Source organism: Cryobacterium sp. M96 (assembly GCF_002929845.1).
GTDB classification, from domain to species: Bacteria; Actinomycetota; Actinomycetes; order Actinomycetales; family Microbacteriaceae; genus Cryobacterium; species Cryobacterium sandaracinum.
In genome coordinates this window covers 1-57671 of the sequence record NZ_PJJS01000036.1, presented here as the reverse complement: position 1 = coordinate 57671, position 57671 = coordinate 1, and the positions used below count along the sequence as shown (strand labels likewise).

Genomic DNA, 57671 nt, shown 5'->3' with positions numbered 1-57671 from the left:
CAACCGGTTCTTCGAGCCGACCGAGATCACCCACCTGGTCGAGCTGAACATCGAGGACCTCTCCGAGATCGCTCCGCTGCACAACCCGGCCAACGTGCAGGGCATCCGTGCCGCCCGCGCCAGCTTCCCGAACGTGCCTCACGTCGCCGTGTTCGACACCGCGTTTCACCAGACGCTGCCGCCGGCCGCGTACACCTACGCGATCGACAGGGACATCGCGACGCGGTACCGCGTGCGCAAGTACGGCTTCCACGGCACCTCGCACAAGTTCGTCTCGGAGGCCGCGGCGGCCTACCTCGACCGGCCCCTGGCCGAGCTCAAGACGATCGTGCTGCACCTGGGAAACGGGGCATCCGTGTGTGCCGTCGACGGCGGCGAATCGATCGACACCTCCATGGGCATGACCCCGCTGCAGGGGCTCGCGATGGGCACCCGCTCGGGCGACATCGACCCGGCCGTGATCTTCCACCTGCGCCGCCGGGCCGGGATGACCACCGCCGAGCTCGACGACCTGCTCAACCGCCGCGGCGGCATGCTGGCCCTGGCCGGCAACGGCGATATGCGCGACGTGGAGGATGCCGCGGTCGCGGGCGACCCGGTCGCCCAGGCTGCCCTCGACGTGTACTTCCACCGCGTCAAAGGCTATGTCGGCAACTACTACGCGCAACTCGGAACCGTGGACGTCATCGTCTTCACCGCGGGCGTCGGTGAGAACTCGCCGATCGTGCGCGCGGGCGCCCTGGCCGGACTCGAGGGCATGGGGATCGAAATCGACCCCGTGCGCAACGAAGCCAAGTCCCGCACGCCGCGCGTGATCTCCACGGACAACTCCCGGGTAACCGTGCTCGTCATCCCGACGAACGAGGAGCTGGAGATCGCCCGGCAGACGCTGGGGACGATCAAGCGCACGCATCCGTCGGTGTAGGGGGTTCGCTGGTAGGGGTTTCGGCTCCTGTGTCTCGTTGATGCCTTTGTTGATGCTTTCGTTGATCGGCCGTTCCCGGGTTCCGGGGGCGGCCGATTGGCGTGTGGGGGTCCGGGGCGCTCGGGATGCGGGGTGCGAGGTGCGGGGTGCTGTAGGACGTGACTTCGAAGTTTTTAGGCGACACGGGTCACCCCAGCGCCGTGGGCGGCGTGTTGCGAAATTCTCCGAGTTTAAAGTCGAGCCGGGAGCCGGGTGCCGGGAGGGCAACACGCGGCCGGCGACGGATGTCCGCGCTCGCCGCGCCCGATTCCGATCCCGCGACCTCCGCCTCCTGCGCGGGTAGTATTTTCGCGTGAGCACACTCCTGAACTTGATCTGGCTCGTGCTGAGCGGGTTCTGGCTGTTCCTGGGCTACCTCGCCGCAGGCATTCTGCTCTGCGTGCTGATCGTTACGATCCCGTGGGGCATCGCGTCGTTCCGCATCGCCGCCTACGCGCTCTGGCCGTTCGGCCGCACCGTCGTGGCCAAACCCACCAGTGGAGCGTTCTCGTTCATCGGCAACGTGATCTGGGTGATCCTCGCGGGCTGGTGGCTGGCCCTGGCGCACATCGTCTCGGGAATCGCGCTCTGCCTCACCATCATCGGAATCCCCCTCGGCATCGCCGACTTCAAGATGGTGCCGGTCTCGCTCGCGCCCCTCGGCAAGCAAATCGTGAGCAATCGCCCCGGCGCGTTCGACCAGGCCGTCGCCCGCCGCGCCTGAGCCGCCGCGCCTGACAAACGGACGCCACCCGCCCCACCACACACCCCACCCCGCACCCACCCACACACGCCCCACCCCACACCGCACTGTCAGTGGCTCCGGCTACGATTGACCTCGTGGTTACCGCCCTGTATCGCCGCTACCGGCCCGAGACTTTTGCCGAAATGATCGGTCAGTCTCAGGTGACCGATCCGCTGATGACGGCCCTGCGCACGAACCGGGTGAATCATGCCTATCTGTTCAGCGGGCCCCGAGGTTGCGGCAAGACGACATCCGCCCGTATTCTCGCGCGCTGCTTGAACTGCGCCGAGGGTCCCACCGACACGCCATGCGGGGTCTGCCCGAGCTGTGTGGAGCTGTCCCGCGAAGGCGGCGGATCCCTCGACGTGGTCGAGATCGACGCGGCCAGCCACAACGGGGTCGACGATGCCCGGGACATCCGTGAGCGCGCGATCTTCGCTCCCGCCCGCGACCGATACAAGATCTTCATCCTGGACGAGGCGCACATGGTCACGCCGCAGGGCTTCAACGCGCTGCTGAAGATCGTCGAAGAGCCGCCCGAGCACGTCAAGTTCATCTTTGCGACAACCGAGCCCGAAAAGGTGATCGGCACCATCCGTTCGCGCACGCATCACTACCCGTTCCGGCTCGTGCCGCCCGGGCCGATGCTCGAATACGTGCAGCAGATGTGCGACACCGAGCAAATGACCGTCGCGCCGGGCGTGCTGCCGCTCGTGGTGCGGGCCGGCGGCGGGTCGCCGCGCGACACCCTGTCGCTGCTCGATCAGCTGATGGCCGGATCCGACGGGCACTCCGTCGAATACGACCGCGCCGTGGCGCTGCTCGGCTACACGAACGCGTCGCTGCTCGACGAGTCCATCGACGCGATCGCCGACCGCGACCCGTCCGCCGCGTTCGACGCCGTCGACCGGGTCGTGCAGACCGGCCAGGACCCGCGCCGCTTCGTCGAAGACCTGCTCGAACGCCTGCGCGACCTCATCATCGTGGGCGCCACGAGTGCCGCCGCCGCTGCCGCCGTGCTGCGCGGCGTGCCGCAGGAGGAACTCGACCGCATGGCCGTGCAAGCCGCGAAGTTCGGCCCCGCCGAGCTCTCCCGCACCGCCGACGTGATCAACGCCGCCCTCACCGAGATGACCGGCGCGACCAGCCCCCGCCTGCACCTCGAACTCATGATTGCCCGCGTGCTCATCCCCGCGAGCGACGATTCCACCCGCGGCGCGCTCGCCCGCGTCGAACGCCTCGAGCGCCGCATCGGGGTCGGTTCTGGTTCTGGTTCCGGGTCTGGTTCCGGTTCTGATCCCGGCGACAGCTCGGCGACGGATGCCCCAGCCACCAGCCCGGTCGGCTCGCCCCCGCGCGGGGCTGCGGTCTCGGCGACGCATGCCTTCGGCGGTCCCGCGGCCGCCGGCGGTGCGGCTGCTGCTGCTTCTGCCGCCGCGCCTAATGCCGCCGCGCCTGCTGCCGCTGCGCCCGCTGCCGCTGCGCCCGCGACCCAAGTCGCGGCCCCGCCCCGCCCTGTCGGACCCGTCACCCTGCAGCAGGTAAAGGACTCTTGGCCGCAGATCCTCGAGGCAGTCAAGGCCGCCAAGATCAGCGCCTGGCTCGTGCTCTACACGGCCCGCGCCATGGAACTGCGTGGCGGGGACCTGTTGGTGCTCTCCTTCCCGAGCCAGAACGACGTCGCCGGACTCAAGCAGTCGGCGGCCCCCGGGCAGGGCGTCGGCGACTATCTCAAGCGCGCCGTCAACGAGGTGCTCGGCTTCACGCCCCAGCTCACCGCCCGGGTCGACTCCCCGAGAACGGATGTCCCAGCCACCCCCAACGCATCCGCCCCCGCTCCGGCACCGGTCGCCCCGGTCTCCCCGGGGTCAGGTTTCGGCGTGCAGGACTCCACCGCGCCGAGCCCTGTCGCGCGGGCCACAACCGTCAGCGGCTCGGCCGCAGCCGGGTCTGGAAGCGGCGACACCGGCTCCAGGACGACACCCAAATCCGCTGCTGCAACAACCGACGAGGCGTCGCCCGCCGACGCCGACCCCGATCCGGCTGCTGCCGCCGACCCCGATCCGGCTGCTGCCGTGAACGCTGCAGCCGGTTCCGCCCCGGCCGGCGTTGGCAAGGTTGACGCCCCAGAAGCGCCTGCGGCATCGGCTGCCGGCCCCACGGTGACCAGCCCCACGGTGACAAGCCCCACGGCGGCCAGCCCGGCGGCGGCCAGCCCGGCAGTGGCCAGCCCGACAGTGCCCGAGTCGCCGGTGACCAGCCGCGCAACTGCCAGCCCGGCGGTCGCCGCGACCGCGACCGGCTGGGCGACCGCTGCCATTCCGAGTCCCTCGGATGCCGGCACCGGCTGGGCCACGGTGGCCATCCCGGGGTCAGCCCCGGCTGCTGAAACCGCTGCTCCTGCGTCTGCGGCCTCCGCTGCGACCCCCGATGCCCCCGCGCACGCATCCGCCCCGCAGACCGCCCCGCGTTCCACGCCGAGCGCGCCGGCGCCCACGACGCTTCCCGCGTCCGGGCGAGACCCTGAGCCGCAGCCGCCCTACGACGACGAGCCCCCGCCCTACGACGAGGAATTCCCGCCGGACCTGCACCCGAACGGCGGCCAGCCCGGCCGCTACCAGGCGCCCGCCGCGCGTGCGGGATTGTCCGCAGCGGGAGCCCAGCACCAATCGGGAGCCCAGTCTCAGCCGGGAGCCCAGGCCCAGTCTCAGTCTCAGCCGGGAGTCCAGTCCCAGTCCCAGTCTCAGCCGGGAGTCCAGTCCCAGTCCCAGTCTCAGAACGGCGCCCAGAACGGCGTCCCAAACGGCGCCCAGCCCGGAACCCCGGCGCGCACCCAGGTGCAGGCTCCGAACCGGGCGGGCGGCGAAGCATCCGTTGCCCGTCGTGGGCCCGCCTTTGCGGAGAAGCAGCGCTACGGCGAGTCGGTGGTGCGCGAAATCCTCGGCGCCACCTTCCTCGAAGAACAGCCGCACGATCCGGCATCCCGAACCAGAGGCGATTAAACCATGTACGAAGGCATCGTTCAGGAACTGATCGACGAGCTCGGCACGCTGCCCGGAATCGGGCCCAAGTCCGCGCAGAGGATCGCGTTCCACATCTTGCAGACCGAGCAGTTCGACGTGACCCGGCTCGCCAACGTGCTGCTCGAGGTGCGCGACAAGGTGAAGTTCTGCGACATCTGCGGCAACGTGTCCGAGCAGAAGACCTGCATGATCTGCCGCGACCCGCGCCGCAATCCCGCGATGATCTGCGTGGTGGAAGAGGCCAAGGACGTCGTCGCGATCGAGCGCACCCGCGAATTCAAGGGGCTCTACCACGTGCTCGGCGGGGCGATCAGCCCCATCGACGGCGTCGGACCGGACGACCTGCGCATCCGTCAGCTGATGCAGCGCCTTGCCGACAACACGGTGCAGGAGGTCATCATCGCCACCGACCCGAACCTCGAGGGGGAGGCGACCGCGACCTACCTGTCGCGCCTGCTGACCACCCTCGAGATCAAGGTCTCCCGGCTCGCGTCAGGGCTGCCGGTCGGCGGCGACCTCGAGTACGCCGACGAGGTCACTCTCGGGCGGGCCTTCGAGGGCCGCCGTACCGTCACGAACTAGCCCCCCCCCCCCGCCGCCAGCCCACTGCCGCAAGTGTTGCCGGAGCGGACAACTGTGCCCGGTGTGCCGGCAACAGTTGTCCGCTCGGGCAACAGTTGCCGTCAGGAGTGGCCAGGGGACCGCACCCGCCACCGACCTCGCCGGACTGGACCGCCCGCCCGCCCGGACGACAGACGGGCCGGGGCGACGGATGCCGCGTGTCGCGAAATTCTCCGCAGTTACGGCGTTCTATTTCGCGGTGGCGGTCGCCCGCGGGTGCGCGGCTGGAGCAGCCGCCGCCGGCACCAGCGGCTTGTTCGCTTCGAGCACCGTGCGGTACGCGGGCAGGTGCGTGAACAGCTCGTCGATGAGCGGGTTGCGGCGTCTCTTCACGATCGTGTAGGTCTGGAAGACCACAACGGCGATGTTGGCCGCGAGGGCCACGGCGCTCACCCAGAACAGGGCGACCGGGTCGTGCGACGACTTCACTGCGAACTGCGAACTGCGAACTGCGAACTGCGAACTGCGAGCTCGACACGAAGGTCGTGAAGGCCATGGTGAACATCATCCAGAACGCCAGGGTCTGCGCGCGGTGCTGCAGCCAGGCGCCGCGCTTGATGAAGAAGGCGGGGATCGTGCACAACACGAGCAGGGCCGCGCCGGCGTAGAACGAGTGGTCGCCGACCGCGGTGTAGACGTAGGCGAAGTTCCAGAGGTCGTAGGCGATGATCCAGAACCACAGCATGTCCGGCCAGATCATGTCCTTCTTGGGGCCGCGGCTGATGATGATCCCGGCCCAGCCGCAGATCGTGAGCAGGTTCAGCAGCCCGGCGATACCGTTCATGATGTTCCACGGCCCGCCCACCATGAACACTCCGTCGACCATCCCGTTCAGCCCGTAGACCTGGAAGTCGCGAATCACGGCCTCGAAGATGTTGAGAGCCAGAATGAACGCGGGGAACATCAGCGCGTACCGGTTCTTGGCCAGACGCGGAATGAAACGGATGGCCATGAAGCCCAGGCATCCGGCAAGTGCCGAGTAGACCTTGACCCAGTGAAACCAGGTGCCCGTGCTGGACCCGGCGCCGGCGGTGGTGGGCCATACGAAGATCGTCAGCGCCACCGGCAGTGCGATAAACAGCGCCAGCGACGCCCATTTGCTCGACCGTGCGACCTCGTTGGCGATCATCAGCCCCGCGACGACCGCGACCCACATCAGGGTCGACGACCACGGGATGGCATCGAATAGAAACATATGCGAATACTTCTTTGTACTGGGTGAAAAAGTGATGCTAGAGAAAAGTCTTAGGCCGGCGCGTTGTGGTCGAGGTGGAGCGTCTGGCGCACAATCGCCACGAGCACATCGTCCGAGACGGTGGGCGTGGAACGTACGAGCCCGATCAGCCCGAACACCAGCACAGAGAACACCTCGGAGACGTTGTCGATCCGGATCTCGTGCCGCCGCGCGTAGGCCTCGACGGTCGTGACCTGCAGCCGGTCGACGACGGCCCTGACGGCCCGGTCGACGAACTCGTTGTAGAGCCCGGCGTGCTCGGTGCGGCCGAGTTCCTCGCGGAAGAGGTCGGTGCGATGCAGGTGGTGACGGAACAGTGCGACGCACTCGACCAGCGCGCGGTCGATGTCGCCGGGGATGCGGGCGGCGTCCCAGAGGTTGAGGTCGGTCACGAACTCCGCGATGTGGTCCTCGCTGATGAGGTCGATGATCGCGTCCTTGTGCGGAAAGTAGTGGTAGATCAGGCCGCGGGTGACGCCGACCCGGGCGGCGATGTCGGTGATCTTCACGCGGGCCATGCCGCGCTCGGCGACCAGTTCCCGGGCGGCGCGCAGAATGTCGTCCCGGCGCTCGTCCGGCTGCTTGCTCTGGCGCACCGGCATCGGCACCGGCACCGGCGCTTTCGACGTGAACTCGTCGGGCATCGGAGCTTCCTCGGCAACTGGGTCAAACCGCGTGGCGGGGCGGGATCCACCCTCTGCCCCGATCCTGCGACCGCGATTGACATAGTGTCAATGACAGGGTGTCAATGGGTGCCGCACACCGTCACATGACCGCTGCCGAATACAACAGCATTTATGATGGGAGCTTGCCTGTGCCCGCGTACCCGAACCCTTGGAGTGCCACGTGAGCTTGATCGTGCAGAAGTTCGGCGGATCATCCGTCGCCGACGCCGAAAGCATCAAACGCGTGGCCAAACGCATCGTCGACACCCGCAAAGCGGGCAACGAGGTCGTCGTCGCCGTCTCCGCGATGGGAGACTCCACCGACGAGTTGCTCGACCTTGCGCATCAGGTCACCCCGATCCCCGCGCCGCGCGAGCTCGACATGCTCCTTACCGCGGGCGAGCGCATCTCGATGGCGCTGCTCGCCATGGCGATCAAGAGCATGGGCTACGACGCCCGCTCCTTCACCGGCAGTCAGGCCGGCATGATCACGGATGGCCAACACGGCGCCGCCCGCATCGTCGACGTGACTCCCGGGCGCATCCGCGATGCCCTCGACGACGGTGCCGTGGCGATTGTCGCCGGCTTCCAGGGCTTCAATCGCGACACCAAAGACATCACCACGCTCGGTCGCGGCGGTTCTGACACGACCGCCGTCGCGCTGGCCGCCGCGCTCAGCGCCGATATCTGCGAGATCTACACGGATGTCGACGGCGTCTTCACCGCCGACCCGCGCGTCGTTCCCCGGGCCCACAAACTCGACCGCATCTCCAGCGAGGAAATGCTCGAGCTCGCCGCCGCTGGTGCGAAGGTCCTCTATATTCGGGCGGTGGAATATGCGCGTCGGCACGGTGTGACGCTGCATGTGCGGTCCTCGTTCAACAACAACGTGGGAACCATTGTCTACAACCCCGACACCACGAGCCCGCATGTCGCAATCCCGAATTCGTCGGCCACCGAGCGCACACATCCCAATAACGCATCCGCGAATGGAGAGACAGTGGAAGAGCCAATCATCGCCGGGGTCGCCGCCGACCTGAGCGAAGCCAAGGTCACGGTCGTCGGCGTTCCCGACATTCCGGGCAAAGCCGCGCAGATCTTCAAAATCGTCGCGAAGACCAACGCGAACGTCGACATGATCGTGCAGAACGTCTCGGCTGCGTCCACGGGACTGACCGACATTTCCTTCACCCTGCCCAAATCGGAGGGCCAGCAGGTGCTGACCGCGCTGAGCAACGAGCAGACCAACGTCGGGTTCGCCGGTCTGCAGTATGACGACCAGATCGGCAAGCTCGCGCTCGTCGGCGCCGGCATGCGCACCAACACGGGCGTGTCCGCGAAGCTGTTCGAGGCGCTGTTCGAGGCCGGGATCAACATTGAAATGATCTCGACCAGCGAGATCCGCATCTCCGTGGTCACCCGCGCCGACACCATCAACCAGGCGCTGCGGGTCGTGCACACCGCATTCGGCCTGGACTCCACCAACGACGCCGTCGTGCACGGCGGCACCGGCCGCTAGCCGGCATCCGTCGGCCCAACCGGGCTCGGCCGGACGCCAGCCGGACTCGGCCCCACCCCGCCTCACCCCGACTCACCCCACCCCGCCTCACCCCACCCCGACCCCGTTCAACCGGTTTCCCTGGGGCTAACTCAGGAGAACCAGAGGCCACAGGCGCGATCCGGCTGGAATTCGGGCCAAGTCGCGAGAATCTCCTGAGTTAGCCACAAATGCAAGTGCAGATGCAAGTGCAAGTGCACGAGCAAGTGCACGAACGAGAGCGAGACCACCAGCACCACCAGCACCAGCAGCCACGGCATCCAGCGGAGGAAACACAGTGAACAGCACCGCAGCAACCAGCACCACAGGAATCCAGATCGGCGTCGTCGGGGCCACCGGCCAGGTCGGAGCCGTCGTGCGCAGCCTGCTCGAGGAACGGGACTTCCCGGTCGGCGGCATCCGTTTCTTCGCGTCGTCCCGGTCCGCCGGCTCCGTGCTGCTGTTCAAGGGCGAGAAGATCGTCGTCGAAGACGCCGCCACCGCCGACCCCAGCGGACTCGACGTGGCCATCTTCTCCGCCGGCGCGACGCTCTCGAAAATTCAGGCTCCCCGGTTCGCCGCGGCCGGCGTCACCGTGATCGACAACTCCTCCGGGTGGCGGATGGACCCCGACGTGCCGCTGGTCGTCAGCGAGGTCAACCCCGAGGCCATCAAACTCGCCACCAAGGGCATCATCGCGAACCCGAACTGCACCACCATGGCGGCCATGCCCGTGCTCAAGGTGCTGCACGACGAGGCCGGCCTCGAACGCCTCATCGTCAGCACCTACCAGGCGGTCTCCGGCAGCGGCCTGGCCGGCGCCCGCGAGCTCGCCAGCCAGGTGCGGGCCGCCGCCCTGAGCGACAACCTGCTCCAGCTGGTCCACGACGGGTCCGCTGTGCCCATGCCGGCACCCATCGTCTACGCCCGCCCGATCGCGTTCGACGTGATCCCGCTGGCCGGTTCCATCGTCGACGACGGCGAATTCGAGACCGACGAGGAGAAGAAACTCCGCAACGAGAGCCGCAAGATCCTCGAGCTGCCCGATCTGCTCGTTTCCGGCACCTGCGTGCGCGTGCCCGTCTTCACCGGCCACGCCCTCTCGATCAACGCCGAGTTCGCCAACCCGTTGCCCGTCGCCCGCGCCCTCGAACTGCTCGCCACCGCCCCCGGCGTGGTCGTGACGGATGTCCCCACACCCCTCGAAGCGGCCGGCCAGGACCCGAGCTTCGTCGGCCGCGTGCGTCAGGACCGCGGCGTGCCGAACGGGCGTGGATTGGCCCTGTTCATCACCAGCGACAACCTTCGTAAAGGTGCGGCACTCAACGCCGTGCAGATCGCGGAACTCGTCGCCGCGGACCTGCTCGTTCGCTGACCTCAGCGTGGTGGTGTATAACCGGGCGCTCACTCCGCTAGTGTCAGACTTCGTGGGCGGGAATCGGAACTCAAGGGGCGTCAAACGCCTGGCTTTCCTTGCGTTCGCCGGCATCGGCCTCGCGCTCATCGCCACGTCGTTCGTGCTGCTCCTTGATGAACCCTCAGACAGCTGGCTGATCGCCGGGGTCGGTGTGGTCTGCGCGGCCGCCCTCGAGCTCACCTGGGTGCGCGTGGGCGCCGTGGCGCACCGCAGCCCGATGATCAGCCTCCCCGTTCTGGCGCTGCCGGCGCTGGCCCCCACCCTCTCCCTGCCGGTCTCGGCCGGGCTGATCGCGCTCGGCGTTCTGCTGGCCATCCTGATCGAGTCCGGGCGGGCATCGGTCGCGCTCTACAGCGCCGGCCTGCAGGGTGCCGGCGCCCTCGCCGCCATCGGCCTGTTCACCTGGTTCGGCGCGGGCGGACTGCCGATTCTGGTGGGCGTGGCCGCGGCATCCGTGGGCTATGTCTTCTTCATCATCGCGACCGAGGTGCTGCGCCAGCGCTTCGTCGCCAGCCCGCTTGGTCGGCGCAGCGGCGGGCGACCCCTGTCGCCGTTGCGGGTTCTGCTGGTGCTGGTCGGAACCGTCGTGGTCACGGTGACGGCCGCGCACTGGAGTGTCGTCGGGCTGCCGTTTCTGGTGGAGGTCACCAACACGCTCGATGCCGTCATCGTGCTGTTCGCCCTGATGATCGTCGCCTCCGTGGTCAAGGTCTCCACGGTGATGGCGGTCATGCGCCACCGGCTGGCCGGCATGGTCGCCGCCACGAGCGCGCTTGCCGCCGACCCGGCCACCGGGCCCTCCGGGTGGGTCACCCCAACGAGCCCAGCCACCACAGGCATCGGCGCCATGAGCGCCGCCGACAACACCTACCCCGCCACGAGTGCCGCCGACGCCACCCCAGAGCCCGAGCCCGGCTCCCCAGCGGCTGTCACCGACCTGCTGCGCCGGGTGGTGGCGGATGCAATCGGTGCCGAATCCGTCATCGTGCGCAGCGAGCCCGCGCAGCCCGGCGAGATCAGCATGCTGCTGCCGCTGGCCGGCGCCATCGGGCCGGACCAGTACATCGTGGCCCGGCGCGACGCCATGGACGGCGCCTTCACCGGCAACGACCGCCGCGCCCTCCAGGCCCTGGCCACGACCGCCGAGATGGTCGTGCGGGCCCGCCGCAACATCGCCGGCCTCACCCTGCGCGCCAACACCGATCCGCTCACGAGCCTGCCCAACTACGGCGCGTTCCAAGAGGCCCTGGCGAACATCAACGACCACCGGGACTACTCAGAGGCCCTGGCCGTGCTGTTCATCGACCTCGACGAGTTCAAGCGCCTGAACGACCGGTTCGGCCATCAGACCGGCGACGAGGTGCTGCGCGAGCTCGGGCGTCGGCTGAGCGCCGTGGTGCGTCCGAATGACGTGGTCGCCCGGGTCGGCGGCGACGAGTTCGTGATCATCCTCACCCACCTGGCGTCGCTGGCCGAGGCGAAGTCCATCGCCGAGCGCATCCTGGTGGTCTCCGGGGAGCCGATGCTCATCGGCCAGACGACCCACAGCCCGATTATCAGCGTGGGCCTGGCCTACTCGGCGCACCGCGAAACCGACGTCAACCAGCTGGTCCAGGATGCCGACCGGTCGATGCTCGCGATCAAGAAGTCACGGCGGCGCGGCGGCCCGTCGAAGGAGAGCAGCCTCAACATCTCGAGCCACCGCTCCTCGCAGATGAACGACATCATCGCCCACGCCATCGACGAGGACCTGCTCGAGCTGGCCTTCCAGCCCATCGTCAGCCTCGTCACCGGGCAGATCTGGGCGTTCGAAGCCCTCGTGCGCTACACCGACCCGGACCTCGGCCCACTATCGCCGCCGTCGATCGTCGAGAAGGCGAAGGGCCTCGGTCGGCTCGACGCGATGACCCGCCAGGTGGCCGTGAAGGCCATGGCCGCCGCGGCGGACTTCCGGCTGATCGAGCCGCGCGTGGTGTGCATGACCATCAACGTCGAGGCCGGGCAGATCCTGCCCGAGCGTGTGGGCAACTACATCGAGGAGCTCGCGGACCGCTACCCCGGCATCTCGCTCTGCCTCGAGCTCAACGAGCGGTCGATGACCAAGGTCACCCCCGCGATCCGTGCCCAGGCCGACCGCCTGCGCGACCTCGGCATGATGATCGCGCTCGACGACTACGGTTCCCAGGATTCGTCGGTCGACGCCCTGGTACGGATGCCCATGGACATCCTCAAAATCGACCGCAGCCTGGTCGACGACCTCGACGATATCCGCCAGCGGGAGGTGCTCACCGCCCTGCAGGGTTTCGGTGACAACCTCGAGTACTCGATGATCGTCGAGGGTGTGGAGAACGATGCGATGGCGAACCACCTGAGTGCGCTGGGCATCCGTAGCGCGCAGGGGTTCCACTACGGCGTGCCGGAGAGCTTTGAGAAGACCCTGTCGCGGCTGGAGTTGCACGGCGCCCGTGCGGTCGTGCCGAGGCTCGGCATTACGCTTGTTTCATGAGCACAGAACCGGTTCCGTTCGAGGTGGAGACGATCGTTTTCGACCTCGAACCCGAGCGTCGGGCGGTGATCTACCCGGTGCTCGACGTCGTGCGCGATGCCATGCCCGCGGGGTATCGGCTCGGCGTTTACGGCGGCATGCTCGGCTGGGCGGTTCCGCTGGAGCTGTTGGCGAACACCGACGACAAACAGCCGCTCGTCTATGTGAGCCTGGCCGCGCAGAAGCACTACAACTCGCTCTACCTGATGGGCCTCTGCAGCTTTCCCGAGAAGGATGCCGCGTTCCGCTTCCAATGGGACGCCACCGGACGCACGCTGAACATGGGCAACAGCTGCGTGCGGTTCAAGACGCTGGCCGACCTCGATCTCGACCTGATCGTGCGCGAGGTCGCGAGCGTGTCCGTCGACGACTTCATCGCCAACTACGAGCTCCTGAAAAGTCGCGGCTGAGCCGCTTTTGGTGGCGACTGGGCCGCTTATCGGTCGCGACTGGACCGGTTTTGAGCCGCGATTGGGTCGCTTTTGAGCTCGTTGCCGAGCCAACCGTGACCTGACGCGTCTGCGTCCCGGCGGGAGGCATCCGTTGCCACCGATATGGTGGAAGGGTGAATCCAATGGCGAAGATTGATGTCGTTCTTATTGGTGGCGGCATCATGAGCGCCACCCTCGGTACCTTGATCAAGCAGTTGCAGCCCGACTGGAGCATCGAGGTTTACGAGCGATTGGGGGAAGTCGCTCAGGAAAGCTCCAACCCGTGGAACAACGCGGGCACCGGCCATGCGGCTCTGTGCGAGCTGAACTACATGCCCGAATCGAAGGACGGCTCGGTGACCGCGGCCAAGGCCGTGGCGATCAACGAGCAGTTCCAGATCAGCCGCCAGCTGTGGGCACACCTGGTCGAGACGGGCGTGCTGCCCGAGCCCACCAACTTCATCAACTCCACCCCGCACATGACTTTCGTGCACGGCGAGAGCAGCGTCGAATACCTGCGCAAGCGGTTCGCAGTACTCCAGGGCGAGCCCCTCTTTGCGGGCATGGAGTACAGCGAGGATCCGGCCGTGATCGGCACCTGGACCCCGCTCCTCACCCAGAAGCGCCCGAAGAACCAGAAGATCGCGGCGACGCGCATCGTGTCCGGCACCGACGTGGACTTCGGCGCCCTCACCCGCTACCTTTTCGCCAACCTCACCGCCGAGGGCGTGGGCGTGCACATGAACCAGCAGGTCACCGGTGTGAAACAGCTCACGGATGGCTCATGGAAGCTCAACCTGCGCCGCCTGGTCGGCAACCACCCGAGCGTCGTCAACGCCCGGTTCGTCTTCGTCGGTGCAGGCGGCGGCGCCCTGGCGCTGCTGCAGCAGAGCGGCATCCCCGAGATCAAGGGTTTCGGCGGGTTCCCGATCAGCGGGCAGTTCCTACGCACCACGAACCAGAAGCTCGTCGCCCAGCACCACGCCAAGGTCTACGGCAAGGCGGCGAAGGGTGCTCCGCCCATGTCGGTGCCGCACCTCGATACCCGCGTCGTCGATGGAGAGACCTCGCTTCTGTTCGGACCATACGCCGGCTTCACCCCCAAGTTCCTCAAGTCGAGCAGCTGGCTCGACCTGCCGTTCTCGATCCGGGTGCACAACATCGGGCCGATGCTGGCTGTGGCGGCGCACAACTTCGGCCTGATGAAGTACCTGATCGGCGAGGTGTTCGCCTCAAAGAAGACGAAGCTCAAGGCGCTGCAGGAGTTCATCCCGACCGCGAAGCTCGCCGACTGGGAACTCATCACCGCCGGACAGCGCGTGCAGGTCATGAAGAAGGATCCGGAGCAGGGCGGCGTGCTGCAGTTCGGCACCGAGGTCATCACCTCGGCCGACGGCACCATCGCCGGGCTGCTCGGCGCCTCCCCGGGAGCCTCGACCGCGGCCCCGATCATGGTTGACCTGATCAAGCGCTGCTTCCCCGAGGAGTACCCGGCCTGGGAACCCAGACTGCGCGAGATGATCCCGAGCCTCGGCACGAAGCTCTCCGACGACCCGGCCGTTGCCGCCGCGTCGCTCGCCGCGACCGCGGCCGTGCTGAACCTGACCGCGTAGGCGGTTGCCCGGGGGCGGGGTTGCCCGGGCCCCACGGGCTGGGGGGGGGTGCCTGTTCTCTGCCCGTGCCCGCGGGCTGGGGGTGGTGCCGCCTGGGCTGGGGGTGCCTGTGGGCTGGGGGTGCCTGTTCTCAGCCCGTAACTTCGGAGTTTTTCGCAACATGCCGGTCGAGCGGCCTTGGGGTGACCCGGTGTTTCCGGACAGTCCTCCTGGATTCAGGATTGGATAGACAAATGGAACACGAGAAACACACACACTTCAGCCCGGAGTTTCGGGCTGCCGCGGTGGCCCGCGTCGCGGAGGGCGACAAATCGATCGTGAAAGTCGCCGCAGCGCTCGGGATCAACCACCGGACTCTGTGGACTTGGGTCAACGCCGCGAGGCTGGAGACCATCGATCCTGCTGGTGAGCTCACGCCGCAAGCCCGGAAACGGATCCGGGACTTGGAAAAGGAAAACGCCCTGCTGCGGAGGGATCTCGACTTCGAGAAAAAAGCGAAGGCTTTCTTCCTGGAGCTCGATCAAAACGACCACGGTTCGAAATGATCTCCCGGATGAAGGCTGACTTCCCCATCGCCTACCTCTGCCGCCGGCTCGGAGTATCAACGTCAGGGTTCTCCGACTGGTCGCACCACGTCACCGCGCCCGCGCAGAGGCGGCATGAAGACCTCACCGCGCAGGTGATGATCGCGTTCGCCGAGTCCAAGGGCGCGGCCGGATACCGCAAAGTCACCGCGGCTCTGAACCGGTCCCGGTGAACCGCAAAACCATCGCCGGAATCATGCACGATCTCGGATTAATCTCCCCAGCTGCAGAACGCGCCTTCACGATCCGCTACCAGCGGGCCTCCCGACTGGCCGACCCGGTCGATCTGCTCCTGCGGGACTTCACCTCGCTGAGCGTCGGCACGATCCTCGTCGGTGATATCACCTACATCCACACCCAGGAAGGCTGGCTCTATCTCGCCACCGTCATCGACCTAGCCTCCCGCTCCGTGCTCAGCCACGCGACCGGGGCCCGCATGACCACCCAACTCATCACCCGGGCCATGAACATGGCCCTAGAGACCGGCCACGTCAAACCAGGAGCAGTTTTCCACTCCGACCACGGAGTCCAATACCGGTCGAAACGGTTCACGAAGTACTGCGGCCGACACGGCATCATCCGCTCCATGGGCGCGAAGATGCAGTGTTGGGACAACGCCGCCGCCGAAACGTTCTTCTCCAAACTCAAGAGCGAAAGCCTCAACTGGCAAACCTTCACGACAAGGCGCAAGGCCCGCACCGAAGTCATCAACTCCGTTCACCACTTCAACAACGTTCGCCTGCACCAAACTCTCGGCTACTCAACACCCACCGAACGCCTCATCAAACTCACACTCGCCGCCTAAAATGAAACCGAGGACCCCGTCCGAAAAGACCGGGTAACCCCAGGCGCGTCAACCGGCGTGTCGCGAATTTCTCCGAAGTTAGCTCACACTGCTGCCCCGAACGGATGCCGCGCCGCCGCACCCGTCACGCCCTGACGCTGGCTCGCTCAAGAGCCTCGACACCCGGCCCGTGGTGGGGCTAACTCAGGAGATCTCGCCTGAGTCGCGGCCGAGTGTCGGCTACTTTGGCACTGCTTCGCGCCCGTGGTCGGGCCGCCGGCTGGGATCTCCTGAGTTAGCCACATCCGATGTCGGTGACCGCGGTCGCTGCGCCCTGCTCCTGCTCCAGGAGGGCCGATATCGGTGCGGGGAGGCCCCTGCACCGGTGCCGCGGTATTTTCTTGCCGTCGCTGCGGGCCCGTACCCGAGCCATGCTCTGCATAACTCCTGCAGATTCTCAGAAGCGGGTCAAAACGGGCCGGAATCAGCCTATTTTGGCCAAATTGCAGGAGATGTGCGTGCCCGGGGGTGGGAAGAGGCGGGGACTGGTGGCCAACTCAGGAGATCCCGGCGGGGTCGTGGCCGAGTCGCGGCGACTTCGGCACTGATCCGTGCCCGCGCCGTGGCCAGCGGCTGGGATCTCCTGAGTTAGCCACAACCGGGCGCGGGGGGAAGGCAGGGAAGGCATGGAGGGGCGCGGGGGATGGCAGGGTGGCTAGGGCCAGAGCCGCCAGAGCCGCCAGAGCCGCCAGAGCCGCCGGAGCCGCAGCGCCACCCGACCGTAGGCGACGGATGCCCCGCCGCCCCGCGCGACCCCAGCCGAACGAATTCGACGGAGATCTTGCAGGATGATTGCGCAAAGGGGCCCTTGGCCACGTTATTGTGCACAATCTCCGTCGAATTCGATCTGGGCGAAGCGGATTACCCGGGGCAGCGCGGAAGCGCCCTCGCGGAATGAGAGAATCAACCGAACAGAGAGGGTTGCCATGACGCTTGGACTCCCGGACCACCTGGTCACGAGGGCCCTCAGCCATGCCCTCGCGCGGGCTGCACACTGGTTTGCGCTGACCTGCCTGGCCGCCTCCCTCGCCGCCATCATCCTCCTCAGTTTGTCCACAACCGCAGCCACAACCGCAGCCACAACCGCCACAACAACTTCCACAACCGCCACAACCGCAGCCACAACCGCCACAGCCACAACCGCAGCCACAACCGCAGCCACCACAGCCGCCGCAACGCTCGCCACCACACCCACCGAAACCCTCGCCACCATCGTCGCCCTCCTCCTCATGGCCGCCGTGCTGATCGCCCTCTCCCTGCGCCGCACCGTCGCCCTGACGATCGCCTACCTCGTGACCGGCACCGTCGCCACCTACCTCTACACGATTACCGTGCTCGGCATCCCCGCCCTGTTCCCGAGCTCGAACGTCTTCCTCGTCACCCTGCCGAAACTGGCCCTGGTCATGATCGGCGGCGCCGGAGTCTCCGCCCGTGCCGGCGTGCTCTGGAGCACCACCGCCTTCGTCCTGGCCGAAGCCGTCACGGTGTACGCCGCCACGCAAACCGAGGTGCCCTACGGCGCGGACGTCTTCACCATCTCGACCTATCTCTTCCTCGTCAGCGTGCTGCTGCTCACGGTCTTCGTGCGCCGCGAGTGGTCCGTTCAGATCGCCCTGCACCGGGCCATGCAGACCGACCAGACCCGCCTGCTGCGCCACGAGCTCGACCTGCGCACCCTCGCCCTGGGTCAGGACACCACCCTCCAGCAGCTCGTCGCCCTCGCCCGCGCGCATCCCGGGCCGCTCAGCGCCAACCTGGCCGGCAGCATCCGTGACACCCTGCAGACCCTGCGCGGCACCGACTGGCTCACCGACGCCGATGCGCTGAGCGTCGAACCGCACGGGGGCACGGATGCCTGGCTCACCAGCGCGGTCTACGCCGCCATCGAGCGCAGTCGCGATCGTGGCCTCGTGGTCGAAGTCACGGGAGACCGCGCCGCCCTCGGCCGCCTGAGCCCGGCCAGCGACCGCGAGCTGAGCCTGGCGGTGCAGCAGTGCCTCGTGAACGTGATCCTCCACTCCGGCATCGTCGCCGCCGAGGTCGTGATCGAGTCCGAGCCGAGCAGCATTTCACTGATGGTGATGGATGCTGGGCGCGGCTTCACGGAATCGGAGACCGGCGCCGACCGTCTCGGCCTGCGCCAGGCGGTGCGCCGCCGGATCGAACGCCTGGGTGGCTCGGTGAGCATCCTCACCCGGCCGGGCGCCGGCACCTCGGTGATGCTGAGCGTGCCCGTGGCGATCGAGGAACCCGGCGGGCACGCCGAGCCGACAAAACAGCCCGAACAAACAGAAACCCCAGACCCCGAGCGGGTGGCTCAGTGACACCCACGAACGCAACCTCGCCATCAGGCAGCGCCGCGGCCACGGCCGCAGCTGCAGCCGCACAGCAGAACCACACCCCCGTCCCCACGCCTCACACCAAACCGCACGCCTTCACCCAGCAGCGCCTCGACCCGCTCGGCGCCCTCGCGGTCTGGACGATCGTGCCCGGCATCGCCCTGGTCGTGTTCGGCTACGCGGTGGTGACCACGGTGCTGCAGGCCGACGAGATCCGGCATCCGTTCCTGGCCGTGCTCGCGCTCGTCGCCACCGCAGCGGCGTCCGCCGCGCTCGTGTCGGCCGTACGACCATCGCGGTCCCCGGTGCGCCAGACGTCGCTGCTGCTGATCATCAGCCTCGGCCTGGCCGCCCACCTGCTCGACCAGGCCGCCCGCTGGGGCAGCAACTCCCTGGTGCAAGACGACTTCGGCCCGATCACCATCGGCTTCCTGCTCGTGGCCCTCGCCCCCTTCCGCCCGTGGCGTGAACTGGCGCTGACCGCGGTGCTCGCCTCCGTCGTCGTGGCCGCGGTCACACTGCCGCAGGAACCGTTCCGCTCGCTGCGGGTGCCGTCGGGCGTCTTCGTGGTCGTCGCGGTCACCCAGGTGCTCGCACTCGGCCTTGCCGGCGCCGCGTATTCCCGCCGCATCGTGCGTCAACTGCTGGCCTGGCAAACGGATGCCCGCCGCGCCATCGCCCGGCGCACCGAAGAATCCCGCGGCAGCGTGGTGCGCCAGGTGGTCGAGCAGCAGCTCGCCACCCTGCAGCCCGGTGTCTTCCCCCTCTTCGACGGCGTGCTCGAACGCGGCGTGGTGACCAAGGCCGACATCAATCGCGCGAACGAGCTCGCCGCCGGGGTTCGCCGGGCGATCGTGGCGCACATCGACGAGACCTGGCTCGATGCCGTCATCGCCCGCGAACGCACGGCGCTCCTCGAGCGTGGCAAGGATCCGCTGCTCGTCGTGGCCGACCCCGAGCACCGGGCGGCGCACTTCGGCACGCAGCAGCGCGCGGCCACCTCGGCCCTGATCAGCATGCTCTGCCTGGCCCCCGGCTTCGACCCGCGCAGCCTCGTGGTGCAGGCCGACACCGAGCCCGACTCCGAGCCCGACACCCAGGTCGATCCGCCGAGCGACCGCCAGCAGCGGCACTCCGGCATCGACACGTTCTCGATCCGGGTGGCGCTCGACCTCCCGCCGCGCCGGGTGCGCGCCCTGCTGCGCTCCTACACGGCGGTGCTGCGGGTGGTGTTCCCGTGGGTGCGGGTGAGCATCCGTCGCCCCGGCCTGACGCTGGAATTCGGCGACAAGCGCCCCCGCCCGGTTCCACCAGTACGCTGAGCTAGGCGCACGCAGCGCCACGACACGCAGCGCGGCATGACGCAGCGCAGCAGAGCGGCACGAGCGCGACCAGCCGAGGGGGCGACCACGCAATGGCGAAACTGTATTTCCGCTACGGAGCCATGAACAGCGGCAAGAGCACCTCGATGCTCCAGGCCGCCTACAACTATGAGGAACGCGGCCACCAGGTGCTGTTGGCCAAACCGTCGGTCGACACCAAGGGCGACCGGGGCATCCTCTCCCGGCTCGGCGTCACCCGGGCCGTGGACTACCTGCTCACCCCCGAGACGGATGCCTACGCCCTCTTCCACGAGCACCGCGCCCGGGTGCTCGCCGAGACCGGCCTCGACGTGAGCGCCCTGCTGGTGGACGAGGCGCAGTTCCTCACCGAGCAGCAGGTGGACGACCTGCTGCGCATCGCTATCCTCGAGAACATCCCGGTGCTGGCCTACGGTATCCGCACCGATTTTCAGACGGTGGCCTTTCCGGGCAGCCGGCGCCTGCTCGAGGTGGCGCACAGCCTCGAAGAGCTGAAAACCATCTGCCGGTGTGGGCGCAAGGCCGTGTTCAACGGGCGCCAGATCGACGGGGTCTTCGTCTTCGACGGCGACCAGGTGGCCATCGACGGCGCCGAGGTGACCTACGAGTCGCTCTGCGGATCGTGCTACCTCGAGGAAAGCAATGGTGTGCTGAACAACCGCAGCCGGCCCGCATCCACATGAGCACCCACGCCCGCAGGACGGACCGCACTCGCGTGACAACTGGAAGGACGGGGCGCTCGAACGACTTCGGGATCGCGAGCGCCCCACCAACCCCCCGGTTGGTTTTCCCCATGCCTAAACGTAAGGGCCGCTTTCCGGACTGACCAGCCGTTACTTCTTGTGGCACCAGAACAGGGGTCACTCCGCACGTCGTTGAACCCTGCCCGAGACCCCGGCAGGCACCGCCCCGAGAATCCAAGGATCGCTGATGTCCCGCTTTCGCGTAGCCCTGATCGATGACCACGAGATCGTCGCCCGCGGATTCGCCGGCCTCTTCGCCACGATCCCCGAGATCGAGGTGGTGGCCACGGTCGCGACCGTGACCGAGCTGCTCGAGTCTGCCGTGCAGCAGACGCCCGTCGACCTGGTCATCCTGGATCTGCGGCTCTCCGACGGGTCCACCGCCACCGGCAACGTCGACCGGCTGCGCGGGGCGGGCGCGGCGGTGCTTGCGTTCACCGGTGGCGACGACGCCGCTCTGATGCGGGCCGCGGCGCGCAGCGGCGTGCTGGGTGTGGTGCGCAAGTCCGAGCCGACCGCGGTGCTGCTCGACGCCGTCACCCGGGCGGCGGCGGGGGAGACCGTGGTCTCCACCGAGTGGGCCGCGGCCCTCGACGGCGATCCCGACCTCTCCGACGCGGGCCTGAGCGTGCGCGAGTGCGAGGTGCTCTCGCTCTACGCTGCGGGCGCGAAGGCACCGCTGGTGGCCTCGCGGATGGGACTCTCCGAGGCCACGGTGATCGACTACATCCGTCGGGTGCGCTCGAAATATGAGCGGGTCGGCCGCCCGGCGAACACCAAGATCGACCTCTACAAGCGGGCACTGGAAGACGGCCTGCTGCCCATCCCCGGCCAGCCGTGACACGGCCGCTCCGGCCAACCCGGCCGCCCCGGCCAACCCGGCCAATCCGGCCGCAGTCCTCGACCGAGCGCCTCGCCCGCCTGCTCTACGGCGCACTCGGGCCCACCGCCCTTGTCTTCGGGCTGCTCTGCCTGGGCACCGTGCTCGAGCAGGCCTGGAAGCCGCAGCGGTCCTGGTCGGTGGCGGCATGGCTGCTGATCTTCGGGCTGCCGATGCTGCTCGCCGTGCTCTCACGCCGGGTGCCGTTGCGCGTGCTGCGGGTGATCGCGCTCGCCGAGGGGGCCCTCTTCGTGCTGCTGCTGATGTTCTGGCTGACCGAACGGGCGGAGCCGCTGCCGGCGGGCGCGGACATCCCCTGGGCGATCACCCTCACCGGTGTGCCCGTGATGGCCGTGGCGGTGACCACCCGCGACCGCACGGCCTGGGCCTACCTGGTGCTGGTCTGCACGATGAGCGGGCTGCTGCGTGCGGCCACCTCGACTGACCCCTCCCCGGTGCTGGTCGGTGTGGAAGACGGCCTCTACTCTTTCCTGCTGCTGAGCATGCTCGTGGGACTGACCACCATGGCGCGCCGCAGCGCCGGCAAGGTCGACCAGGCGGCCACGATCGCCCGCGTGCAACTCGTCGACCGCGCCGACCGCCTCGCGCGCAAACGCGAGCGGCTCACCATCGACGCCCTGGTGCACGACAGCGTCATCTCAACCCTGCTGATGGCCGGACGCGGCGGCACCCCGGTGCCGGTGCTGAGCCGGCACGCGGCCGACACCCTGGTGCGGCTCGACGCCCTGCGCGCCCCGCTACCCGACCCGAGCATGCCCGGCCCCCAGGTAACCCGGCGCCTCCAGCGGCTGGTGGCCGAGCTGGCACCGGATGCCCAGATCACCTCCAACCTGCCCGGCACCCTCACGGTGCCCGCCCTCGCCGTGACCGCCCTGCTCGGCGCCGTCGGCGAGGCCCTCCGCAACTCGGTCGCCGCCGACGTGCAGGAGCCCGTGCGGAGCCCGGTGGCCCGCACCCTTACCGTGGCCAGCTACCAGGGCGGCATCCGGGTGGCCGTGCACGACAACGGCGTCGGCTTCGACCCCGCGCGGGTGCCCGCCGAGCGCCTGGGCATCGCGCAGAGCATCATCGGCCGCATGGAGCGCCTCTCCGGCGGTGCCGCCACCGTGCGCTCCCGCCCCGGCGTCGGCACCGAGGTGGTGGTCTCCTGGACGCCCGCACCTGCAGTCCCCGCGCCGCCGGTCCCGTCCCTCTCGACCGCACCCCCAACCCCGCCGCGACCCGCCACGCAGCTTAAGGGCGTGACCCGCCTGCCGAAGGTCCTGTCCACGTCCATCCTCATGGGATTCATCGCCGTGCACGCCGTTCTCGCCTTCGCCGACGGTGAACCCCTGTGGGGCCTGCCCTACGAGATCCTCGGGTTCGTGGCGGTGTCTGCGGCGGCCGCCTGGCTCACCCTCGTCGTGCCTGACCCGGTGTCGCCTCGCAACGCCGTCATGGTGCTCGCGCTGTGCGGGCTGTCCGCCGTGGCCACGGCATTCCCGGTGCCGCCGGTCGGGTCGACCCCGTTCGCCCACTGGTACCTCGGCGCCATCACCATGCTGTTGGTCGTGCTGGCGGTGCGCGGCCAGCCCGGATTCGCATGGTACGGCTACGGCATGATCACGGTCATCTCGATCGTCTGGGCGCTGCTCAACGGACTGTCGCTGCTCGACGGGGTGAACCTGGCCATCCGTCATGCCGGCACCCTGCTCGCCGGAACCCTGTTCGCCGTGGGTCTGAAGCGTTCTACCCAGACCCTGGCCGGGCTGAACCGGGAGCGAGCCCGCAGCGGCGCCGCGGCGGCCACGGCGGCGGCGGCCCTCGATGAGCGCGAAACCCAGCTGACCCGGGTGAACACGCTGGCCCGGCCCACCCTGCAGCGCCTCGCGAATTTGCTGAAAAGCGACGCCCTGCAGAACAACCTCCTGCAGATCAATCCCCTGCAGATTGAACCGACCCTGCGAGCGGAAAGCCTGCTCGTGGAGGCCACCCTGCGCGACGCCATCCGGGGGCGCTCGCTCTTCGTCGAGCCGGTGATCACCGCGGCCCGCGCCGCCCGCATCCGAGGCGTCGACGTGACCCTGCTCGACGACAGCACCGACCGGCCGCCCCGGCAGCTGGCCGCCGCGGCCGCCATCGTGGCTGCCCAGCTCGACGCCCTCACTCAGGGTCACCTGATCGCCCGGCTGCTGCCCGCCGACCGCGCCACGATCGCCTCGATCGTGGTCGACGCCGGCGAGCCACGGATGCTCACGGTCGCCCCCGACGGCACCCTCCAGCCGTCTTTGTAGCACCCGTACGAAAACCCGAGAGAACTTCACACCCCCCATGGGGGGTGGCCCAATACCCCTATGTGCAAGGATGGACAAGGGGATAATGCAATTCGAGCGGCTCCTCTCTGCCTAGTACTACCGGAGGAACGCGCGTGGAACTCAAGGATTACCTCAGGATTCTCCACAAAAGTTGGATCCTGATTCTGGCCCTGACCCTGGTTGGGATTGCGGCCGCGGCCGCCGCGGCAATCGCCACGACGCCGAGCTACGTTGCCAGCACCCAGCTCTACGTCTCCGTTAAGTCGTCCGGTGACGCGGGAGGCGGTGAGCTCGTCGCCGGAACCAGCTTCGCTCGCCAGGCCGTGACGTCCTATGTCGACGTCGTGGACAGCGCCATCGTGCTAGACACGGTCATCGCCGATCTGCAGCTTGATCTCACCGCTGCCCAGCTCGCAGGAATGGTCGAATCGTCCTCGCCGGTGGACACGGTGCTGATCGATGTGACGGTCACCAACAGTGACCCGGTGCTCGCCGCCAAGATTGCCAATGCAGTCGGCCAGAACTTCAGTAAAATCGTCGTCGATCAGTTGGAGAAGCCCGACGGGGAGGCTGTCAGTCCCGTGAAAATCGAAACCATCCAGCCTGCCCTCGTTCCGGCAGCGCCGGCCAGCCCGAACGTGCTTCAGAATATCGTGCTCGGCTTGCTCGTCGGGCTGGCGGTCGGCATTGGCGCTGCCGTGCTGCGCAGCGTACTTGATACCCGCATCCACAGCCTGCACGACATCGATCTCGTCACCGACGCCCCCATTCTCGGCGGCATCACCAATGACCCCGATGCGCGACTTCGCCCTCTGGTGGTTCACTCCGACCCCAAGAACCCAAGGGCCGAGTCGTTCCGCAGTCTGCGCACCAACCTTCAGTTCGTGAACATCGAGGGTGGTCCGCGCAGCTTCGTCGTCACCAGTTCCATCCCCGGTGAGGGCAAGAGCACCACCACCGCCAACCTCGCCATCGCGCTCGCCGAGACCGGCGCCCGGGTCGCCCTGGTCGACGGCGACCTGCGCCTGCCTCGCGTCGCCGAGTACATGGGCATCGAGGGTGGTGTCGGGCTCACCGACGTCTTGATCGGGCGGGCCGAACTGCCCGACGTTCTCCAAAAATGGGGCAAGAACAAACTGTTCGTGCTGCCCAGCGGCCGCGTTCCCCCGAACCCGAGCGAGCTGCTCGGTTCCGCCGCCATGGCCCGCATGCTCGCCGTGCTTACCGACGAATTCGATGTCGTGCTGATCGACGCCCCGCCCCTGCTCCTGGTCACCGATGCGGCCGTGCTGAGCAAGCTCTGCGGTGGCGCTATCATGGTGGTGGCCTCCGGCCGCACCAAGCGCAATGAACTGTCCAGTGCGCTGCAGGCGCTTGAACGCGCCGGCAGCCGGCTCGTGGGCATGGTCGTCACGATGCTCCCCACTAAGGGGCCCGACTCCTACGGCTATGGCCAGTACAGCTACGGCACTGCCTATGAGGAAGAGAAAGTGGTTGAGGCCGAGTCTGCACCTACTCGCCGCGGCTTCGGCAAACCTAGACGGAGAACCGCCTAATGGCCGGCTTCAGAATCCTCACGGTGTGCTCTGGCAATATCTGCCGTTCACCTCTCGCCGAGCAGCTGTTGCGAGTCGGTTTGGCCTCCTGGCCCGAGGTTACGCTGGGCAGCGCCGGAACGATCGGCCTGACCGGTCAGGCGATGCCCGACGAAGCTGCTGACCTGTCTCGACACTTCGGCGGCGAACCCTCGGGGCACGTCGCCCGAGTGCTCACAGCAGAGGACCTGAGTGAGGCGAACCTGGTGTTCGCCATGTCGCGGGAACACCGACGCGCCATCGCGGAACTCTTTCCCAAGGCCATTCGCTACACCTTCACCATTCGCGAATTCGCGCGGCTCGTCAGCGGAGTCACCGACGAAGACCTCTACGAAGCTGCAATGCTGCCTCTGGATAACGTCGCTGGTCGTTTCTCCACGCTGGTGGGATTCGCGGCCTCACAGCGCGGGGCAGTGAACCCGCCCGAGTCGCCCGACGACGACGACGTTGTTGACCCCTATCGGCGCAGCGATGAGGTCTACGCAGAATCCGCTCGTCAGCTTGTGCCAGCCGTGAACGAAGTCGTGTCGCTGTTCTACCGATCCGCAAGAGTATTGCAGTCCTAGGAGGGCACCATGGCTGCAAACAAACCCAGCGGTCGCAAGAACCGCAACATTCTTGCGCGCCGTCGCTGGCTCGTCGGGGGCCTGGCCGTCTTCCTTCTGTTCGACATCGGCCTTGTGTTCTTTGCTCTCACCGCCACCAAGCCGGCTTCCAGTGCCGGAACAGTAGCCGGGGCGCTGCCGAGTGAGCCCGCGGTGGTCGTGCCTGTCGAGACCACTGAACCAACGGTGGTCGAGCCTGTCGAGACCGAGGCAACGGCAACAGTCACCCCCACACGCCTCCTAGCAGCCCTAGATGCGTCAACCGCTTGGCGGGCCTCCACCGGCGCGTGCTCCGTTGCTTCCGCAGAACCTGAACTAACCACCGATTCCGGTGCCACCTGGGAAAGCTTCAACGCCTCAATCGACACAGACGCCTCATCCATCCTGGCCATCAATGTCATCGATGACACTGAGACCTCGCTGGTCACCCTCGACCTTGCCGATTGCGCACCGCAGCTCGTCTCCACGTTCGTGGCAGGCAACCAGTGGAGGGCCTATCCCGAGCGAGTTGCCGTCGAGTGGTACGTCGACCCGGCGTCTCCTGCCACTGTGCACAGCCCAAGTGGTGATGCTGCGGCCCCGTGCGAAGCTGTCACCACGATCGCGGCAACGGACGACTCCAGCGCGGCTGTTCTCTGCACCGACGCCTCGGTCTTCACGACGCAGGATGCCGGCGCAACGTGGTCGGCGCCAACATCAGTTCCTGGTGCTGCAGCACTCGCCGCGACGGCGGGTGGCTTTGAAATCGCGGTAGCCAACCCGGCTGGTTGCATCGGAGTGTCGCTGGTGGCGGTATCGGCGGACGGTGTGCTTGATGCGACCGATCGGGCCTGCTTGGCCGCGACGATCAACCCTGGTGAGACGGCCGTCTCTGTTGCCGAAGACGGAACGCTTTGGATCTGGGCGGGCGACGCGTTCGCCCGCTCGACAGATGGCGGTGCGTCATGGGCCTAGTTCGTTCAGACGCATGGCTGCAGAGATGCCTCCAAGTCCGACTCCGACAGGCTCGCATGATTTTGTTATTCGGGCCGGTCTTGGAGCTGGGGACGTGACTGCAACCGGCCACGGCGACACCACGAAGCGATCATCAGATGGGGGGACGGCTCGGCAGCAATCTACCGAGCCGGGGGAATGAACGAAGAAAAAACAGCAGCCCCCCCGTTGATCCAGCGCCCTGTCCGTGACTGGCGCAACATTTATGCCGTCAGATTGGCGATCACTGACTTTTTTGTCCTCGTTTGCGTCGTCTTTGGCGTGCAAATATTCCGGTTTGGGCTCGACACGGCCGATGTCTCCTTTCGAGGCAGCGCGAGCGAACTAGTCATCGACTACAGCTTGGTCTCCGTCAGCATCATCGTGGGATGGATGATGCTCCTCCATATCTACGGCACCCGCGAGTCTCGCGTTCTCGGAACCGGCCCTGACGAGTACAAACTGGTGGCCAGCGCGTCTGTGCGTCTGTTCGGCATCCTTGCAATTGCCGCCTACTTACTGCACATAGACGTTGCTCGTGGCTACATTTTAATCGCGTTCCCTCTCGGCATCGCCGTGCTCGTCGTCTCTCGGTGGCTGTGGCGCCAGTGGTTGTGTGCGCAGCGTCTCGATGGCAGATTCGTGTCCCGCGTGGTTTTGCTGGGCTCGCGGGCATCTGTGCAGCATTTGGCAAAGGAACTGGGCCGACAGCCAACGTCCGGTTACCTGGTCGTGGGTGCATGCATTCAGGGCGCTAATCCAAGGACCATCCCAGGCACTGAGATTCCCGTTTTCGCAGACGTCGACAACCTGCAGATAGCCATGACCGATGTTTTGGCGGACACGGTCATCATCACGAACAACAGTGAGTTGGCTCCAGACCGCATTCGCCAAATCAGCTGGAGTCTGGAACCGGGACGGCAGCATCTGGTTGTGTCGCCGAGCCTGACAGACATCGGTGGCCCGCGAATTCACACACGCCCAGTTGTCGGGCTTCCCTTAATTCACGTCGAGACGCCGCGGTACGACGGCCGCAAGCTCTTCACCAAGCGAGCCCTCGACATATTCGCTTCAGCGCTCCTGATCGTCGCCCTATCCCCGGTATTACTTATCGTCACCGTCGTTATCCGGCTTAGCACCCCTGGGGCCGTGCTCTTCCGCCAGGAGCGTGTCGGTGTAAACGGCAGTCCGTTCATTATGCTGAAGTTTAGATCAATGGTGACTGGCGCTGAACAGCTATTGGATTCGCTGCAACACGTAGAGCGAACAGAGGGCAACTCCGTCATGTTTAAGATGAAGAACGACCCCAGGGTCACTTCCATCGGCAAAGTTCTGCGTCGCTTCAGTCTTGACGAACTCCCGCAACTCTTCAACGTGTTTGCCGGCAGCATGTCGCTGGTCGGGCCTCGCCCACCCTTGGAAAGTGAAGTAGACGGCTACGAGTCTCATGTGCACCGGCGTTTCCTTGTCAAGCCCGGCATTACTGGCTTGTGGCAGGTGAGTGGACGCTCCAACCTGTCTTGGGAAGACACAGTGCGCCTCGATCTCTACTACGTCGAGAATTGGTCGATAACCGGCGACGTTGTCATCCTGTGGCGCACAGTCAAGGCTGTGTTGGCAAGGGACGGGGCCTTCTAATGCTCCACGTGGCGACAATACGATTCACGGAAAACGAAGTACTCACGCATGAGGGAAAGACATGAACACGAACACGAATCCCCAGGCGGAGGCCCTCCCTGTGGGATTGATCAGGGCTGTGCGTCACAGAGTCGGGTCTGTCGACTTCGTGTCTGCAAGCCCAGAAACCGCAGTGGAGCAGGTTATCGCATTGGCGCTGCTAGGCCAAGGGCACCATGTTCACCTTGCGAATGCATACACGGTCGCATTGGCCGACAAGTCTGCTGAATATCGAGTTCTGTTGGCTGAACCTGCGATCAATTACCCTGACGGAAAGCCAATTGGGTGGGTCTCGGTACTGCGAAGGCAGTCGCCGAGGCTCGAACAGGTACGTGGACCCCAGCTGTTCCTTGACGTTTTTCAAGAGGGCATTACGGCGAACGTTCGGCACTATCTGCTCGGTTCCACACCTGGGGTCTTGGCGCTTCTCAAAGAGAACTTGACCAGTCGATTCCCTGGGGTGGCAATCGTCGGTGTCGAAAGTCCGCCGTTTCGCAGCATGAGCAAACGCGAAATCGATGAACAGGATGAGCGGATTCGCGTCAGCGGGGCGCAGATCGTTTGGGTCGGGTTGGGAACACCGAAGCAAGACATCGAGGTTGTCCGGCTCTCGTCCGTGCTGCCGGTCACCGCAGTCGCGATCGGAGCTGCCTTCGACTTTGCCGCAGGCACGCAAAAGGAGGCGCCGCCCTGGATGAGATCCTCGGGGCTCGAGTGGGCCTACCGCCTTGGCAGCGAGCCACGCCGGCTCTGGAAACGGTACGTTTTTGGAAATGCTCGTTTCTTGAAGGCGGCGCTCATCGCGCCGAGGCGCTAGGGACCAACGGGAACGGGGCGGGACTTGAAAGTTGCAGTTATTCACAGCTACTACTCCAGTAGGCAATCAAGTGGAGAAAATGTCGTCGTTGACGCTCAAATCCGTGCCCTGCGTCGACACGGTGTTGACGTGCGCGTCATTGCTGCGAGGACAGATAAACTTGAAACCCTGCCTGGTTACAAGGTGCGCTCCGCGATCAATGTCGCGACAGGCCGAGGAGCGTCTCCACTCGACGAACTCAAGCGATTTGCACCCGACATCGTGCACGTACATAACCTTTTTCCTAATTGGGGCCACGAGTGGCTAGGCAAATGGGGCGGCCCCATCGTCGCCACAGTGCATAACTTCCGCCCGGTGTGCGCTGCGGGCACTCTGTTTCGGGACGGGGAGCACTGCACCCGCTGTCCGGATGGGAATCCGCTCGAGTCAGTACGGCACAGCTGTTACCGAGGTTCCCTGATCGCCACTCTTCCGCTCACGATTCGCAACCGCCACGGTCTCGCGGGAGATCGGCTGCTAGAGCGCGCTGACAAGGTGATTCTCCTGTCTGGTCGCTCCCGAAAGCTCTACACAGGCTTCGGTTTGTCAGACGAAAAAGTCGTTGTCATTCCCAATTTCGTTGAAGACATTGGCTTCACTCCCGAAGCGGATCCAGGGCAATCCTGGGTTTATGTCGGTCGGCTCTCTGAAGAAAAAGGTATCACCAACCTCCTAAAGAATTGGCCCGCGGGCGAGAGCCTGCTCGTTTTCGGTAGTGGCCCTTTGCAGGCGGAAGTCGTAGCTGCAGAGGCAGAATCTTCTAATATCGTGTATGGGGGCCAGCTCAACCAGGAAGACCTTCCAGAAGTGCTCGCGGGGGCGAAGGGATTCGTTTTTCCGAGCGAATGTGCTGAAGGGGGAATTCCTTTGTCCTACGTAGAAGCACTTGCAGCCGGTCGATCTATTGTCGCGCTTGCAGGTAGTAGCGCCGCGGACGATTTGAAGCAATCAGGTTCTGGCGCCGTGTTTGCGACGTGGGATGGCCTTCAGCGTGCTCTGAGCGAAGCAGTGGAGAACCCGGTTTTGAGCGGCAAACTCGCTCGATCCCATTATGAAAAGAATTTCATGCGTGACGTGTTTCTCGCTCGCACAGAAACGCTCTACAGCGAAATGATGAGTGAGAAGGTCTTGAACAGACATGCGTAGGGTAATGATTCTCCAGGAGTACATTCCGGAGTACAGAGTTGCATTCTGGGAGGAATTGCACAGTCGGGCCGCTGCGGAAGAGATTGACATAGTGGTCGCATGCGGCCGCCCTAACGGCGCCCAATCGATGCGAGGAGATTCAGCAACTGTCAGTTTTGTCGTCCCTCTTCTCCATACAGAGTGGATTCTACTGGGCCGCCGAGTTGTCGTCCGGAAGATTTCGGCCGCCGCCAAGCATGCTGACCTAATCATTCTGGAGCAGGCGCGTAGGAATCTGGATGCGTATCAACTACTGGGCGCTCGGCGGCCGAGAGGTCGCGTCGTTGCTTTGTGGGGACATGGCCGGGATTACACGAGGCGCACACGGGGGGCCGATCGCGTCGTTACGCGCTGGCTCACCTCCCGGGCTGACTGGTTCTTCGCCTACACGCAAGGGGGAGTTGAAGCAGTCGTAAAGGATGGCTATCCCCGCGAGCGGACGACGGTCGTACAAAATTCGATCGATACCTCTGCGCTCCGAGCCGGGATCTCTTCAGTCCAAGAGGTGGAGGTTGAGTCTTTTCGAGAGCGGTATGACCTGAGGGATAAAACCGCATTGTTTGTGGGTGCGCTCGACGAGTCGAAGCGCCTTCAATTCCTTCTCGAGGCGGCCGAGAAGTCGTCTGAGTTGGACTGCAATTTTCGCTTGGTCATCGCTGGAGACGGCCCCCTTCGGTCGATAGTGGAAAGTTGGGCGTCCCGATACGACTGGCTCACTTACTTGGGGCCCGTCGACGGGACTCGGAAGGCAGTCGCTCTGGCCTCGGCGCAGGTTCTTGCCATGCCCGGGCGAGTAGGACTCGTCGCCGTGGACAGCTTCGCAGCGGGACTGCCAATAATCACCACGGACTGGGGTTGGCACGCCCCTGAGTTTGAGTACCTTGTCAATGGGCGGAACTCTATCGTGGCCGGTGACACGGTAATTCTTTACTCCAGAGCCCTTGTCGAGACAATCAATGACAGCAAGCTTCTTTCCCGGCTTCGGGAAGCGTGCATTCAGGACGGCACCAAATACACGGTTGAGATTATGGCTGAGAATTTTCTTGATGGCATTCGCCAGGTTCTAATGGGGGACCGCTTGTGAGATTTCACGTCATCATTGCCTGCCATAATCGCAGGGCGCTGACCATTCGATCTGTGATCAAAGCCCAGGAGACCGCGGACGCAGCGGGGATCGAAGTCGACTTCACAGTATTCGACGATGGCTCCCGCGATGGAACATCGAATGCACTATCCGCCCTGCGACACACTGTTCTCATTTTGAAGGGCGACGGGAGTGCATTCTGGGCCAAGAGTATGGCGCTGGCCGAGCAGCAGGTACTTACCAGCACAGAAGGTGGTGACGACGAATATATCGTTTGGCTCAACGACGATGTGGACATCGATCTCAAGGCCTTCGAAGACCTACTCCCGACGCTCAATGAACATCGTGGTGCGGTGGTTGTCGGAGCGATGAGGGACCCGGACACGAGCAAGATAACGTACTCCGGTATGCGGAGAAATGGCCGGCACCCGCTCAACCTCGCCCTTATCATGCCAACGGCGCAATCTCAGCTGGTAGACACTTTCAACGGCAATTTGGTGGCCGTTCCAGTAGAGGCTGCCCGCGTGGTCGGCGGCATTGACGGCGAATTCTCGCACGCGTTCGCGGACATTGATTATGGGTTTCGGTGCCAGCGACTGGGCATTGACGTGGTGTTAGCGCCGGGCACCTATGGGGCGTGTCCCCGAAATGCCCCGCCGCTTCGCGGATCAATTCGTGGAGATTGGCGGGCTTTCACCGGTGCCAAAGGAGGCGGTAATTATCATTCTCTCCGCCGAATACTGCGGAAAAGCAACGCATGGACGTGGTGGTCCGTGATCATGATCTCGTACGGCCTATGGCTTACGCGACGAGTTCTACGGGCGGGCTAGATCAGCGTCATGTCGGAGCCCGACAGCGAACAGCAACCTGAAAGTAGATTTCCATTTGATTCGCAATTCACTCAGGCCCATAGTGAGATTTATCCGTGGGGTAATGATGTCCTTTCGAGTGCAGAGCCTTCGCTTTCGAGGAGTTCAGGCGCCCCAGAGCGTTCAGCTCCACGGCCGGGTGCTCGTTTTTGCCTGTCCTGGGAGTCGAGTTTCCCTCGGCGAGAACGTCATTCTAAATGCCTCAGCGCGCCGGAACACGTTGGAGGCGCGCGGTCCCATTCTGATTCGGACGACCAACGGCAGGGCTCAGCTGTTGATAGGGAACGACACAGGAATGACGAGCATGACGATTAGCGCGTCCCAGGAAATAGTTATTGGGGACCGAGTCCTCATCGGGGCGGGCGTGATTATCACAGACTCTGACCATCACGTTGTTCGCCCACCAATCGGCGTCTCGCGGCGATTCCTGCCCATGCCTGCGCCGGTGATCGGCGATCGGGTGGTTATCGAAGATGACGTATTCCTCGGCGCTAGGTCTATCGTCCTCAAGGGTGTGAGAATTGGCACGGGATCCGTCATCGGCGCCGGATCGGTTGTGTCCCGGTCCATACCTCCGGGGTCCATTGCAGCCGGAAATCCTTGCCGTGTGATTGGGAAGATCGCAAGTGAGTAGGCACATCGCGTTGTGTGGGCCGGCAACGCTTGAAATGCTGCAGCCTTTTCTTCCGGACCCGGTCAAGTCGTCTGGATACCCTTTTCCGCTAATTCCTGCGCTCGCTGTCGAGTACATGAGACTAGGTCACACGGTTTCTATTGTTACTACCGCGGGCGACACTGACGGAATTCTTACCTATTCCGGGCCCAATCTGAATCTCTATATCATCCCTTCTCGGGCCAGGGCCAGAGACCGCGCACTGGATTTCTTTCGTCAAGAACGTCAGGGCATTCAAAGAGTTCTGCGGGACATTAATCCGGATGTCATCCACGCGCACTGGACCTACGAGTTCGCACTCGCAGCATTGGAATCGAGGGTCGCTCCAGTTCTTGTCACAGCTCATGATGCGCCATTGACAATCCTTCGGCACATGCGAGACCCCTATCGGGCCGTGAGGACTCTCATGGCCTATAAAGTACGTTTCTCGTCGAAAAAGTTGTCAGCGGTCTCGCCCTATCTAGTGTCTCGCTGGCGAAGTGAGATGTTATATCGACGAACCATGAGAGTAATCCCAAATCCAGTTCCGCAACTTGAGCTGCCCCGGGTCAGCAGGGCTGATTATCCAGTCGTTCTCGATATTGCAGATTCATCCCCACTGAAGAACGTTCGGGGTCTCCTCCTTGCATGTTCAGAAGTGAGAAAAACCTGGCCTGACCTGGAGCTGAGATTGATCGGATCGGGGCTTGAAGAAGGTGGGCCCATGAACGATTGGGCAAGGGCAAAGGGCCTTGATAGCGGAGTGCGGTTCCTCGGCCGCTTAAGCCGTTCGGAAGTTTCACGCCACCTCGCGGAGGCGACCCTGTTTTGTCATTCTTCCCTTGAAGAATCGCAAGGGATATGCCTCCTCGAGGCCATGGCTGCGGGGATCCCAATCGTGGCAGGGGCTGAGTCAGGTGCGGTCCCTTGGACACTGTTTGATGGCTTAGCTGGGCGTCTCATCGATGTAAGAAGCCCCGCGGCGATCTCGCAAGGGATTCGGAACGTCCTTGCGGATGCCGGAGCAGCCGCAATCACTGTAAAGGTCGCGGCGGAGATGATGCAGTCTCGATACTCGCCTGAGAGCGTGGCCCAGCAATACATAGAAGAATATGAGGCACTGATCAACGATCAACCGGGGAACCCTTCTCGTCGCATGCGCAGGAAACAATCACGGAGTCAGACTTTGGGCGCCTAGCCACTCCCAGATCGAAATTCCAGGCGCTTCTCTCAAAGCAACGAAATGGTTCAAAAAATGTTGTGGTCTCTTCCCAAACTAATTAGCCCCCGCGGCGCGGGTCTCGGGAATGAAGTTTTTCCCTGGGCAAAGGCTTACCTCGGGGCAAGGGCTTTGCGTCTGAAGCTGGTGGCGCCGCCGTGGCGAGTCAACCCCAGACGATACGATCAGGAGCTCGAAACAGGCGCGTTGGACTCGATAAAGTATTTCGCGCTTCGAGGGCTGCCGGCTGTAGATATCAACGCCGAGATGATCGAATCGGCGCAACGGTTCGACTACTTCGAGGCGGTCACTGCGCTGGCGCCAACTATTCTCGCCCAAAAGAGAATCTCGGTGCTGCATTCCTCTGGAATGCACGGTGGATACCTTGGAATCCGTCGTTCCCGCGCATTTCTCAGACGGGAGATCTTCGGGGCTGCAGGCGCAATGACTGCCGTCGAGGAAATGGACGGGTCGAGCGACGTGAGTGTGCGTATTGGTGTTCACATCCGCGGGGGTGACTTCTCTTCGACGAAGCTTGTTAGGCCCGCGGTATTCAACGAGCAGCTGCCGCTGGACTGGTACGTGGATGTAGTTCAGAGTCTCGCGAAATCACTCAGTGTCCCTTCCTGCGTCTACCTGGCAACGGATACTCCGTCACCGGTGATAAACGCAGCCCTGACGGTGGCTGGATGCCCTCCACGGGGGCTCGCTCTGGATTCCGTTGGTGATCTCGCAGTGCTTGCCCGTTGTGACGTCATCATTTCCAGTGTCAGTAGCTTCTCGATGCTTGCGATCTTCTTGAGCGACGCGTCGTACGTGTGGCACGAAGATCAACTTGGCGAAGCCGATGGCTGGCTGAGTATTTGGGGTCACGAGGCATTGAACTCTGGGGGCGGCCGTACCGCTCAAGCAATGAAGCAGCAATCCGAAGGGGAGGTTCGTGTCCGTCGCGGTGTGGCTCAGGGCAAGGTGCCGAAGTGGCGACAAGGGTTTCTGAACCAGCTTGAATACCGTGCCAGAGCTCGACGGAGCTTTGACGACCTCATCTTCTTCGGCGTGACCGAAGGGGATAGGCGTTCATGACAACTTTCCGCGCCGCGTCTCACGGGGTTGGATGGATGCTTGGCGCTCAACTCGTCGTCAGCGGCGGTCAATTCCTCTATTCAGGGGTTACCGCGCGTCTCTTCACTCCGACGGAGTTTGGGGGATTTGCAGCTGCGCTGAGCCTTCAAGGCCTTCTCATCCTCCTGACGACTACCGGGCTGCCGTCGATTGTTCTCAAGGAGAGGACGCTCAGCCGAACTGACCTTGTTTCGGTCCGCGTGTATGCCGCCTTAGGCGGTCTGTTGGCTGCGACTCTTTTCTTCTTTCTGAGCCCGTTGTGGCTGGCCCTCCTCAACGCCCCTAGTGGGCAGCAGTACATTGGCCTTTTGACCATCGCGCTGGCGTTGGGACCGATGGCTGCGATTGAATCTGCGCTCCTACGCAAGGAGGAAAGGCCCATCGCTGATTCGATCACAATTATTATGGCCTTCGTGGTGCCAGCCGCCGTAGCCGTGATCGTTGCGCTCACCGTCCGCGAGGCCTGGGCCATAGCACTGACTACTGCGCTCGGCCCCCTGGTGCTCTTCTCTGCGGCGACAACAGCGCGGAAGGTCGGTCACCAAGGCCCCGGGCCCCAACGCCATCGAGAATTGCTTGGGTTCGCCTCCAAGCTGAGCACGCAGAACGTTGTGTTCCTGGTCGTCGGACAAGCGCCGGGATGGCTGGTCAGCGCCGTGCTCGGAGCAGGTAGCTTGGGTCAGTACTCAAGAGCTAACACTCTTGCTGGTATGCCAAGTACGGCACTCTCAACAGCCTTGAACCGGGCGATACAACCACATTGGTGGAAACTCGAAGAGGTCGAAACGACTAAGCGCGCCATTCGCGATACTGCGATCTTGGCGGGGAGCGTTTCGTTCCCGATCTTCGCCGTATTGGCGGCCGTTGGGCCAGACCTATCTGTGCTTTGGCTCGGCCCGGGGTGGGAGAGCGCCAGCCTGTTGGTGCCCTGGCTTGCGATCAGCTTTGGTCTTCAGGTGCCATTCACTATCCTCGCTAACAGCTTGGAGATGCGAGGGTTATTCCGTCCAGTCCGATTCGCGCAGTTGGGGTTGGTCGGAGGACTTGGAATTGGATTTCTTGCTTTCTTCGCGACACGGGATGTCCGCGTGGCTGCCATGGCGACTGTCCTCTCCCAGCTGGTGGGCTTGATAGTTCTCGTCGGCACCATGGCCAAGTCAAGCTTCTTGGCCTCAAGAACGTTGTATTCGGCCTTGGGGCTGCCGTTTGCCTGGGCACTAGTCGTGGGATGTTTTGCAGTGCTTGGAAGTAAAAGCGCTGAAGCTCTCGGTTGGACCATTCTGAGTAGTCCCGAAACGGCGTCCGTGCTGTCGGGTGGCTTTCTTGGAGCGTGCGCATGGGCTCTAACGTTCCGTTGGCAGCCGGCTAGCCGCACGCTTACCGAGCGAGGGGTGCCCTTGCCCAGCATGATGAGAAAATCCATGAGGAGTTGACATGGAAGAACGGTTCTCCCGCTTCATCCGTGCTGCTCACGCCGACCCAACATCGGGCACGAAGGGAGGGGAGCAAGACGCCACCGCCGTCCGGTAGTACCTCCGGCTGGCACCTCGTAACCTGTCAGAACGCCCTACTGGACCGGGTATTCCCTGCCAATTGCCTTTTCGGCGGCATGGGAATCTGCGGTTCTCTCCCAGATGATTCATTTGTCGATGCCGCGATACACCATGCGAGCAACGCTGCGACTGTCCAGGATAGTGAGTATGCCGAAATATATGTGGCAATCGCCAAGAAAGCAGCCGTCACAGCTACTGCCTCAGCACCGCGCGCGAGACGCGCAAAGGTAGACGTCATAACAATGATGAAAATACCGAGACCGACTAGGCCGAGTCGCAAGTACACGGTCACGTACCAGTTGTGCGGCGCGTAAGAGATAATTTGGCCAGCCTCGATGCGGTCGTATCCAAACCCAAACGGTTCGCCGAGGAGGATTGTCCAAATCCCTCGAGCGAATGAGGACTCGACCAACTGGGTCCACGACGAGAGGCGACCGTCCAGAGTTCCAGTGTTCTCAACTGACGCGAAAAGCGAGCTCACGACCCCATTCAATGCACCCGACAGGATAGCGATAGCACCAAGCAACAATGCGCAAAATGCACCAGCCAATGCACGCGCACGAGCTACCCCGCGGAGTCGGAATGAGGTAAGCGCGATGCCGAGGAAGACTGCCACCCAAACCGACCTGTGCTGGCAGGCAATGGACATCGCAAGAAACAGGATGCCTACCCAACGGTCCCGTCCGGGCCTGCTGCTTCCCCATGCCCTGAACATGAGAAGGCCTATCAATCCCAGCAGCATCGCCTGATCAGACGCTAAAGGACGGCCGGTGTTTGACACTCCACTAAGTACGGATACGACGAAGGTGTCAGGCTGGCCAACTCCATAGATGGCAATGTGAATGGCTGCTACGGCAGTGAGAGTTGCGCCAGTGATCGTTATCCACTGTTTGAAGGCCCGCTGGCCTGCATCGGTCATCCAATCCTGATTCAATGCCCAGGCCGTGAATCCGATGGGGAAGAGGAACGCGCGAAAATCGTTCATTACCATGCCGGTGTCGAATCGAAACAGGCCAGCGATGAGCGCTCCGACGAGGCTCAATGTCAGGGCAACAAGAATCAGCCTGTAGGGCTTCGTGATAGCCAATAGTCTTCCCGGATTCAGGGCGGTTGCTACGAAAGCCGAGACCATGACCATGTCTTCGGCAGTGATCGACACGTCACCCACTGACGCGATGCGGTGGAGGCCTGGTAGGTCCCATGCGATTGCCGACAGAATTGTGACAGCATAAAGTGGCATCGTCGGCCACCGGCGGAACGCCGCTACCAAAAGCAGGAGACCAACGACTCCGCCAATGAGCGTGAAAAGCAAGACGGCTACGGCCACTGAATCCCCCTAGGGCAGGTTTCATCCTCTCACATCGAGTGAGTCCTGCCGCTCCCTGGCGAATGCTTGCGTTCGTCCCAACTCCCAGGAGGCGGTGTAACTACTGGCACAGAGGCCCGTGTTAATGCCGACCGAAAACAGGACCGGCGTCGTCGCCGCACCTGCGCTTGACCGCGGTTCAATCGCTGATCGGTTGCGGGTGCCGATGCGCCCTTCGGCGCCCAACCGGGACTGGTCGTTAACTACTGTGGCGCCGCGGTTCATGCTTGTGGCCGACGAGGAATCATGGCGCGCACACGTGGCCTTGCCCCCGGTTGGTGGACACGGGGTTATGTGGCTTTAGCGAAGACCGCGTTTTGGTTTGAGTATTGCAGTTCGAAGTCGACGGGGCTGACCTGGCCGAGGGATGTGTGCCGGCGGCGCCTGTTGTAGCGGTCTTCGATCCAGGCGCCGACTCCCCGGGATACCTTGTTGTTGCTGGGCCAGACGCGTCGATGGTAAAACTCGGTCTTGAGCGTGGCGAAGAAACTTTCCGCCATCGCGTTATCCCAGCAGACCCCGGTGTAGCCCATCAACCGGGTGATGCGGTGCTGTTTCGCGAACGCGGTGATCTGCGCTGACGGGGTGCCACGATCGGAGTGGAAGATTACCTGCTCGGGCCGCTCACCGCGGAGCGCCATGGCCATGACCAGGGCGGTCTTGATGAGGTCGGTGCGGTCGGCGATGGCCCAGCCGATCACGCGGCGCGAGTGCGCGTCGATCACGGTGGCTAAATAGAGCCACCCTTCCCAGGTCCTCGGGTAGGTGATGTCGCCCAGTCAGACCTGGTTCAGGGCCCCGGTGTCCCATTGCCGTTTGACGGCGTCGACCGGGTAGGCGTCCTCGGCCTGGCTGACCGTGGTGGTGCGCCAGCGTTTCGGGCTGATGCCCACCAAACCCAGGCGGCGCATGGTGCTGGCCACGGTTTTGCGGGAGATGATCTCGCCATCAGCGCGGAGGTCGGCGAGGATCCGCGGGGACCCGTAGATCTCGTCTGAGTCGCTGTGGAACCACGCGACCTTCTGCTTGATGTTCTCCCGCCGCACCGGCCTCTCAGATGGGCTGCGGCCCAGCCAGGCGTAGTAGCCCGACCGGGACACGGCGAGGAGGCGGACCATGCGGACGATACTGAAGTTGGTCTTCTCCACCAGCATCAGTGCGAACGCTTGGCGTTCGTATCCGAGGCTTCCTGGGCGAAGAAGAGGGAGGCTTTTTTTAGGAACGCCCGGTCCAGTTTCAGGTCGGCGTTCTCTTTGCGCAGCCGCAGCAGTTCGGCCTTCTCCGTCTCCGTGACCCCGCCCTCACCGGCGTCTTCGCTGGCCTTGAACAGGTTCACCCACCGGCCCAGAGTGGCTTCCTTGACGCCGAGCTCTCGGGCCACGGTCGACACGGGCCGACCGGTGTTGATCACCAGCTTGACGGCCTCGTCTTTGAACTCAGGAGTGAACTCCCGGCGTGTGTTTCCCGTGATAATCATTCTCTCTTGTGAGGTGTCCACCAACCGGGGTCAAGGCCCCCACAAATCCTGGTTTCTGCCGACAACGGGCCGATCAATATCCTCCGCACGGTAGCCGCCCTGTTCGTCGTTCTCGGCCACGCGCGCACGCTCTTGCTCGTCGACTACGATAACGCCCCACATAACGGAGCCCAGGTGGCGCTCTACGGCGTGACAGCGATCGGGCACCAAGCGGTGGTGGTCTTCTTTGTTCTCAGCGGGTATTGGGTGGGCGGTAGTTTGCTACGTAAAGCCCGCCAAGGGCGCTTCTCTTGGCCTTCGTACCTCGCTGATAGGACGACGCGGCTGTGGGTCGTCCTCGTTCCTGCGTTGGTCCTAACCCTCGCGCTGGACGCCATCGGGCGGCGCTACTTCGGCGCCATGACTGCCTGTGTTGGCGATCCTCGCTACGGTGGAGTCGCTCTAGACCAGCGGCCCATCGACGGTCTCACTTTCTTCGGCAACGTTTTTTTCATGGGTGGAATCCGGGTCCCTACTTTCGGGTCCATTACCGCCCTTTGGTCGCTCGGCTTCGAATTCTGGATGTACGTCATCGCGGCTATCATCCTGCTTTCGTTCTTCGTTCTTCGTTCTTCGTTCGCGGGCGCAGCCGGCTCATTCTCATCGTCGTCGCGATTGGCTCAGCGTTTCTCGTCGGTGATCGCGTTCTCGTCTACGTCCCAGTTTGGCTCCTCGGAGCTCTGGTCGCCACGAGCGCTCCCCGCCTCGATACATGGGCCCACCGCATCAATCCGCGGACCCTGCTCACCTTGCGTTTGACTGCCGGGTTTGCCGCGCTAGGCGCGGCCGTTGCGGTGCGCGGACTCAACTCGCTCTCAACTATCGTCGGCGACTACATTGTGGCGGTGCCCGCAGCCGTCCTTGTGGCGACGCTCACGACTGGGTTCATAAAGGAATCGACCGAACGCACGATCCTCGGGAAGTTTTCAACACTGGCGAACAGCTCCTTCTCCCTCTATGCAATTCACGTTCCGATCCTCGTTCTGCTTGTGTCCGCCCTAGGCATTCAGGTGAACAACCGGTGGCCGTCGGATCTGCTCCACTGGACCTATCTGCTCATAATCGTCGCTGGCCTCAGCGCCGGGGGTTGGGTATTCGCCAACGGTACAGAGATGCACACCGATAGAATTCGACGTGCGGTGAAGTCTAGGCTGGGACTTAGGTAGCCATTGCAGTTCTGTTGTTATCGTCGCGAATGCTGCACCGTTCATCTTCCGTTTCTTGCAGCCCGATCTTCGTTCGTGGGGCGAGCGATTCATCCGTCTGAGGACCAGCTCTCACACTTTGACTCGATTCGGCGTCAAGTGAAAACGTGAGTTTCCGCGCCACAGTTGAAGCACGTAGAGCGGGCAACGCGGCACGGAGCGTTGGCCAGAGTCGTTCCCGCGATCATGTGCGACTGGGACTAATCAGCTTGACGGACAGGTTGATAGTCGGTTGTGGGACTCGGCCATGCGCATGCAATACTCAGGCAATGACTTCGGGGGATATAGCGGATACGCTTGAGCGCGCAGCGTGGAACAAGCGGGCTGCTTCCCTCGACTCGCTCACCGGGCTGCGATTCTTTGCAGCACTTGTGGTCTTACTTCGGCACTCGGTGCCGGAGCTATTCCCGCTCCCGGGGCTGCAGGAGCTCAGTCTCGTTGGGCCCATAGGCGTGGGGTTCTTCTTCGTCCTTTCAGGATTCATCCTCACATGGACCTGGAAACCCCACCGAACGCTAAGGGACTTCTACATTGGCAGGTTGGCCCGCATCGGCCCTCTGCATGTTTTGACGACGATCGTCGCGGCGGGCCTTCTCATTGCGGCTGGTACTCCCCACTGGCTCAGTACTATCCTTTCCCTGTTTCTCCTTCAGGCATGGGGGACCGAGAACATGCGGTCGGGGGGTAACGGGCCGAGCTGGTCGTTGTCGGTTGAAGTATTTTTCTATCTCTGCTTCCCATTTTTAGTGCGCCCCCTTCTCGGAGCAACGATTCGGCGATGCGTCACGATCGGCTTCGGGGCTGCCGCTGGGATGCTCCTATGGACTATCGCCTACGGTGTCGGATCGCAGATGGACCTTCCCGCAATAACTGTCTTCAGCACGTACACGAACCCTCTCTACAGGCTTGGTGAATTTGTAATTGGCATCTGTTTAGCCGTGGCCATGCGGAAAGGCTGGCGCATCAGAATGTCGCTGCCTCGCGCGACCCTGCTGGCGGTCGCTGGATACATCGGCCTTGCCCTGGCGAACTGGGGTGTGATGCATGCCGGTGTGCACTTAGGGGACACGAAGGGCTTGCCTCTTGGAGTGCTCGACCTTGCCTACCTGCCAATAACGGTTCTACTGATTGCGGCAGCAGCTGCCTCAGATATTGCCGGCCTTCCGTCTGCCCTTCGTGGCAGGTGGATGGTGAGTCTAGGCAAGTGGTCATTCGCCCTGTATCTCATCCAGATGATCGTCATTGCCCAGGTAACCAAGTTTGCCCAACCAGGTGTCAGCTGGCTGGGCGCGTTTCTGCTCGTGGGGACGATTCTTGTTTGTATCGCTATGTCTGCGCTTCTCTATCGCTTCATTGAAAGGCCGTTGGAGAGCGGGATGAAGCAACGGCTGGCGCGCTAGCGTAGGTGCCGGATGGTGGTTGTGCCGCGGTCGCCGAGTATCAATCACTCTTCGAGCCTGTTTGGCCTTGTCGAAGGGCACCTTCCCTGCCCGGGCCAGGTCGACTGCGTGGTGCTCGCCCTTGGCCACATCAACGCCGATGAAGACGTCAACACTGTCGCAATTATCGATCATGAATGCTCCGTTATTAGCGATCACCGATACCAATGAAACCAGTGACAACCCCGGATCATCAACGACTGGGGGCAACAATCATGCCGTGCCTGACAGGCCTGCACCCTCAAACGAATACGCGATCAAGGGCTATAAAGAAAGTAACGGGGGCTTCATCGACCGTTGTGTTGTCCGCGACGTCTTCCGTCGACAAATGGCTTGATGGGAGCCGAGTTGCTGCCCGCGGCCAAGCCAGGGTGTTACCGCGTAGGGCCCTATCAAGGCGCTGCAATCCGAGTTGGTTTAGTGGCGCGATAACAGGCGCGGATAGAGTGACATGACCCTAAACAAACGGCAGGAATTCGACCATGCTTGAAGCCCTCGTAATTGGCCTCGATCGCAACTACCGAGGCACCGAACTGGAAGATCAGCTCCGAGAGCACGGCATCCCCATTCACAGGGTTCAGGGCGTGATGGTTGATGAACTGCCCGGTGGTCTTGATTCCTACGTGGATCAAGCCGCAGCCCGCGTCTTGCAGCGCCGGGAACTCACTAAGGGTGAAGTGGGCTGCGCCCTTGCGCATCGTGCCGCGTGGGCCGCGCTCGCGGCGAGCGGTAGCCTGTTCTCGCTCGTATTCGAAGATGATGCGAGGCTGGTCGGGAAACCAATCAACGACGAAATCATGGAGGCCCTTCAAACGAGCCACCCGACGATCGTGGTCCTCGACGCCTACTCCGATTACACCGTCATATCTTCCCGTCAGGACGCTCTGGCGAGGACTGTTTTCAAGACCCTTGTGCCGCCACCTGGCGCATGGGCGTACGGGCTAAATCGTGCAGCTGCCGAGGTTCTGCTTGAGGATGGGCGCAGAGTCTCCTCCGTTACCGACTGGCCTGCACGCGTGGCGCACAAGATTGACTTCTATACCGTTTACCCGCAGCTCGCACGGGTCGACGACGGTGTTCAGTCCACTCTTGAAGAGACACGCCATCTCCAGGAACTGGGAAGCGCGGAGTCCTCGACTAGCAGGGTAATTCGGCTTGCGCAGTCGATCGGGCATATCCGCTGGGTGAAGCATTGGCACGTCTACGGGGCATACCGCGTATACCTGCACCACGAGCTCCGCAGATTAGTCATTAACCGTTCATCCCGCGCACGGGGTAAACGCTGGGACCAGAGCAATCAAAGGAGCCCTCTCACCTTTTGACGGGGGTTCCCCCCAGGGCGTGTCTCCTAAGACCTGCTCACAGTCTTGTCAGCGTGCGTGTACGTCTCGCAACCGCCGTGTTGTCTGACAGTGAGTGGGCTCGATCGAGTGGGAGAATGGATACTGGGTGAGTTGCGAATTGGCTCTCTGCTGCCGGAGGCGAGTGTTGCATCTCGAAGTCCACGGGTGTGACATGCCCGATTGAGTAGGGGCGCCGGCGGGGATTGTAGCCGTCATCGATCTGCTGCGCGACGCCGCGGATCGCTCGGTACCGGGTGGGCCAGGCTCGACGGCAGTGGAGCTCTGTTCTCAAGGTCGCGAGAGTGGCTCTCGGCGTGGCCCAGCCGATCACACGGTGGCTGTGGGTGTCGATGACGGTCGTCAGATATACTCACCCCTCCCGCGTCCTCAGATATGCCCGGTTGATGCCGTGAAGCGCAAGTGGGCCATCGGGGCGTTGAACCAGATTTGGCTGGGCGACATCACGCATTAGCGAGGTCGATGCCTGTGCCATTTCTTCGGGCAGATCCCAGCCAATCCCAGTCAGTTCATGGCCGTGGTGACAGTTTTGCGGGAGATGAAATTTCCCGGCGTGGAGGTCGGCGAGGATCCGGGGGCCCTAGACCTCGTCGGAATCGCCGTGGAACGAGGCACCTCCTACTGTACTGACGAATAATCGCCGACGATGGTGTCCGGGCTATTCAAGCGTAGCCAGAGCGGGAGACCTCGTGGAGGCGGACCATGATGGTTAAGTTGGTCTTCTCTGCCAGCATCAGTGCCGTGTGGTTGCGCGAATAAGGAGACATGCCCTCGTGGAGTGGGTGTATTCAAATCGTTTGGAACGAGCGGACTTCTCACGAGCCGCCGTCGTTGATCGACGTGTCGGAGCTGCTCGAGTTCAATTGACCCAGAGGGTGCGATGTGGGCTCAAGCGGCCTTGACTGGCTAGTCAGGGGGCGGATAGAGCGCTCATCCACTCCCCGGGGCTCTCGAATGGCTGCACCCTAAGTCGGGCAACTGTTCTGTTTCGGCATCAGGTGCCCTGCGTCAGTGCGCTACAGCGAGTCGTCTAGGCTTAGGTTTGACAGAGCTGGCAGCGAAGCGCGGTCCTCGATGCCGCTGTTCCCTGACATGCCCGGATAAGACAAATGGGGACAAATTGGCAAAGCGCGCATTAATTACCGGCATCACGGGTCAGGATGGTTCCTACCTTGCCGAACTGCTGTTGTCCAAAGGCTATGAGGTTCACGGTCTGATCCGCCGCGCGTCGACCTTCAATACGTCGCGGATTGACCACCTCTACGTGGACCCGCACGACCCGGCTGCCAAGCTGTTTCTGCATTACGGTGATTTGAGCGACGGCAGCCGTCTGGTGACGCTTCTCGCAGAGATCAAGCCTGACGAGGTGTACAACCTGGCCGCGCAGTCGCATGTCCGCGTGTCTTTCGATGAACCAGAACACACCGGGGACACCACCGGGATGGGCGCAATTCGGTTGCTCGAGGCTGTGCGGATGTCGGGCATAGAGACTCGTTTCTATCAGGCGTCGAGTTCGGAAATGTTCGGGGCGACGCCGCCGCCGCAGAATGAGGAGACGCCGTTTTATCCGCGTTCCCCCTATGGTGCCGCGAAGGTCTACAGCTACTGGATCACGAAGAACTATCGTGAGGCTTATGGCATGTTTGCCGTCAACGGCATCCTCTTCAACCATGAGTCGCCGCGGCGGGGCGAGACGTTCGTTACGCGCAAAATCACTCGCGCGGTCGCGGCTATCAAGGCCGGCACGCAAGACCACGTGTATCTCGGCAACCTGGACTCGATCCGGGACTGGGGGTATGCGGCGGAGTATGTCGAGGGCATGTGGCGCATGCTCCAGGTCGATGAGCCCGATGACTTCGTTCTCGCCACCGGCGGCAACTTCACGGTGCGCGACTTCGTGGAGACCTCGTTCAGCCACGCGGGGCTCAACTGGGAGGACCACGTTCGGTTCGACGAGCGGTACCTTCGCCCGACCGAGGTGGATGCCCTCGTCGGTGAGGCCTCCAAAGCTGAAGCCAAGTTGGGCTGGAAGGCCACTGTCGATACCGCTGAACTGGCCCGCATCATGGTTGATGCTGACATCACGGCGCTTCAGCACTCCGGCAGCCGATGGATCGATGAGGTCAAGCTTGCCAGCTGGGGCACTGCGCCCGTCAGCGTCGGAACGAACTGACGATGGCTATCGTTGCAGCCTCAGCTGCCGGCGACCGCGAGCAGAGCGTCTTCGTACCGAAACCGTTGGACAGGTCTTCCCGTTTCTATGTTGCGGGCCACCGTGGACTGGTGGGTTCCGCGATCTGGCGTCACCTCGAGGCTGAGGGGTTCACGGACCTCGTCGGCCGGTCATCGGTCGAGCTGGATTTGAAGGACCGGGACGCGGTCTTCGCGTTCTTTGCTGAGGCTAAGCCGCGCTACGTCGTTCTCGCCGCCGCGAAGGTAGGTGGCATCCTCGCCAACTGCACCTACCCAGTGGATTTCCTTAGCGACAACCTGCGTATTCAGGTCAATGTGCTTGATGCGGCCGTGAAGCATGGGGTGGAGCGGCTGCTGTTCCTGGGGTCGTCCTGCATCTACCCGAGGCTTGCACCCCAGCCGATCAGAGAAGACTCTCTTCTTACCGGGTATCTCGAGCCCACGAATGACGCGTATGCGATCGCGAAGATCGCGGGAATCCTTCAGATTCAGGCTGTGCGCCGCCAGTATGGCTTGCCGTGGATCTCGGCAATGCCGACGAACCTCTATGGCCCGGGCGACAACTTCTCGCCGACGGGTTCGCATGTGCTGCCAGCGTTGATCCGCCGGTACGACGAGGCGGCGAAGTCGGGTGTGCCGCGTGTGACCAACTGGGGTACGGGCACCCCGCGGCGGGAGTTTCTGCACGTCGATGACATGGCGGCCGCCTGCCTACACCTGCTGGAGCACTACGACGGGCCGGAGCAGGTCAACGTGGGCATGGGGAGCGATGTCACGATCCGTGAGATCGCGGAAACGGTGGCCCGGGTGGTCGGATTCACGGGCCAGACCGAGTGGGACACCACGAAGCCAGATGGTACCCCGCAGAAGCTGTTGGACGTGTCCAAGCTCGCCGAGGCAGGCTGGACTGCGCAAATTGGCCTTGAAGAGGGGCTGCGCTCAACTGTGGAGTGGTACCACGACCATGCGGACTCAATCAGGCAGTAGCAGACGTGTAGGCCAACCGTTGTGGGTTGGAGCGATGGGGTCAATGGTCGAATCGGTCGCGCAGTCGCAAATAGGCTGAACCTTATGGAAGACAACGCATGAAGATTTCAGTTATCGGCTGTGGCTACCTCGGGGCGGTGCATGCCTCGGCGATGGCCGAACTCGGCCACGAGGTGGTGGGCATTGATATCGACGCCCACAAGATCGAGCAGCTCGCCGCGGGTAAGCCGCCCTTCTATGAGCCGGGTCTGCCTGAGATCCTGACCTCGGCCATGGCCTCGGGCCGGCTGCGCTTCAGCACCGAAATTGCCGACGCGGCTGGCGCCCGGGTGCACTTCATCGGCGTCGGCACCCCGCAGAAGGCCGGCAGCCACGCCGCCGACCTCACCCACGTAGACGCCGCCATAAAGTCACTGCTGCCCCACCTCGCCGAAGGTGACTTGGTCGTGGGCAAGAGCACGGTTCCGGTCGGAACCGCCGCTCGCCTTGCCGCCGTGATCGAGGCCGCCGGCAGCGGCGCGACCCTCGCGTGGAACCCCGAGTTTCTGCGCGAGGGCTTCGCAGTGAAAGACACCATCAGCCCTGACCGGCTGGTCTACGGAGTCGCTCCCGGCGAGGCCGGCGAGCAAGCAACGGCATTGCTGAACGAGGTCTATGCCTCGGCGATGGCCGCGCAGACTCCATTGATCGTCACCGACTACGCCACCGCCGAGCTCGTGAAGGTCTCAGCGAATGCGTTCCTCGCCACCAAGATCAGTTTCATCAATGCCATGTCTGAGATTGCCGACGCCTCCGGGGCGAACATCAGTGAGCTGGCCGACGCCATCGGCTTCGATAACCGCATCGGGCGCCGCTTCCTCAATGCCGGTGTCGGGTTCGGTGGGGGCTGCCTGCCTAAGGACATCCGTGCGTTCACCGCCCGTGCTGAGGAACTCGGCCGGGGCGACTCGGTCGCCTTCCTGAAGGAGGTCGATGCGATCAACCTGCGGCAGCGGCAGCGGGTCGTGGCAATGACTTTGCAGGCGCTGGACAAGCCCGTCTACACGGCCAAGGTGGCCGTGCTCGGTCTCAGCTTCAAGCCGCATTCCGACGATGTACGCGACTCGCCTGCTCTCGACGTGGCCGTGCAGCTGCGGGGGCTCGGCGCCGACGTCGTGGCGACCGACCCGCAGGGAATTGAGAACTCGAGGTTGCGGCACCCGCAGCTCACCTACTCGACCAGCATCGAGGACACCTTGCGTAACGCGGACGCGGTCGTGCTGGTAACCGAGTGGGCCGAGTTCAAGCAGATCGACCCGGTCTGGGCGGCCACACTCGTGCGTGTTCCCATCATCATCGACGGCCGGAACACGCTCGATGCGGCCGCGTGGCGGGCTGCGGGCTGGACGTACCTGGGGCTCGGTCGACCGTGATGACTGGAGTATCTCATGCCCCTCTGACGAAGCCGAAACGCCGAGGACGGCGGATCGTGCTCATCGCCATCGCCGCCGTAATACTCCTCGTCGCCGGCACCGCGGGTATCTATGTGTGGAGCCTGAGCAACACCTTCGACACCCAGACAGTGAAGATTCCGGATGTGTTTCCCGACGAGGCGTCTCGACCGACGGCGGCACCCGTCGATGCGACGAGCGGGCAGAACACGAGCGGGCAGAACATCCTTCTGCTCGGCTCTGACACGCGGGGAGCCAACGATGGGTCCATTGCCGACCTCACCGGCCAGCGCTCGGACACCATCATGGTGGTGCACGTACCGGCGAACCGCGAGAACATCTATGTCATGTCGATCATGCGTGACAGCTGGATCGACATTCCGGGTGAGGGCGAGGCCAAGATCAACGCCGCCATGTCCTACGGCGGAGTGCCCCTCGCCGTGCAGACCATTGAAGGCCTTCTTGGTGCACGCATCGACCATGTGGCGATTGTCGATTTCACCGGTTTTAAGGGCATCACAGATGCGCTGGGCGGCGTGGCCATCGACAATCCGATCGGATTCGACTCGTCCCATCTGAAGGGGCATTACTTCGCCGAGGGGACGCACCTCTTGAACGGGACGGAGGCGCTGGCCTTCGTGCGGGAACGCTACGCCTTCTCTGACGGAGACTTTCAGCGCGCACGTAACCAGCAAGCCTTCATCAAGGCCGTGCTCGGCAAGTCGCTGACGGTGGAAACCCTCTCAAATCCCGCCAAGATCAGCGGTCTGGTCGGAGCGATTGCTCCCTACCTCGCCGTAGACGAGGGGCTAAACTCGGCCTACGTGGCCGGTCTAGCCGTGGAACTGCGCGACGTGCGTGTGGGTGACGTCACCTTCTTCACCCTGCCGACAATGGGCACCGGCACCTCACCGGACGGACAGTCCATCGTCGTTATCGATCAAGACAAGCTGAAGGCCGTGCAGAAGGGATTCCAGACGGACACCCTCGATGCGGTCCAGTCGGAGTTGCAGACGACGGGTTGACGGTCTGGGCCTGTTCGGCGCAGATCTATCTCCTCGGCCGCGGCAGGTCTATGGTGGCGACACCGCCGACCCGTGCGGTGCCAAGGAGGCAACCCGATGCCTACTCTTTCGTTACGCTCTTCCTTCATTCAGTGGCGTCTTGGCAGGACCAACCGCTGTCTTCAATGTTCGCGACCGATCCACGACCCGATCCGCAAATACTGGTGCTCGGACAAGTGTGACGAGATCGCGGCCCGCCAACTGCGCTGGTAGGTGTAACTCGCGAGCATCCAGTGCGGTCGCCCCAGAGTTGTTGCGCGCGTTGGCAGATGCGGGGCGAACGGCCGGCATGGGTTAGCGTTCGTACGTGACTGAAATAACCGACGACCGCGCCGCCACCCCCACGCGACCTCGGCGGATCAAGAGGCGTCGTCGCCTGGTTCTGATCACCCTTTCCGTGCTCGTCGGGCTCGTCGTTCTGCTCGGTGCCGCCGGGGGATGGGTCGGTTCCCGCGCACTGACGGCCAAGGCGGAACTCGAGAAGGCGCAGACCCTCGTGGGAACCCTCAAGACCCAGGCCACTGCGATGGACTTCGCCGGGCTCGGGGACACATCCACGATGCTTTCCGCCGCCACGGGCAAGGCCGTAGATCAGGCCCATGATCCGCTCTGGCAGGCCGCGGAAATCGTTCCGTTCGCCGGCGCCAACCTCACCGCCGTGCGTCAGATGGCAGAAGCCATTGACGTGGTGGCGCAGGATGCGGTCGCGCCGATCGCGACGGTGGCGTCCGGCCTGAGTGCCGCGTCGCTGAAGCCCGTCGACGGGAAGATTAACCTCGGGCCGATCGTGGAACTGAACACAGCCCTCGCCACTGCGAGCACCGCGCTCGACTCGGCGGCGAAATCCGTTGCCGGGATTGAACTAGACGGCACCATCGACCAGGTCAGCGCGGCCGGTAGCAAGTTGTCGACCATGCTCGACGGAGCGGCAACTACCGTGAGGGAAGTGAGCTCGTTCACCTCGGTGGCACCCGACATGCTCGGAGCCTCAGGGCCGCGCACTTATGTTCTGATCTTCCAGAACCTCGCCGAGACAACGGCACTCGGTGGCACCGCCGCCGCCCTGACCGAGGTCACCGTCGATGACGGGGCGATCAGCATTGCCCGGCAGGCGTCAAGCCTGGACTTCCCGTGGCGTGACGGCCAACCGGTTGTCGCGGAAGACCCCAAGCTGTCGGCCCTGTACACGCAACTGATGTACACGCGACTGAACCTTTCGACCAGTCGGCCTGACTTCCCCACTGCCGCAAAGATCACCCAAGCGTTTTGGCAGCAGGACCTCGGCGGCACCGTTGACGGCGTCATCTCAATCGACCCGGCGGCACTGGCGCATATGCTCGGCGCCACCGGACCGGTCGCGGTTAGTACGGGTGACGTGCTATCGAAAGACAACGCAGTGGCCCTGTTGCTCAATGAGATCTACTTTCGTTACCAAGGAAAGAACGGGGCCTACCAGACCGACGCGTTCTTCGCCGAGGCCGCCAAGACTATGTTCGACGCCGTAACGAACTCGCAGGCCGAACCGCAGGCCATGCTGAGGGCAGTCGCCCTGGGCGTTACCGAGCACCGAATCATGGCGTGGAGTTCGCACCCCGAGGAGCAGAAGATCATCGACGGTACTCCGATGGCCGGCATCCTGCGCACTACGAATGAGGCAACCACCACCACGGGCGTGTTCTTCCGTGATATGTCGGCCTCGAAGATGGACTTTTACCTCGAAACCCGCGCGACACTGAACACAGATGTTTGCACCGCGGCGACGCCGACCTTCACGGCTACCGTGAACCTGCATTCAACTGTTACCGACGCAATTGCCGTTAGCCTCCCGCGGTACGTGGCCAGCCAGGCGTGGGGCGTCAAACAGTTCCGCACCGAGGTCTTCGTCTATGGGCCTCCCGGCACGACCTTCGTGTCGTCGTCGATCGACGCCGTAGACGGCGCCAGCCTGGAGACCACCACCGATGACCTCGGCCGCCCCGTGGCACGGTTCTCGGTCATGCTGACCCCTGGTCAGACGAGCGCGGTCACGGCCGTCTTCACCGGCCCGGCCGGCACCTACGCGGCACCGGAACTCCGCACGACGCCGATGCTGAACCCGACCGCGGTCACTGTCGACGCCCCCGGCTGCAATACCGCGAAGTAGACAAGCGGGTGCACGGATAACTGAGCGGCTCACCGATTCGCTGGCAACACTGTAGAAGTTCCTGCCGCCCTGTAAGTCTGCGCCTCAGCGGCGGGGGAAAGACCGCGGCTGCTGGCGGTTGGCGAAGCGAGTGCGGTAGAAGAAGTTTCCGACGCCAAGCAGCCCGATCAGGCTCAGGCTGCTCACCAGGACAATGACGGCGAGCGGAGATAGGCTCGAGGCCACGGAACTGGCGGAGTCCGCCGAGTCGAGCACCTCGGACGGGGTGGGGGTCGCGGTGGCCTTCGAGGTGGCTGCGGTTTCAGGTTGCAGCTGCAGTTGAAGAGGCGCAGTTGGCGTGGTCGTCGTGAGGCCGAGGACGCTCAGGTCTGAGGCGTCCACAGCTGTTTTCTCGTCCGAGTCTCGATCGCTGGACCGCGAGCTGCTGTAATTCGATCTGCTGTACTGCGAGCGGCTCCCCGCCGGCTTTTCATTCGAGGTCGTGGTCGGGCTCTCCTGGGTCACAGACGCTGGAGCAACGGCTTCGGGTGCAACGGTCAGGTCGGCGAGTGCCGGTTCCGTCGGCGCTTGGCTGACCTCCGGTTCGGGTGTGTCAGTGGCCGGCGTGTCAACCGGGCTCGGGTTGACCGGGGTGGACGTTTCGGGCGGGGTCTCCGGTACTGGAACGGTCGAATCATCCGACGTTACGACCGGCTCTTCGTTGGTCGCCGTTGAGGGCGGTTCTTCGGCCCAGGCCATGATCGCGGGAGAGCCGATCGAGAGCGCTAAGGCCAACGATCCGGCGGCGATGGCCGCCCCCCCAGGCTGCCGACGTAGTCATCTGAAGCCTGTGTCGCTAGAGCGTCATGGTGATAGCGGCAAAACCGGTGATTCCCGCGGCGGCGGCCGCGACGAAGAGAAACGCGTATTGAAGTCGCTTGTGACTGCGCCCACGTCGGAGCAGAGCTTTGTGCCCCATCTGCTCGGGGCGGATCCTAGTCACGTTTCAGCTTATGGCGGGTGTGATCGTGTGGAATACGATCCTGCGTCCCCAAAAAGGGGGTGGGCGTGCACTGGCGGACTCTTGGCGTATGCAGCGGTTTCACGTGGTGGCGCACCCCTGAGTGTCACACGCGGCGAACGTGTGCTGCTACAAAATGAACGCACGAGGAGGTCAAGTTGAAATGTGCGGTGCAGACGTTAGGGCAGCAGCGCGCCGCCTTCTAAGCAGATGCTGGTCGAGCTGAGGTAGATCACCGGAGGAACTGCCGTGTTCGACCCCGTCGAGATACTCAGCCCGGGCGTGTCGTTGGAGTCGCCCGCTGGAACACGAGTCATCGTTCTCGCAGCGCCGGTCTCCTCGCCGGTGATCTCGTTGCCTGTCCCGGACGTAGTCCAGCCGGCCTTTTCCTTATTCTTGACCAGCGCGTTGGCCACGGCCAGCGGCTCAGTTCCGTCGATGAGCCAGACGTAGCGCATGTTCTGCCAGGCGCGCAGGGTGGCCAGCGGCTTGCCGTCGGTGCCCAGGCAGCCCACCACGGCGTTCATCACCTGGTCGACGTGGTCGATCAGAGTCGGGTCAATGGCGGCGATGGCCGCATCGACGGTGCTGGTGGTCGTGGTTTCCTCGACCTGTTTCGGGGTGACGCTTTGTGACTCGGAGCCGGCGGCGCATCCGCTCACTATCAGCACGCCGGCAACCAGGGCGGCTCCAGTGAGTGCTCTACACCTGTGAGGATTCAATCTGCGCAGCATGCTGGCCCCCAAATCTTGCGGGCGTTGCCTCTTGGCGGCTCGCCTTGTTCCTGCGCAGGACACCGCGCGCTGTAAGCCCAGAGGCCGACAAGCAAACGCCCTCACTGTCAAGGTGTTCTTTCCGTTCAGGACTGTTCCAGCAGGGCCGGAGCACTTTGCGCGGACGTCGAACGCGGAGCGTCGAGTCTCGCCTTCCAGGCGAGGGCTGGGCGCTCCACCAGCCACCAGCTGAGCGTTGCCGCCAACAGAGTGATCGGCAGGGAGAGCAGGGGGCCGTGCGGGATGGCCGGCGTGGCACTCAGCCACAGCACCACCGGGTAGTTCCACAGGTACGCCGCATACGAGATGGTGCCGAGAGCCAGTGCGGGCTTCAGCCACCGTTTCGGGAGGGTCTTCCACGCACGCAGGTGCAAGATGATCACCACCGTCAAGAGAGCCACCAGCGGGCCGATCGCCACGTACGTGAGGTGCCAGCTCTTAGCGATCGGGGAGAACGTGATCATCATCAGAATGCCCAGGCTGAGGAGTGAGAGCGCAGCCCGCGGAATGCCGGATTTGGGGAGGAGCCGGCCCAGAGCATCCTGACCCACGTAGGCGGCGGCGCCGATCACCATCGCGATCGCCCAGGAGCTGGGCAGCGTGTAGATGCGCGTAATGTCCGGGGCTGTCATCAGCATCGACGCGATCATGACGGTGGCGATGGCGAGCACCGATACCGCCAGCACCCAGCGCATGCGACGGAACCGCACCCCGATGGCCAGCAGGATCGGCCAGACGAGGTAGAACTGTTCCTCGGTGGCCAGCGTCCACAGGTGGCTGATGCCCGAACTGCCCAGCGGGATCGGCAGATTGCCGGTGTAGGTGATGCCGATGAGCAGGGCACGGCCAAGGCCGGCCCTATCGCCCCAGGGGTCAAGAATCAGCGTGACCACGGCCAGAACACCCAACATGAGCACCAGTGCGGGAACCAGTCGTAGTGCGCGATTGCGGTAGAAGCGGCCGTATCGCACCCGACCGAAGCAACCGATGTCGGAGAGGAGCAGCCCGGTGATCAGGTAGCCGCTGAGGGCGAAGAACATGACGACACCCACGATGCCGCCGCCGCCGAACGTGGACGGCCACGCGTGGCGCAGCAGGACCAGCCCGATGGCGAGACCGCGAATGAGGTCGAGGCCTTCGATGCGCCCGTGTCTACGTGTTTCGGGCACCAATGGTCCTTCGTTCAAACGGCAGTGTGACCAGACTACCGAGCGGGCTGAGGGTTCGAGCGAGCCTGACCCTCACTGGCCGAGGTGCGTCACTGTTTTTTTCTCGGTCAGGTGAATGATTCGACCCGAGTAAACTTGAGGCTCGGATTTCAAGGGGTGTGCGCGTGGTCGACCGGGAGCTTCAGCGGGAACAGCAGTATGTCGCGAACCTGTATGCGCGCCTCGACGCGCTGCAGCGGGAGGCCGAGCAGCAGCTTGTGGCCGTGCGGCGGCTCGACGTGGGCGGCAACCACCAGTCGCGCTCCGAACGAGACACGTTCGCGCGCCTCTACGAAGACCGCATCGTGCAGCTGCGCGAGGTCGACGACCGGTTGGCGTTCGGGCGGCTCGAAGTGGCCGCAGACTCCTCTGACTCTGATTCTGCTTCCGACTCTTCCTCTTCCTCTTCTTCCGACTCGACGGATGCCTCCGTCTACCGCTACATCGGCCGGCTGGGGCTGCGCGACGAAAACCTGCAGCCCATCCTGCTCGACTGGCGAGTGCCGCAGGCCAGCGCGTTCTACCAGGCCACCGCGGCGACGCCGCTCGGGGCCCGCGCCCGCCGGCATCTGCTCTCGAAGGGCCGGGACATCGTGCGCATCGAGGACGAGATCCTCGACGCCGCGCTGCTCGAGTGCGATTCGGCAACCCAGCACCAGGGGGAGGGCGCGCTGCTGGCCGCACTCACCGCCCAGCGCACCGGGCACATGAGCGATATCGTCTCGACGATCCAGGCGGAGCAGGACCGCATCATCCGTTCAGACCTGAAGGGCGTGCTCGTCGTGCAGGGCGGCCCGGGCACGGGCAAGACGGCCGTGGCCCTGCACCGCGCGGCATACCTCTTATATACGCATCGCGATCGGCTGAAGAACTCGGGTGTGCTCATCGTGGGGCCGTCGGAGTCCTTCCTGCACTACATCGAGGCGGTGCTGCCGTCGCTGGGGGAGACCGGGGTGGTGCTCGCATCCGTGGGCCAGCTCTACCCGGGCATCGAGGCCACCCGAGAGGATGCCCCGGCCGTCGCCGCGATCAAGGGCCAGACCTCGATGGCCCGGCTCGTCCAGCGTGCCGTGCGCTCGCGGCAGCGGGTGCCGGCGTCGGCGCAGGTGCTGGTCGTGAACGGTGACCGGCTCACGCTCAAGCCGCAACTGATCGAGACCGCGATTCACCGGGCGCGGGCGGGCGGCAAGCCGCACAACGAGGCCCGGGTCACGTTCGTGAAGAACGCGCTCGCCGCGCTCTCCCGGGAGTGGCTCGCGCAGTTGAAGGACCAGGGCCGGTCGATGGATGACACCGATCTGCCCATGCTGCGCGAAGACCTGCGCCTGGCCGACGACGTGCGGGTGGCGCTGAACACGGCCTGGCTGCCGCTCACCCCCGAGAAGCTCGTGCAAGACCTCTACGCCCGCCCGCAATGGCTGGCGCAGCTCACCCCCACCTGGACGCCGGCGCAGCGCGCGCTGCTGCACCGGCCGCGCGATGCCGAGTTCACCATCTCGGACGTGCCGCTGCTCGACGAGGCGGCCGAGCACCTGGGCGAGTACAACGTGGTCGACGCAGCCCAGAAGCGCGAGCAGAAGGAGCAGCGCAAGCGCGACGTGGAGAACGCCGAGCTGGCCATCTCGAACATGGAGGTAAAGGGGCTGGTGAACGCCAAGGCGCTCGCCGACAACTTCGCCGAGCTCGGCGACCGGGCCACCACGGCCGAGCGCGCCGCCCTGGACCGCACCTGGACTTACGGTCACGTGGTCGTCGACGAAGCACAGGAGCTGTCGCCGATGCAGTGGCGGCTGGTGCTGCGGCGCGGCCCGCTGCGGTCGTTCACGATCGTGGGCGACATCGCCCAGGCGGCGTCGGCCGCGGCCGCGTCGAACTGGCGCGACGCCCTCGAGCCCCTGCTCGGCTCCTCGCTCGAGGCCTCGCGGTGGCGGCTCGAGGAGCTCACCGTGAACTACCGCACGCCGAGCCAGATCGCTTCGGCTGCCGAGTCGATGGCGCTCGCGCACGATCTGCCGATCACTCCGGCGCGATCGGTGCGGGCGAGCGAGTGGCCGATTGAGACGCTCACGGATGTTGTTTCGGCAGTTAGGCGGGAACGCTCGCTGGGGTTGGGTGGCACGGTTGCAGTGATCGTGCTGGAGCACTTTCTGGCTGGAGTTGTTGGTTCGCTGGGTGCCGCGTTCGGTTCCTTGGGCGTCAGTGTCGGTGTCGGGGCTGCGGGGCTGCTCAAGGATGTGGCGGTGCTCACCCCGCAGGATTCGAAGGGGCTGGAGTTCGACGCCGTGATCGTGGTGGACCCGGCGGGGATCGTGGCGGCGTCTTCGCGTGGGGCCGGGGCGCTGTACGTGGCCATGACGCGTCCGACGCAACGGCTGTATCTGGTGGCGACGGGGGAGTTGCCCGCGGGGCTGTAGCGGTGGTTTCGCTTGTCGGTGGTGGTGCTTGTCGGTGGTGGTGCTTGTCGGTGGTTTCGCTTGTCGAAACCCGGCGAGCCATTCTCTGAACCCGCGCCGCGGCATCCGTGCCCCTGCGTTATCTGCGGACTTTTTCGTGACACGCCGTTCCCCGTGGGCACATAAGGCGTGTCCCGAAATTCTCCGAGTTAACGTCACGACGGACGCTCCCGCGTGACCCCGACGGCTCCCGCCGCCGCGGCACCCGTCTCCCCACACCCAGCCCCGCACCCTGCCCGCACCCGCCCGAAACCCGCCCCGAAACCCAGCCCCGAAACCAGCC

General features: G+C 64.2%; 50 protein-coding genes and 1 pseudogene (1 of these 51 running past the window's edge). 40 read left to right on the top strand and 11 right to left on the bottom strand.

Features of this window, described 5'->3' with window-relative positions; genetic code table 11:
* The 4 genes from CXY79_RS03825 to recR form a co-directional block, all read left to right on the top strand.
* On the top strand, positions 1–925 hold the 3' portion of the coding sequence (locus tag CXY79_RS03825; RefSeq protein ID WP_104099832.1) for an acetate/propionate family kinase. The gene continues 290 nt to the left of window position 1, outside the view; only the last 925 of its 1215 coding nucleotides appear in the window; its start codon lies beyond the left edge, outside the window; its stop codon occupies positions 923–925.
* Between the two features lie 352 nt (positions 926–1277).
* Positions 1278–1688, top strand: a complete 411-nt coding sequence (locus CXY79_RS03820; protein WP_104099831.1) for a YccF domain-containing protein — start codon at positions 1278–1280, stop codon at positions 1686–1688.
* Between the two features lie 116 nt (positions 1689–1804).
* Positions 1805–4711, top strand: coding sequence for a DNA polymerase III subunit gamma and tau (locus tag CXY79_RS16875; RefSeq protein ID WP_104099830.1), 2907 nt, complete (start codon positions 1805–1807; stop codon positions 4709–4711).
* A gap of 3 nt (positions 4712–4714) precedes the next feature.
* On the top strand, positions 4715–5314 hold the full coding sequence (recR, locus tag CXY79_RS03810) for a recombination mediator RecR (RefSeq protein WP_104099829.1): 600 nt from the start codon (positions 4715–4717) through the stop codon (positions 5312–5314).
* Positions 5315–5542: 228 nt separating this feature from the next.
* On the opposite strand, the gene CXY79_RS16705 is transcribed toward recR, so the two are convergent.
* From CXY79_RS16705 to CXY79_RS03800, 3 genes and pseudogenes are all read right to left on the bottom strand, one after another.
* A complete protein-coding gene (locus tag CXY79_RS16705) occupies positions 5543–5746 on the bottom strand; it encodes a DUF5692 family protein (RefSeq protein ID WP_255409014.1) in 204 nt (67 codons plus the stop codon).
* 145 nt (positions 5747–5891) lie between these two features.
* Positions 5892–6482 (bottom strand): annotated as a pseudogene (locus CXY79_RS16700) (DUF5692 family protein); the annotation flags it as partial.
* A gap of 116 nt (positions 6483–6598) precedes the next feature.
* On the bottom strand, positions 6599–7231 hold the full coding sequence (locus tag CXY79_RS03800; protein WP_104099828.1) for a TetR/AcrR family transcriptional regulator: 633 nt from the start codon (positions 7229–7231) through the stop codon (positions 6599–6601).
* Positions 7232–7433: 202 nt separating this feature from the next.
* Between CXY79_RS03800 and CXY79_RS03795 the strand changes: the two genes are divergently transcribed.
* On the top strand, positions 7434–8771 hold the full coding sequence (locus CXY79_RS03795; protein ID WP_104099827.1) for an aspartate kinase: 1338 nt from the start codon (positions 7434–7436) through the stop codon (positions 8769–8771).
* Positions 8772–8902: 131 nt separating this feature from the next.
* On the opposite strand, the gene CXY79_RS15885 is transcribed toward CXY79_RS03795, so the two are convergent.
* Positions 8903–9070, bottom strand: a complete 168-nt coding sequence (locus tag CXY79_RS15885; RefSeq protein WP_158250219.1) for a hypothetical protein — start codon at positions 9068–9070, stop codon at positions 8903–8905.
* A 17-nt stretch (positions 9071–9087) separates the two neighbouring features.
* On the opposite strand from CXY79_RS15885, the gene CXY79_RS03790 reads away from it, so the two are divergent.
* The 24 genes from CXY79_RS03790 (at position 9088) to CXY79_RS03670 (ending at position 37130) form a co-directional block, all read left to right on the top strand.
* A complete protein-coding gene (locus CXY79_RS03790) occupies positions 9088–10164 on the top strand; it encodes an aspartate-semialdehyde dehydrogenase (protein ID WP_104099826.1) in 1077 nt (358 codons plus the stop codon).
* 40 nt (positions 10165–10204) lie between these two features.
* Positions 10205–12712, top strand: a complete 2508-nt coding sequence (locus CXY79_RS03785; protein ID WP_158250218.1) for an EAL domain-containing protein — start codon at positions 10205–10207, stop codon at positions 12710–12712.
* Positions 12709–13161 carry a DUF1801 domain-containing protein gene (locus CXY79_RS16375; RefSeq protein ID WP_104099824.1) on the top strand — a complete coding sequence of 151 codons (453 nt, stop codon included), beginning with the start codon at positions 12709–12711 and terminating at the stop codon, positions 13159–13161. Before CXY79_RS03785 ends, CXY79_RS16375 begins: the two co-directional genes overlap by 4 nt.
* Before the next feature lie 164 nt (positions 13162–13325).
* A complete protein-coding gene (locus CXY79_RS03775) occupies positions 13326–14795 on the top strand; it encodes a malate:quinone oxidoreductase (RefSeq protein WP_104099823.1) in 1470 nt (489 codons plus the stop codon).
* Positions 14796–15028: 233 nt separating this feature from the next.
* Positions 15029–15340: a transposase gene (locus CXY79_RS03770; protein ID WP_104099822.1), complete on the top strand. Its 312-nt coding sequence runs from the start codon at positions 15029–15031 to the stop codon at positions 15338–15340.
* 8 nt (positions 15341–15348) lie between these two features.
* The gene (locus tag CXY79_RS03765) at positions 15349–15552 is read left to right on the top strand and encodes a transposase (protein WP_146068085.1); all 204 of its coding nucleotides are present in this window, start codon (positions 15349–15351) and stop codon (positions 15550–15552) included.
* Positions 15549–16184: an IS3 family transposase gene (locus tag CXY79_RS03760; RefSeq protein WP_104099820.1), complete on the top strand. Its 636-nt coding sequence runs from the start codon at positions 15549–15551 to the stop codon at positions 16182–16184. The genes CXY79_RS03765 and CXY79_RS03760 overlap by 4 nt, the downstream gene beginning before the upstream one ends.
* A gap of 965 nt (positions 16185–17149) precedes the next feature.
* On the top strand, positions 17150–18547 hold the full coding sequence (locus CXY79_RS03750) for a sensor histidine kinase (protein ID WP_146068084.1): 1398 nt from the start codon (positions 17150–17152) through the stop codon (positions 18545–18547).
* Complete coding sequence (locus tag CXY79_RS03745; RefSeq protein ID WP_104099817.1) at positions 18544–19884, top strand: hypothetical protein; 1341 nt, start codon at positions 18544–18546, stop codon at positions 19882–19884. The genes CXY79_RS03750 and CXY79_RS03745 overlap by 4 nt, the downstream gene beginning before the upstream one ends.
* A 92-nt stretch (positions 19885–19976) precedes the next feature.
* The gene (locus CXY79_RS03740) at positions 19977–20606 is read left to right on the top strand and encodes a thymidine kinase (RefSeq protein WP_104099816.1); all 630 of its coding nucleotides are present in this window, start codon (positions 19977–19979) and stop codon (positions 20604–20606) included.
* A gap of 247 nt (positions 20607–20853) precedes the next feature.
* Positions 20854–21507 carry a response regulator transcription factor gene (locus CXY79_RS03735; protein WP_104099815.1) on the top strand — a complete coding sequence of 218 codons (654 nt, stop codon included), beginning with the start codon at positions 20854–20856 and terminating at the stop codon, positions 21505–21507.
* Positions 21504–23840 (top strand): sensor histidine kinase, encoded by a 2337-nt coding sequence (locus tag CXY79_RS03730; protein WP_104099814.1) that lies wholly within the window; start codon positions 21504–21506, stop codon positions 23838–23840. Before CXY79_RS03735 ends, CXY79_RS03730 begins: the two co-directional genes overlap by 4 nt.
* Positions 23841–23974: 134 nt before the next feature.
* Positions 23975–25417: a polysaccharide biosynthesis tyrosine autokinase gene (locus tag CXY79_RS03725; RefSeq protein WP_104099813.1), complete on the top strand. Its 1443-nt coding sequence runs from the start codon at positions 23975–23977 to the stop codon at positions 25415–25417.
* Complete coding sequence (locus CXY79_RS03720) at positions 25417–26022, top strand: low molecular weight phosphatase family protein (RefSeq protein ID WP_104099812.1); 606 nt, start codon at positions 25417–25419, stop codon at positions 26020–26022. The genes CXY79_RS03725 and CXY79_RS03720 overlap by 1 nt, the downstream gene beginning before the upstream one ends.
* Positions 26023–26031: 9 nt before the next feature.
* Entirely contained in the window at positions 26032–27015 is a 984-nt protein-coding gene (locus CXY79_RS03715) for a hypothetical protein (protein ID WP_104099811.1), read from the top strand.
* A 177-nt stretch (positions 27016–27192) separates the two neighbouring features.
* Positions 27193–28671 (top strand): sugar transferase, encoded by a 1479-nt coding sequence (locus tag CXY79_RS03710; RefSeq protein WP_104099810.1) that lies wholly within the window; start codon positions 27193–27195, stop codon positions 28669–28671.
* A gap of 61 nt (positions 28672–28732) precedes the next feature.
* On the top strand, positions 28733–29527 hold the full coding sequence (locus CXY79_RS03705; RefSeq protein ID WP_104099809.1) for a WecB/TagA/CpsF family glycosyltransferase: 795 nt from the start codon (positions 28733–28735) through the stop codon (positions 29525–29527).
* A 24-nt stretch (positions 29528–29551) separates the two neighbouring features.
* Positions 29552–30712, top strand: coding sequence for a glycosyltransferase family 4 protein (locus tag CXY79_RS03700; RefSeq protein WP_104099808.1), 1161 nt, complete (start codon positions 29552–29554; stop codon positions 30710–30712).
* 4 nt (positions 30713–30716) lie between these two features.
* A complete protein-coding gene (locus tag CXY79_RS03695) occupies positions 30717–31835 on the top strand; it encodes a glycosyltransferase family 4 protein (RefSeq protein ID WP_158250217.1) in 1119 nt (372 codons plus the stop codon).
* On the top strand, positions 31832–32665 hold the full coding sequence (locus CXY79_RS03690; protein ID WP_104099806.1) for a glycosyltransferase family 2 protein: 834 nt from the start codon (positions 31832–31834) through the stop codon (positions 32663–32665). The genes CXY79_RS03695 and CXY79_RS03690 overlap by 4 nt, the downstream gene beginning before the upstream one ends.
* Positions 32666–32768: 103 nt before the next feature.
* Positions 32769–33338, top strand: coding sequence for an acyltransferase (locus CXY79_RS16870; protein WP_104099805.1), 570 nt, complete (start codon positions 32769–32771; stop codon positions 33336–33338).
* A gap of 34 nt (positions 33339–33372) precedes the next feature.
* Entirely contained in the window at positions 33373–34554 is a 1182-nt protein-coding gene (locus tag CXY79_RS16865; RefSeq protein WP_369827930.1) for a glycosyltransferase family 4 protein, read from the top strand.
* 57 nt (positions 34555–34611) lie between these two features.
* Positions 34612–35658, top strand: a complete 1047-nt coding sequence (locus CXY79_RS03675) for a hypothetical protein (RefSeq protein WP_158250216.1) — start codon at positions 34612–34614, stop codon at positions 35656–35658.
* Positions 35655–37130 (top strand): oligosaccharide flippase family protein, encoded by a 1476-nt coding sequence (locus tag CXY79_RS03670; protein WP_104099802.1) that lies wholly within the window; start codon positions 35655–35657, stop codon positions 37128–37130. The genes CXY79_RS03675 and CXY79_RS03670 overlap by 4 nt, the downstream gene beginning before the upstream one ends.
* Positions 37131–37254: 124 nt before the next feature.
* Here the strand turns inward: CXY79_RS03670 and CXY79_RS03665 are convergent, their stop codons facing one another.
* The 4 genes from CXY79_RS03665 to CXY79_RS03650 form a co-directional block, all read right to left on the bottom strand.
* Complete coding sequence (locus tag CXY79_RS03665) at positions 37255–38409, bottom strand: O-antigen ligase (protein ID WP_146068082.1); 1155 nt, start codon at positions 38407–38409, stop codon at positions 37255–37257.
* Between the two features lie 497 nt (positions 38410–38906).
* Positions 38907–39386 carry an IS3 family transposase gene (locus CXY79_RS03660; RefSeq protein WP_255409013.1) on the bottom strand — a complete coding sequence of 160 codons (480 nt, stop codon included), beginning with the start codon at positions 39384–39386 and terminating at the stop codon, positions 38907–38909.
* 9 nt (positions 39387–39395) lie between these two features.
* Positions 39396–39770, bottom strand: coding sequence for an IS3 family transposase (locus tag CXY79_RS03655; protein ID WP_104099799.1), 375 nt, complete (start codon positions 39768–39770; stop codon positions 39396–39398).
* Positions 39770–40093 (bottom strand): transposase, encoded by a 324-nt coding sequence (locus tag CXY79_RS03650; RefSeq protein ID WP_104099798.1) that lies wholly within the window; start codon positions 40091–40093, stop codon positions 39770–39772. The genes CXY79_RS03655 and CXY79_RS03650 overlap by 1 nt, the downstream gene beginning before the upstream one ends.
* A 45-nt stretch (positions 40094–40138) precedes the next feature.
* On the opposite strand from CXY79_RS03650, the gene CXY79_RS16860 reads away from it, so the two are divergent.
* The 10 genes from CXY79_RS16860 (at position 40139) to CXY79_RS03605 (ending at position 51954) form a co-directional block, all read left to right on the top strand.
* The gene (locus CXY79_RS16860; protein WP_104099797.1) at positions 40139–40891 is read left to right on the top strand and encodes an acyltransferase family protein; all 753 of its coding nucleotides are present in this window, start codon (positions 40139–40141) and stop codon (positions 40889–40891) included.
* Positions 40882–41298: a hypothetical protein gene (locus CXY79_RS03640; RefSeq protein WP_146068081.1), complete on the top strand. Its 417-nt coding sequence runs from the start codon at positions 40882–40884 to the stop codon at positions 41296–41298. Before CXY79_RS16860 ends, CXY79_RS03640 begins: the two co-directional genes overlap by 10 nt.
* A 308-nt stretch (positions 41299–41606) precedes the next feature.
* On the top strand, positions 41607–42737 hold the full coding sequence (locus CXY79_RS03635; RefSeq protein ID WP_104099795.1) for an acyltransferase: 1131 nt from the start codon (positions 41607–41609) through the stop codon (positions 42735–42737).
* Between the two features lie 121 nt (positions 42738–42858).
* Positions 42859–43113: a hypothetical protein gene (locus CXY79_RS16135; RefSeq protein ID WP_199186719.1), complete on the top strand. Its 255-nt coding sequence runs from the start codon at positions 42859–42861 to the stop codon at positions 43111–43113.
* A gap of 145 nt (positions 43114–43258) precedes the next feature.
* Positions 43259–44098 (top strand): glycosyltransferase family 25 protein, encoded by an 840-nt coding sequence (locus CXY79_RS03630; protein WP_104099794.1) that lies wholly within the window; start codon positions 43259–43261, stop codon positions 44096–44098.
* 1159 nt (positions 44099–45257) lie between these two features.
* A complete protein-coding gene (gmd, locus tag CXY79_RS03625) occupies positions 45258–46310 on the top strand; it encodes a GDP-mannose 4,6-dehydratase (RefSeq protein ID WP_104099793.1) in 1053 nt (350 codons plus the stop codon).
* Between the two features lie 2 nt (positions 46311–46312).
* Positions 46313–47317, top strand: a complete 1005-nt coding sequence (locus CXY79_RS03620) for a GDP-L-fucose synthase (protein ID WP_104099792.1) — start codon at positions 46313–46315, stop codon at positions 47315–47317.
* A gap of 98 nt (positions 47318–47415) precedes the next feature.
* Positions 47416–48729 (top strand): UDP-glucose/GDP-mannose dehydrogenase family protein, encoded by a 1314-nt coding sequence (locus tag CXY79_RS03615; RefSeq protein ID WP_104099791.1) that lies wholly within the window; start codon positions 47416–47418, stop codon positions 48727–48729.
* Positions 48730–48785: 56 nt separating this feature from the next.
* Complete coding sequence (locus CXY79_RS03610) at positions 48786–49772, top strand: LCP family protein (RefSeq protein ID WP_233191207.1); 987 nt, start codon at positions 48786–48788, stop codon at positions 49770–49772.
* Between the two features lie 346 nt (positions 49773–50118).
* Positions 50119–51954: a DUF4012 domain-containing protein gene (locus CXY79_RS03605; RefSeq protein WP_146068080.1), complete on the top strand. Its 1836-nt coding sequence runs from the start codon at positions 50119–50121 to the stop codon at positions 51952–51954.
* 84 nt (positions 51955–52038) lie between these two features.
* Here CXY79_RS03605 and CXY79_RS15625 read toward each other — a convergent pair whose 3' ends face one another.
* From CXY79_RS15625 to CXY79_RS03590, 3 genes are all read right to left on the bottom strand, one after another.
* Positions 52039–52335 carry a hypothetical protein gene (locus tag CXY79_RS15625; RefSeq protein ID WP_146068079.1) on the bottom strand — a complete coding sequence of 99 codons (297 nt, stop codon included), beginning with the start codon at positions 52333–52335 and terminating at the stop codon, positions 52039–52041.
* A 798-nt stretch (positions 52336–53133) separates the two neighbouring features.
* Positions 53134–53625 (bottom strand): hypothetical protein, encoded by a 492-nt coding sequence (locus CXY79_RS03595; RefSeq protein WP_146068078.1) that lies wholly within the window; start codon positions 53623–53625, stop codon positions 53134–53136.
* Positions 53626–53813: 188 nt separating this feature from the next.
* Positions 53814–54896: an acyltransferase gene (locus tag CXY79_RS03590; protein ID WP_104099836.1), complete on the bottom strand. Its 1083-nt coding sequence runs from the start codon at positions 54894–54896 to the stop codon at positions 53814–53816.
* Positions 54897–55054: 158 nt separating this feature from the next.
* Here CXY79_RS03590 and CXY79_RS03585 point away from each other — a divergent pair, with 158 nt between their 5' ends.
* A complete protein-coding gene (locus CXY79_RS03585) occupies positions 55055–57349 on the top strand; it encodes an ATP-binding domain-containing protein (RefSeq protein WP_104099786.1) in 2295 nt (764 codons plus the stop codon).
* The last annotated feature ends 322 nt before the right edge of the window (positions 57350–57671 follow it).

What these genes read in the sequence shown, in the direction of transcription:
- CXY79_RS03650 (WP_104099798.1), bottom strand. Translation starts at nt 40,093, where the DNA reads ATGATTATCACGGGAAACACACGCCGGGAGTTCACTCCTGAGTTCAAA.
- CXY79_RS16375 (WP_104099824.1), top strand. Translation starts at nt 12,709, where the DNA reads ATGAGCACAGAACCGGTTCCGTTCGAGGTGGAGACGATCGTTTTCGAC.
- CXY79_RS03620 (WP_104099792.1), top strand. Translation starts at nt 46,313, where the DNA reads ATGGCTATCGTTGCAGCCTCAGCTGCCGGCGACCGCGAGCAGAGCGTC.
- CXY79_RS16870 (WP_104099805.1), top strand. Translation starts at nt 32,769, where the DNA reads ATGATGTCCTTTCGAGTGCAGAGCCTTCGCTTTCGAGGAGTTCAGGCG.
- CXY79_RS03720 (WP_104099812.1), top strand. Translation starts at nt 25,417, where the DNA reads ATGGCCGGCTTCAGAATCCTCACGGTGTGCTCTGGCAATATCTGCCGT.
- CXY79_RS03675 (WP_158250216.1), top strand. Translation starts at nt 34,612, where the DNA reads ATGTTGTGGTCTCTTCCCAAACTAATTAGCCCCCGCGGCGCGGGTCTC.
- CXY79_RS03770 (WP_104099822.1), top strand. Translation starts at nt 15,029, where the DNA reads ATGGAACACGAGAAACACACACACTTCAGCCCGGAGTTTCGGGCTGCC.
- CXY79_RS03630 (WP_104099794.1), top strand. Translation starts at nt 43,259, where the DNA reads ATGCTTGAAGCCCTCGTAATTGGCCTCGATCGCAACTACCGAGGCACC.
- CXY79_RS15885 (WP_158250219.1), bottom strand. Translation starts at nt 9,070, where the DNA reads ATGCCGTGGCTGCTGGTGCTGGTGGTGCTGGTGGTCTCGCTCTCGTTC.
- CXY79_RS03775 (WP_104099823.1), top strand. Translation starts at nt 13,326, where the DNA reads ATGGCGAAGATTGATGTCGTTCTTATTGGTGGCGGCATCATGAGCGCC.
- CXY79_RS03715 (WP_104099811.1), top strand. Translation starts at nt 26,032, where the DNA reads ATGGCTGCAAACAAACCCAGCGGTCGCAAGAACCGCAACATTCTTGCG.
- CXY79_RS03695 (WP_158250217.1), top strand. Translation starts at nt 30,717, where the DNA reads ATGATTCTCCAGGAGTACATTCCGGAGTACAGAGTTGCATTCTGGGAG.
- CXY79_RS03655 (WP_104099799.1), bottom strand. Translation starts at nt 39,770, where the DNA reads ATGCTGGTGGAGAAGACCAACTTCAGTATCGTCCGCATGGTCCGCCTC.
- recR (WP_104099829.1), top strand. Translation starts at nt 4,715, where the DNA reads ATGTACGAAGGCATCGTTCAGGAACTGATCGACGAGCTCGGCACGCTG.
- CXY79_RS03800 (WP_104099828.1), bottom strand. Translation starts at nt 7,231, where the DNA reads ATGCCCGACGAGTTCACGTCGAAAGCGCCGGTGCCGGTGCCGATGCCG.
- CXY79_RS03735 (WP_104099815.1), top strand. Translation starts at nt 20,854, where the DNA reads ATGTCCCGCTTTCGCGTAGCCCTGATCGATGACCACGAGATCGTCGCC.
- CXY79_RS03705 (WP_104099809.1), top strand. Translation starts at nt 28,733, where the DNA reads ATGAACACGAACACGAATCCCCAGGCGGAGGCCCTCCCTGTGGGATTG.
- CXY79_RS03750 (WP_146068084.1), top strand. Translation starts at nt 17,150, where the DNA reads ATGACGCTTGGACTCCCGGACCACCTGGTCACGAGGGCCCTCAGCCAT.
- CXY79_RS03765 (WP_146068085.1), top strand. Translation starts at nt 15,349, where the DNA reads ATGAAGGCTGACTTCCCCATCGCCTACCTCTGCCGCCGGCTCGGAGTA.
- CXY79_RS03635 (WP_104099795.1), top strand. Translation starts at nt 41,607, where the DNA reads ATGACTTCGGGGGATATAGCGGATACGCTTGAGCGCGCAGCGTGGAAC.
- CXY79_RS03670 (WP_104099802.1), top strand. Translation starts at nt 35,655, where the DNA reads ATGACAACTTTCCGCGCCGCGTCTCACGGGGTTGGATGGATGCTTGGC.
- CXY79_RS03740 (WP_104099816.1), top strand. Translation starts at nt 19,977, where the DNA reads ATGGCGAAACTGTATTTCCGCTACGGAGCCATGAACAGCGGCAAGAGC.
- CXY79_RS16865 (WP_369827930.1), top strand. Translation starts at nt 33,373, where the DNA reads ATGCTGCAGCCTTTTCTTCCGGACCCGGTCAAGTCGTCTGGATACCCT.
- CXY79_RS03615 (WP_104099791.1), top strand. Translation starts at nt 47,416, where the DNA reads ATGAAGATTTCAGTTATCGGCTGTGGCTACCTCGGGGCGGTGCATGCC.
- CXY79_RS03710 (WP_104099810.1), top strand. Translation starts at nt 27,193, where the DNA reads ATGAACGAAGAAAAAACAGCAGCCCCCCCGTTGATCCAGCGCCCTGTC.